Annotated in this window: 53 protein-coding genes and 1 tRNA gene (2 of these 54 running past the window's edge); 23 read left to right on the forward strand and 31 right to left on the reverse strand. The window is 74.6% G+C overall.

Annotated elements, in window-relative coordinates; all coding sequences use genetic code 11:
• From B9L22_RS15025 to B9L22_RS15040, 4 genes are all read left to right on the forward strand, one after another.
• On the forward strand, positions 1-457 hold the end of the coding sequence (locus B9L22_RS15025; protein WP_086150958.1) for a helicase-associated domain-containing protein. The gene continues 1,988 nt to the left of window position 1, outside the view; the window shows 457 of its 2,445 coding nt (coding positions 1,989-2,445); its start codon lies off the left edge, out of view; the stop codon is at positions 455-457.
• A 119-nt stretch (positions 458-576) separates the two neighbouring features.
• Positions 577-2,256, forward strand: a complete 1,680-nt coding sequence (locus tag B9L22_RS15030) for a DNA repair helicase XPB (protein WP_076406186.1) — start codon at positions 577-579, stop codon at positions 2,254-2,256.
• A 345-nt stretch (positions 2,257-2,601) separates the two neighbouring features.
• Positions 2,602-4,647 carry a TPM domain-containing protein gene (locus B9L22_RS20710; RefSeq protein ID WP_086150959.1) on the forward strand — a complete coding sequence of 682 codons (2,046 nt, stop codon included), beginning with the start codon at positions 2,602-2,604 and terminating at the stop codon, positions 4,645-4,647.
• A 104-nt stretch (positions 4,648-4,751) separates the two neighbouring features.
• Positions 4,752-5,555, forward strand: coding sequence for a PspA/IM30 family protein (locus B9L22_RS15040; protein WP_086150960.1), 804 nt, complete (start codon positions 4,752-4,754; stop codon positions 5,553-5,555).
• Between the two features lie 12 nt (positions 5,556-5,567).
• Here B9L22_RS15040 and B9L22_RS15045 read toward each other — a convergent pair whose 3' ends face one another.
• Entirely contained in the window at positions 5,568-6,332 is a 765-nt protein-coding gene (locus tag B9L22_RS15045) for a type 1 glutamine amidotransferase (protein ID WP_233140169.1), read from the reverse strand.
• A 115-nt stretch (positions 6,333-6,447) separates the two neighbouring features.
• Here B9L22_RS15045 and B9L22_RS15050 point away from each other — a divergent pair, with 115 nt between their 5' ends.
• Positions 6,448-7,047: an NYN domain-containing protein gene (locus tag B9L22_RS15050; RefSeq protein ID WP_051028098.1), complete on the forward strand. Its 600-nt coding sequence runs from the start codon at positions 6,448-6,450 to the stop codon at positions 7,045-7,047.
• Positions 7,048-7,072: 25 nt separating this feature from the next.
• Here the strand turns inward: B9L22_RS15050 and B9L22_RS15055 are convergent, their stop codons facing one another.
• A complete protein-coding gene (locus B9L22_RS15055) occupies positions 7,073-8,302 on the reverse strand; it encodes a winged helix DNA-binding domain-containing protein (RefSeq protein ID WP_086151042.1) in 1,230 nt (409 codons plus the stop codon).
• Positions 8,303-8,429: 127 nt separating this feature from the next.
• Between B9L22_RS15055 and B9L22_RS15060 the strand changes: the two genes are divergently transcribed.
• The 4 genes from B9L22_RS15060 to B9L22_RS15075 all read left to right on the forward strand — a co-directional run bounded on the left by B9L22_RS15060 (position 8,430) and on the right by B9L22_RS15075 (position 12,237).
• Complete coding sequence (locus B9L22_RS15060; protein ID WP_085387381.1) at positions 8,430-9,167, forward strand: response regulator transcription factor; 738 nt, start codon at positions 8,430-8,432, stop codon at positions 9,165-9,167.
• On the forward strand, positions 9,164-10,852 hold the full coding sequence (locus B9L22_RS15065) for a cell wall metabolism sensor histidine kinase WalK (protein WP_233140170.1): 1,689 nt from the start codon (positions 9,164-9,166) through the stop codon (positions 10,850-10,852). Before B9L22_RS15060 ends, B9L22_RS15065 begins: the two co-directional genes overlap by 4 nt.
• A gap of 233 nt (positions 10,853-11,085) precedes the next feature.
• Positions 11,086-11,817, forward strand: coding sequence for a hypothetical protein (locus B9L22_RS15070; RefSeq protein ID WP_061268038.1), 732 nt, complete (start codon positions 11,086-11,088; stop codon positions 11,815-11,817).
• Between the two features lie 126 nt (positions 11,818-11,943).
• Positions 11,944-12,237, forward strand: coding sequence for a WXG100 family type VII secretion target (locus B9L22_RS15075; protein ID WP_076406180.1), 294 nt, complete (start codon positions 11,944-11,946; stop codon positions 12,235-12,237).
• Positions 12,238-12,357: 120 nt separating this feature from the next.
• On the opposite strand, the gene groL is transcribed toward B9L22_RS15075, so the two are convergent.
• A complete protein-coding gene (groL, locus tag B9L22_RS15080) occupies positions 12,358-13,983 on the reverse strand; it encodes a chaperonin GroEL (protein WP_086150961.1) in 1,626 nt (541 codons plus the stop codon).
• A 289-nt stretch (positions 13,984-14,272) separates the two neighbouring features.
• Here groL and B9L22_RS15085 point away from each other — a divergent pair, with 289 nt between their 5' ends.
• Positions 14,273-15,742: a glycoside hydrolase family 15 gene (locus B9L22_RS15085; protein WP_369824846.1), complete on the forward strand. Its 1,470-nt coding sequence runs from the start codon at positions 14,273-14,275 to the stop codon at positions 15,740-15,742.
• Between the two features lie 45 nt (positions 15,743-15,787).
• On the opposite strand, the gene B9L22_RS15090 is transcribed toward B9L22_RS15085, so the two are convergent.
• The 4 genes from B9L22_RS15090 to B9L22_RS15110 form a co-directional block, all read right to left on the reverse strand.
• Complete coding sequence (locus tag B9L22_RS15090) at positions 15,788-17,293, reverse strand: NAD(P)/FAD-dependent oxidoreductase (protein ID WP_086150963.1); 1,506 nt, start codon at positions 17,291-17,293, stop codon at positions 15,788-15,790.
• A gap of 19 nt (positions 17,294-17,312) precedes the next feature.
• Positions 17,313-17,516, reverse strand: a complete 204-nt coding sequence (locus B9L22_RS15095) for a cold-shock protein (protein WP_021482750.1) — start codon at positions 17,514-17,516, stop codon at positions 17,313-17,315.
• A gap of 189 nt (positions 17,517-17,705) precedes the next feature.
• Positions 17,706-18,353, reverse strand: a complete 648-nt coding sequence (locus B9L22_RS19785; protein ID WP_143317335.1) for a LytR C-terminal domain-containing protein — start codon at positions 18,351-18,353, stop codon at positions 17,706-17,708.
• A 79-nt stretch (positions 18,354-18,432) separates the two neighbouring features.
• On the reverse strand, positions 18,433-18,753 hold the full coding sequence (locus tag B9L22_RS15110) for a DUF3263 domain-containing protein (RefSeq protein ID WP_021482752.1): 321 nt from the start codon (positions 18,751-18,753) through the stop codon (positions 18,433-18,435).
• Between the two features lie 228 nt (positions 18,754-18,981).
• Here B9L22_RS15110 and B9L22_RS15115 point away from each other — a divergent pair, with 228 nt between their 5' ends.
• Entirely contained in the window at positions 18,982-19,641 is a 660-nt protein-coding gene (locus tag B9L22_RS15115) for a uracil-DNA glycosylase (RefSeq protein ID WP_255376919.1), read from the forward strand.
• 142 nt (positions 19,642-19,783) lie between these two features.
• Positions 19,784-20,662, forward strand: a complete 879-nt coding sequence (locus tag B9L22_RS15120) for an SGNH/GDSL hydrolase family protein (protein ID WP_086150966.1) — start codon at positions 19,784-19,786, stop codon at positions 20,660-20,662.
• 130 nt (positions 20,663-20,792) lie between these two features.
• Here the strand turns inward: B9L22_RS15120 and B9L22_RS15125 are convergent.
• The 4 genes from B9L22_RS15125 to B9L22_RS15140 all read right to left on the reverse strand — a co-directional run bounded on the left by B9L22_RS15125 (position 20,793) and on the right by B9L22_RS15140 (position 24,297).
• Positions 20,793-20,868 (reverse strand) — tRNA-Thr (locus B9L22_RS15125).
• A gap of 117 nt (positions 20,869-20,985) precedes the next feature.
• Entirely contained in the window at positions 20,986-21,837 is an 852-nt protein-coding gene (locus B9L22_RS15130) for a thioredoxin domain-containing protein (RefSeq protein ID WP_086150967.1), read from the reverse strand.
• A gap of 89 nt (positions 21,838-21,926) precedes the next feature.
• Positions 21,927-22,502 carry a hypothetical protein gene (locus B9L22_RS15135; RefSeq protein WP_143317337.1) on the reverse strand — a complete coding sequence of 192 codons (576 nt, stop codon included), beginning with the start codon at positions 22,500-22,502 and terminating at the stop codon, positions 21,927-21,929.
• Between the two features lie 55 nt (positions 22,503-22,557).
• Positions 22,558-24,297 carry a serine/threonine-protein kinase gene (locus tag B9L22_RS15140; RefSeq protein ID WP_086151046.1) on the reverse strand — a complete coding sequence of 580 codons (1,740 nt, stop codon included), beginning with the start codon at positions 24,295-24,297 and terminating at the stop codon, positions 22,558-22,560.
• 216 nt (positions 24,298-24,513) lie between these two features.
• On the opposite strand from B9L22_RS15140, the gene B9L22_RS15145 reads away from it, so the two are divergent.
• The 5 genes from B9L22_RS15145 (at position 24,514) to B9L22_RS15165 (ending at position 31,475) form a co-directional block, all read left to right on the forward strand.
• Positions 24,514-25,992 carry a trehalose-6-phosphate synthase gene (locus B9L22_RS15145; protein ID WP_319946782.1) on the forward strand — a complete coding sequence of 493 codons (1,479 nt, stop codon included), beginning with the start codon at positions 24,514-24,516 and terminating at the stop codon, positions 25,990-25,992.
• Positions 25,989-26,843 carry a trehalose-phosphatase gene (otsB, locus tag B9L22_RS15150; protein ID WP_086150969.1) on the forward strand — a complete coding sequence of 285 codons (855 nt, stop codon included), beginning with the start codon at positions 25,989-25,991 and terminating at the stop codon, positions 26,841-26,843. Before B9L22_RS15145 ends, otsB begins: the two co-directional genes overlap by 4 nt.
• A 277-nt stretch (positions 26,844-27,120) precedes the next feature.
• Positions 27,121-28,245 (forward strand): ABC transporter ATP-binding protein, encoded by a 1,125-nt coding sequence (locus B9L22_RS15155; protein WP_086150970.1) that lies wholly within the window; start codon positions 27,121-27,123, stop codon positions 28,243-28,245.
• A 216-nt stretch (positions 28,246-28,461) separates the two neighbouring features.
• Entirely contained in the window at positions 28,462-30,138 is a 1,677-nt protein-coding gene (locus B9L22_RS15160) for a discoidin domain-containing protein (protein ID WP_086150971.1), read from the forward strand.
• 71 nt (positions 30,139-30,209) lie between these two features.
• Complete coding sequence (locus B9L22_RS15165) at positions 30,210-31,475, forward strand: DUF4032 domain-containing protein (protein ID WP_044144390.1); 1,266 nt, start codon at positions 30,210-30,212, stop codon at positions 31,473-31,475.
• Between the two features lie 84 nt (positions 31,476-31,559).
• On the opposite strand, the gene rlmB is transcribed toward B9L22_RS15165, so the two are convergent.
• The 3 genes from rlmB to B9L22_RS15180 form a co-directional block, all read right to left on the reverse strand.
• Positions 31,560-32,579: a 23S rRNA (guanosine(2251)-2'-O)-methyltransferase RlmB gene (gene rlmB, locus B9L22_RS15170; RefSeq protein ID WP_086150972.1), complete on the reverse strand. Its 1,020-nt coding sequence runs from the start codon at positions 32,577-32,579 to the stop codon at positions 31,560-31,562.
• Between the two features lie 270 nt (positions 32,580-32,849).
• Entirely contained in the window at positions 32,850-34,280 is a 1,431-nt protein-coding gene (cysS, locus tag B9L22_RS15175; protein ID WP_061269066.1) for a cysteine--tRNA ligase, read from the reverse strand.
• A 74-nt stretch (positions 34,281-34,354) separates the two neighbouring features.
• Positions 34,355-35,623, reverse strand: coding sequence for an alanine racemase (locus B9L22_RS15180; protein ID WP_086150973.1), 1,269 nt, complete (start codon positions 35,621-35,623; stop codon positions 34,355-34,357).
• Positions 35,624-35,667: 44 nt separating this feature from the next.
• Here B9L22_RS15180 and B9L22_RS15185 point away from each other — a divergent pair, with 44 nt between their 5' ends.
• A complete protein-coding gene (locus tag B9L22_RS15185) occupies positions 35,668-37,077 on the forward strand; it encodes a D-arabinono-1,4-lactone oxidase (RefSeq protein ID WP_086150974.1) in 1,410 nt (469 codons plus the stop codon).
• Between the two features lie 46 nt (positions 37,078-37,123).
• On the opposite strand, the gene B9L22_RS20260 is transcribed toward B9L22_RS15185, so the two are convergent.
• On the reverse strand, positions 37,124-37,762 hold the full coding sequence (locus tag B9L22_RS20260) for a TetR/AcrR family transcriptional regulator (RefSeq protein ID WP_081599891.1): 639 nt from the start codon (positions 37,760-37,762) through the stop codon (positions 37,124-37,126).
• A 156-nt stretch (positions 37,763-37,918) separates the two neighbouring features.
• On the opposite strand from B9L22_RS20260, the gene B9L22_RS15195 reads away from it, so the two are divergent.
• Positions 37,919-38,488, forward strand: a complete 570-nt coding sequence (locus tag B9L22_RS15195; RefSeq protein ID WP_086150975.1) for an LpqN/LpqT family lipoprotein — start codon at positions 37,919-37,921, stop codon at positions 38,486-38,488.
• 2 nt (positions 38,489-38,490) lie between these two features.
• On the opposite strand, the gene ispF is transcribed toward B9L22_RS15195, so the two are convergent.
• The 3 genes from ispF to B9L22_RS15210 all read right to left on the reverse strand — a co-directional run bounded on the left by ispF (position 38,491) and on the right by B9L22_RS15210 (position 40,390).
• Complete coding sequence (gene ispF / locus B9L22_RS15200) at positions 38,491-39,060, reverse strand: 2-C-methyl-D-erythritol 2,4-cyclodiphosphate synthase (RefSeq protein WP_086150976.1); 570 nt, start codon at positions 39,058-39,060, stop codon at positions 38,491-38,493.
• Positions 39,057-39,803 (reverse strand): 2-C-methyl-D-erythritol 4-phosphate cytidylyltransferase, encoded by a 747-nt coding sequence (ispD, locus tag B9L22_RS15205; protein ID WP_086151047.1) that lies wholly within the window; start codon positions 39,801-39,803, stop codon positions 39,057-39,059. Before ispD ends, ispF begins: the two co-directional genes overlap by 4 nt.
• 104 nt (positions 39,804-39,907) lie before the next feature.
• Positions 39,908-40,390: a CarD family transcriptional regulator gene (locus tag B9L22_RS15210; protein WP_031315710.1), complete on the reverse strand. Its 483-nt coding sequence runs from the start codon at positions 40,388-40,390 to the stop codon at positions 39,908-39,910.
• A 421-nt stretch (positions 40,391-40,811) separates the two neighbouring features.
• Here B9L22_RS15210 and B9L22_RS20080 point away from each other — a divergent pair, with 421 nt between their 5' ends.
• Together B9L22_RS20080 and B9L22_RS15220 are read left to right on the forward strand one after the other, a co-directional pair.
• Positions 40,812-41,243, forward strand: a complete 432-nt coding sequence (locus tag B9L22_RS20080) for a hypothetical protein (protein WP_044144199.1) — start codon at positions 40,812-40,814, stop codon at positions 41,241-41,243.
• Positions 41,244-41,350: 107 nt separating this feature from the next.
• On the forward strand, positions 41,351-41,878 hold the full coding sequence (locus tag B9L22_RS15220; RefSeq protein WP_158097217.1) for a septum formation family protein: 528 nt from the start codon (positions 41,351-41,353) through the stop codon (positions 41,876-41,878).
• Positions 41,879-41,974: 96 nt separating this feature from the next.
• On the opposite strand, the gene pstB is transcribed toward B9L22_RS15220, so the two are convergent.
• From pstB to B9L22_RS15250, 6 genes are all read right to left on the reverse strand, one after another.
• On the reverse strand, positions 41,975-42,754 hold the full coding sequence (gene pstB, locus B9L22_RS15225) for a phosphate ABC transporter ATP-binding protein PstB (protein ID WP_021481981.1): 780 nt from the start codon (positions 42,752-42,754) through the stop codon (positions 41,975-41,977).
• 15 nt (positions 42,755-42,769) lie between these two features.
• On the reverse strand, positions 42,770-43,753 hold the full coding sequence (gene pstA, locus B9L22_RS15230; RefSeq protein ID WP_021481980.1) for a phosphate ABC transporter permease PstA: 984 nt from the start codon (positions 43,751-43,753) through the stop codon (positions 42,770-42,772).
• Positions 43,753-44,778, reverse strand: a complete 1,026-nt coding sequence (gene pstC, locus B9L22_RS15235; protein WP_034654023.1) for a phosphate ABC transporter permease subunit PstC — start codon at positions 44,776-44,778, stop codon at positions 43,753-43,755. The genes pstA and pstC overlap by 1 nt, the downstream gene beginning before the upstream one ends.
• Before the next feature lie 100 nt (positions 44,779-44,878).
• Complete coding sequence (gene pstS, locus B9L22_RS15240; protein WP_021483683.1) at positions 44,879-46,018, reverse strand: phosphate ABC transporter substrate-binding protein PstS; 1,140 nt, start codon at positions 46,016-46,018, stop codon at positions 44,879-44,881.
• A 291-nt stretch (positions 46,019-46,309) separates the two neighbouring features.
• Positions 46,310-47,014: a response regulator transcription factor gene (locus B9L22_RS15245; RefSeq protein ID WP_086150978.1), complete on the reverse strand. Its 705-nt coding sequence runs from the start codon at positions 47,012-47,014 to the stop codon at positions 46,310-46,312.
• Entirely contained in the window at positions 47,011-48,318 is a 1,308-nt protein-coding gene (locus B9L22_RS15250) for a cell wall metabolism sensor histidine kinase WalK (protein ID WP_228485070.1), read from the reverse strand. Before B9L22_RS15250 ends, B9L22_RS15245 begins: the two co-directional genes overlap by 4 nt.
• Before the next feature lie 219 nt (positions 48,319-48,537).
• Here B9L22_RS15250 and phoU point away from each other — a divergent pair, with 219 nt between their 5' ends.
• Positions 48,538-49,221 (forward strand): phosphate signaling complex protein PhoU, encoded by a 684-nt coding sequence (gene phoU / locus B9L22_RS15255; RefSeq protein WP_021482507.1) that lies wholly within the window; start codon positions 48,538-48,540, stop codon positions 49,219-49,221.
• Between the two features lie 93 nt (positions 49,222-49,314).
• Here phoU and B9L22_RS15260 read toward each other — a convergent pair whose 3' ends face one another.
• Entirely contained in the window at positions 49,315-50,052 is a 738-nt protein-coding gene (locus tag B9L22_RS15260; protein WP_021482508.1) for a phosphoglyceromutase, read from the reverse strand.
• 174 nt (positions 50,053-50,226) lie between these two features.
• Between B9L22_RS15260 and B9L22_RS15265 the strand changes: the two genes are divergently transcribed.
• Positions 50,227-50,667: a nitroreductase family deazaflavin-dependent oxidoreductase gene (locus B9L22_RS15265; protein WP_034650431.1), complete on the forward strand. Its 441-nt coding sequence runs from the start codon at positions 50,227-50,229 to the stop codon at positions 50,665-50,667.
• Between the two features lie 33 nt (positions 50,668-50,700).
• Here the strand turns inward: B9L22_RS15265 and mshA are convergent, their stop codons facing one another.
• The 6 genes from mshA to nadC all read right to left on the reverse strand — a co-directional run.
• Positions 50,701-51,957 (reverse strand): D-inositol-3-phosphate glycosyltransferase, encoded by a 1,257-nt coding sequence (gene mshA, locus B9L22_RS15270; protein ID WP_086151049.1) that lies wholly within the window; start codon positions 51,955-51,957, stop codon positions 50,701-50,703.
• Between the two features lie 69 nt (positions 51,958-52,026).
• Positions 52,027-53,238, reverse strand: a complete 1,212-nt coding sequence (locus B9L22_RS15275) for a beta-propeller fold lactonase family protein (RefSeq protein ID WP_086150979.1) — start codon at positions 53,236-53,238, stop codon at positions 52,027-52,029.
• 115 nt (positions 53,239-53,353) lie between these two features.
• Positions 53,354-53,695, reverse strand: coding sequence for an Lsr2 family protein (locus tag B9L22_RS15280; protein WP_021483784.1), 342 nt, complete (start codon positions 53,693-53,695; stop codon positions 53,354-53,356).
• 172 nt (positions 53,696-53,867) lie between these two features.
• Positions 53,868-54,047, reverse strand: coding sequence for a hypothetical protein (locus B9L22_RS15285; RefSeq protein WP_021483783.1), 180 nt, complete (start codon positions 54,045-54,047; stop codon positions 53,868-53,870).
• A gap of 27 nt (positions 54,048-54,074) precedes the next feature.
• Complete coding sequence (lysS, locus tag B9L22_RS15290; protein ID WP_061269256.1) at positions 54,075-55,610, reverse strand: lysine--tRNA ligase; 1,536 nt, start codon at positions 55,608-55,610, stop codon at positions 54,075-54,077.
• Between the two features lie 81 nt (positions 55,611-55,691).
• Positions 55,692-56,262, reverse strand: partial view of a carboxylating nicotinate-nucleotide diphosphorylase gene (nadC, locus tag B9L22_RS15295; RefSeq protein WP_363471053.1) — the 3' portion only. 410 nt of this gene lie beyond the right edge of the window; the window shows 571 of its 981 coding nt (coding positions 411-981); its start codon lies off the right edge, out of view; its stop codon occupies positions 55,692-55,694.

Consider the following 56,262-nt stretch of genomic DNA (forward strand, 5'->3'; position numbering starts at 1 on the left):
CGCCCGGACCGGCGTCGTCCCGGGCTCCGGGGCGCGGGTCGACGAGGCGCGGGACGGGGCCGGGCGTGGCGAGCAGCGGTTCGCCGACCTCGTCGCCCGGCTGCGCGCCGCGGACGCGCGCTCGGCGGAGCAGGCCGGGTCCCGCGCGGCCGGCGGGGCACGCGCCGACGGCGACGGGTCGCGCCGGGGCGGGGGGACGCCGTCGGGCAGGGCGGGACGCGGGGACGACGGCCCCGAGGGAACAAGCGACCCGGTGGCGGCGTTGGGGCTGCTGCGCGAGGCGATCGCGGACGGCGCCATGGTGTGGCTCGAGGTCGTCGGGTCGACGGGCGCGCCGGACCGCCGCCGCGTGCGGCCCCTCACGCTCGACGCCGGACGGCTGCGCGCGCAGGACCCGGCACGCGACGCCGAGCTCACGGTCGCGGTCCACCGCATCGCGTCCGTGACCCCGGACTGACCCCGCCCCGCCCCGGCACCACCCCCGGACCGCCACCCGACCGACCCCGGACGACCACCGGCCCGCCCGGCGACCGCCCGGACCGCACGACCCTCGGCCACCCACGGCAAGGAGAACGCATGACCGACGGACCTCTCATCGTCCAGAGCGACAAGTCGCTCCTGCTCGAGGTCGACCACCCCCGTGCCGACGACGCGCGGCGGGCCATCGCGCCGTTCGCCGAGCTCGAGCGTGCCCCCGAGCACGTCCACACGTACCGGCTCACGCCGCTCGGCCTGTGGAACGCGCGCGCGGCCGGGCACGACGCCGAGCAGGTCGTCAACACGCTCATCGAGTACTCGCGCTACCCGGTGCCGCACGCGCTGCTCATCGACGTCGCGGAGACCATGTCGCGGTACGGGCGGCTCACGCTCGCGCAGCACCCGACGCACGGGCTCGTGCTCGAGGCGACGGACCGCGCCGTCCTCGCCGAGGTGCTCAAGTCCAAGCGCACCGCGGGGCTGGTGGGCGACCGGATCGACGACACGACCGTCGTCGTGCACCCGTCCGAGCGCGGCCACCTGAAGCAGGTCCTCGTGAAGCTCGGCTGGCCCGCCGAGGACCTCGCGGGGTACGTCGACGGCGAGAAGCACGCCATCGCGCTCAGCCCGACGACGCCGCCGCGCGCCGAGGGCGAGGAGCCGAAGCCGTGGGAGATGCGCCCGTACCAGGCGCAGGCGGTGGACGGGTTCTGGCACGGCGGGAGCGGCGTGGTCGTGCTGCCGTGCGGCGCGGGCAAGACGATCGTGGGCGCGGGCGCGATGGCGAAGTCCGGGACGACGACGCTCATCCTCGTGACGAACACGGTGAGCGCGCGCCAGTGGCGCGACGAGCTCGTGCGGCGCACGACGCTCACCGAGGACGAGATCGGCGAGTACTCCGGCGCGCGCAAGGAGATCAAGCCCGTCACGATCGCGACCTACCAGGTGCTGACGACCAAGCGGAAGGGCGTGTACACGCACCTCGAGCTGCTCGACGCCCGCGACTGGGGCCTCGTCGTGTACGACGAGGTGCACCTGCTGCCTGCGCCGATCTTCCGCATGACGGCGGACCTGCAGGCGCGCCGCCGCCTCGGGCTCACCGCGACGCTCGTGCGCGAGGACGGCCGGGAGGACGAGGTGTTCTCGCTCATCGGGCCCAAGCGGTACGACGCCCCGTGGAAGGACATCGAGGCGCAGGGCTACATCGCGCCCGCGGACTGCGTCGAGGTACGCCTCACGCTGCCGGAGTCCGACCGCATGACGTACGCCGTCGCCGAGCCCGAGGACAAGTACCGGCTCGCCGCGACCGCCACCGGCAAGAACCGGGTCGTGGAGCAGATCGTCGCGCAGCACCCGGACGACCAGGTGCTCGTGATCGGCCAGTACCTCGACCAGCTCGAGGAGCTGTCGCAGCACCTCGACGCGCCGCTCATCACGGGCGCGACGACGGTCCGCGAGCGCCAGCGCCTGTTCGACGCGTTCCGCACGGGCGAGATCTCGCGGCTCGTCGTGTCGAAGGTCGCGAACTTCTCCATCGACCTGCCCGAGGCGTCCGTCGCGATCCAGGTCTCCGGGTCGTTCGGGTCGCGCCAGGAGGAGGCCCAGCGCCTCGGTCGCGTCATGCGCCCCAAGGCCGACGGCCGCACCGCCCACTTCTACGCCGTCGTCGCGCGCGACACGGTGGACCAGGACTTCGCGGCGCACCGCCAGCGGTTCCTGGCGGAGCAGGGGTACGCCTATCGCATCGTCGACGCGGAGGACCTGGGCGTCGTGCAGTGACGGGTGGGGGTCCCGCGACGCAGGAGCGCGGCACCCGCCCGACACGGAACGACGCCCAGGGCCGACCAAGAGCACCGGGACCTGGGCGTCGTGCAGTGACGGGTGGGGACCGCAGCGAAGCAAGGTACCCGCCTGGCACGGAACGACGCCCGGGTCCGACCAGGAACGCGGAAGACCTGGGCGTCGTGCAGTGACGGGTGCGGACCGCAGCGCAGCAAGGTACCCGCCCGGCACGGAACGACGCCCAGGGCCGACCAAGAACACGAAGGACCTGGGCGTCGTGCAGTGACCGAGGGCCCCGCGGCACCGATTGCGGGTCCTGGGCGGCTGGGAAAGGATCGGGCCGTGAGCACGGCCGATCGTCCCTGGCACCCCCGCGCGGCCGGGGGCCGCGGCGCCCGCGCGTTCCTCGCCCTCGTCGTCTCGACGCTCGTCGGGCTGCTGACGTGCGTCGCCCTCGTCGCCCCGGCGGGCCTCGCGCACGCCGTCCCGCCGATGGACGTGACGGACGAGATCACCGACCCGTCCGGCGTCCTCGGGGACCGCACGGACGACGTGCGCGCGGCGCTCGACCGCCTCGCCCAGGACACGGACCTGCAGCTCTTCGTCGTGTACGTGGACGACCTCGACGGCATGGACGGCGTCGACTGGGCGAACGCGACGGCGAACCAGTCGGGGCTGGGGGTCGACGACCTGCTGCTGGCCGTCGGGACGCAGGACCGGCGGTACGGGCTGTCGTACGACAACAACGTCCCGCTGTCGGACGCCGAGCTGGACCGGATCACCTCGGCCGTGGAGGACGAGCTGCGTGCCGACGACTGGGCGGGTGCGGCCATCGCGGCGGCGGAGGTGGCGCGGGGTGCGAGCCAGGGTTCGGGCGGCGTGTCGTGGTTCTGGGTCCTGCTCGTCGGCGGCGTGCTCGTGGTCGTGGTCGTGGTGGTCGCCCGCGCGGCGGGACGACGACGCCGGGCCGCGACCGCCGTCGGGCCGGCGGGCGACCCGCTCGCGGCGCTGCCCACGGCCGAGCTGGACCGCCGCGCGAGCGCGGCCCTCGTGGCGATCGACGACGCCGTGAAGACGTCCGAGCAGGAGCTCGGCTTCGCGCAGGCGCAGTTCGGGATCGAGGCGACGCAGCAGTTCTCCGCCGCTCTCGCCGAGGGCAAGCAGCGGGTCGCGGAGGCGTTCGCGCTGCGCCAGCAGCTCGACGACGACCAGCCCGAGGCGGAGCCCCAGGCGCGGCAGATGATGGCGCGCATCGTCGCCCTGTGCGACGAGGTCGCGGACTCGCTCGACGCCCAGTCCCGCACGTTCGACGAGCTGCGCGACCTGCAGGCGCGCGCGCCGCAGGTGCTGGACGAGACCGACCAGCGCGCGACCGAGGTGCTCGCCCGCGTCGAGCCCGCGCGCGCGACGCTCGAGGCGCTCGGGCGCACGTACCCGTCGACGGCGCTGGCGTCCGTCGCGCAGAACCCCGAGCAGGCGCAGGCGCTCCTCGCGGGCGCGCGCGAGTCGGTGGCGCGCGGCCGGGAGGCGCTCGCCTCGAAGGACCGGGCGACGGCGGTCGCGCTCGCCCGGGCGGCGCAGAACGCCGTCGGGCAGGCGGTGACGCTGCTCGACGCCGTCGACCGCGCGGGCACCGACCTCGCCGAGTCCGGTCCGCGCCTCGACCGGGGCGTCGCCTCGATCACGTCCGACATCGCGGACGCCGGGCGGCTCGCCCCCGGGGATCCCACGGTCGCGCCCGCGCTCGCGGAGGCGCAGGCCGCCGTGGCGGTCGCCGGGGCCGCGCGCGACGGCGGCGACCCGCTCGCCGCGCTCCGTCGCCTCACGGACGCGGAGGCTGCGCTCGACGCCGTCCTCGCCCCGTTCCGCGAGCGTGCCGAGCAGGCGGCGCGCGCGAACGCGCTGCTGCGCGAGACCCTCGCGCGCGTCGACTCGCAGGTCCGCGCGACGAACGACTTCATCGAGACCCGGCGCGGCGCCGTCGGCCCGGAGGCGCGGACCCGGCTCGCGGAGGCGATCCGGCTGCTCGGCGAGGCGCGCGCGCTCCAGCCGACCGACCCGGTCGCCGCGCTCCAGCGCGCGCAGCAGGCCGACGCGCAGGCGCAGTCCGCGGCCCAGCGCGCGCAGCAGGACGCGTCGAGCTGGCAGTCGTCGCAGGGTGGCGGGTTCGGCGGGGGTGGCGGCAGCAACGTCGGGGGCATGGTCCTCGGCGGGATCCTCCTCGACTCCATCCTCCGGGGCGGGGGCGGCGGCGGACGCTCGGGCGGGTTCGGCGGCGGCAGCTTCGGTGGCGGCTACGGGGGTGGCGGGTTCGGCGGCGGACGCTCCGGCGGACGGTCGGGCGGACGGTCGTCGGGCGGACGCTCCGGCCGCGGCGGACGCTTCTGAGCACGGGCGGCACCTGACGCCCCGCACCACGGGACGACGGCACGACGGCACGACGGCACGACGGACACGACCAGCACCAGACGGCTCACCAGAGAGGGACGACCATGGCGGAGAAGCAGAGCATCTTCGGACGGATCGCGCAGCTCGCCCGCGCGAACATCAACGCGCTCCTGGACAGCGCCGAGGACCCGCAGAAGATGCTGGACCAGCTCGTGCGCGACTACACGAACAACATCGCCGAGGCGGAGCAGGCCGTCGCGCAGACCATCGGCAACCTGCGCCTCGCCGAGCAGGACTACAACGAGGACGTCGCCACCGTCCAGGAGTGGGGCCAGAAGGCCGCGGCCGCGTCGGCGCAGGCCGACCGGTACCGCCAGCAGGGCGACGCCGCGAACGCCGACAAGTTCGACAACCTCGCGAAGATCGCCCTCGGCAAGCAGATCGCCGCCGAGAGCGAGGTCCGCCAGGCCGAGCCGCTCATCGCGTCGCAGCGCGAGTCGGTCGAGAAGCTCAAGTCCGGCCTCGCGATGATGAAGGACAAGCTCGGTCAGCTGAAGTCGAAGCGCGACTCGCTCGTGGCGCGGCAGAAGAGCGCGCAGGCGCAGCAGACCGTGCAGGGCGCGCTCAGCTCGATCAACGTGCTCGACCCGACGAGCGAGCTCTCCCGCTACGAGGAGATCGTCCGCCGCGAGGAGGCGCAGGCGCTCGGCCAGGCGGAGGTCGCCGCGTCGAGCATCGACGCCCAGTTCGCCGAGCTCGAGACGTCGGGCGAGGCCGTCGAGATCGAGGCCCGCCTCGCCGCGCTCAAGCAGGGCTCCGCGCCCGCCGCGCAGGTGTCGCCCACCCAGGTCACGCCCGCGATCGGTTCCGGGACGACCACCCAGGACGCCCCCTCGACCGACTGGTGACCTCGGTCCGGGTCAGGCGGGGACGCGTCGTCGGCTGACCCGGACCGCGGTGACGAACGACTCCGCGAGCCAGCGCCCGCCGTCGAGCAGCGCGGAGGCGTGCTCGTCGAACCCGGCAAGGGCCTCCGCGGTGTCGACGTCGTCGTAGCGGTCGCACCAGGCAGCGAAGCCGGCGCGCGACGCCTCGGGGTGGAACTGGACGCCGAGCGCGGACCCGAGGCGGAACGCCTGGTAGGGGTACATGTTCGACGACGCGAGCCAGACGGCGCCGTCCGGGAGCTCGACGATCGCGTCGCCGTGCATGCTCGTCACGCAGCGCACCGGGTCGTCGCCGGTCGCGAGCGGAGCCAGCACCGGGTCGGTGTCCGCCTCGGCACGCCAGAAGACGCGGGTCGCGCCGACCTCGCGCCCGGGCGGGGCGGCGACCGCCACCTGTCCCCCGCCCGCGACGGCGAGGAGCTGTGCGCCGAGGCAGATCCCGAGCGTCGGCACGCCCTGCGTCGCGGCGGCGACGAGGGTCTCGCGCAGGGCGGGCAGCCAGGGGGCGCGCGCGTCGTCGTACGCGGACACGTGGCCCCCGAGGACGACGAGGCCGTCGCCGAGCTCGTCGAGCCGGTCCGCGGCGGGGACGGGCTCGCCGTCGTGCGCGCGGACGACGCGGAGCTCCGCGTCGAGGAGGTCGGCGTAGGCGTCGAGCGTGACGTCCGGGGAGTTCTCGACGACCGTGAGCCGGACGGTCCCGGTCGCGGTCGTGGCGTCGGTGTCGTGCGTGGTCACGAACCCTGACGGTACCCACTCGGGGGTGGGACGACGCAAACACCCACGTCGTGGACAGTGCGGCGGGCGCACCGGGACGGAGCGCGGCGGGTCGCGCGCGGATAGGCTGACCGGCATGTCCGACCTCCAGACCTCCGACGGCCGAGCGCTGACGACGCCGCGCCGCACCTACCTCGTCGTCGACGGCGAGAACATCGACGCGACGCTCGGCATGAACGTCCTCGGCCACCGGCCCGCCCCGGAGGAGCGGCCACGCTGGGACCGCATCGTCGACTTCGCGCGCCAGGCCTGGGGCCAGGACGTCACGCCCCTGTTCTTCCTCAACGCGTCGTCGGGCCAGATGCCGATGTCGTTCGTGCAGGCCCTGCTCGCGATGGGCTACCGCCCGATCCCGCTGTCGGGGTCGAGCAACGAGAAGGTCGTCGACATCGGTATCCAGCGCATGCTGGACGCGATCGCCGGCCAGCCGGGCGACGTGCTCCTCGCGAGCCACGACGGCGACTTCCTGCCCCAGGTCGAGACGCTGCTCGACGACGAGGACCGGCGCGTGGGCGTCCTCGCGTTCCGCGAGTTCGTCAACGTGCGCCTCACCGAGCTCACGGGCCGCGGTCTCGAGATCTTCGACCTCGAGGACCACGCGGGCGCGTTCACGGCCGTGCTGCCGCGCGTGCGGATCATCCCGCTCGACGAGTTCGACCCGATGCGCTACCTCTGACCGCCCGTACCGCGGGCTCCGTCGCTCACGCGTGGAGCTCGCGGTACAGCGGCGTCGGGAACGACGCCGTCACGCCGTCGCCGCCGAGGAGCCCGGCGATCCGCTCGGCCTCGGCCGCGACGGCCCGCTCGCCGTCGGCGCCGACGTCGTCGAGGAGCCGCCACGCGGGCTCGCCGCCCGGCCGCACGACCCAGGCCCCGACGATCCGCCCTTCCCACCAGACGGTCGCGCCCGCGTTGCCGATCGTGTCGAAGACGGCGGCCTTGTGCGCACCGAGGTACCAGTCGCGCGCGGTCCAGCCCATCGTCGTCGGGTCGAGCGACGGCAGGAGCGCGACGTGGCCCTCGATCGGCACCTCGTCCGGGCCGGGCAGGTCCGTGCCCCGCAGCATGACGCCGGGGCGGGCGTCCTCGCCGCCTTGTGCACCGACCTCGACCTCCACGTCGACGACGTCGAGGCCCGCGAGCGCCGCGAGCGTGTCGCGGCGGTTCCAGCCGGTCCACCACACGAGGTCCTCGACCGTCGCGGGCCCGAACACGTCGAGCCAGGCCCGCGCCAGCGCGGTGCGCGCCGCGGCCTCGTCGAGCACGGGGATGCCGCCGGGGAACCAGTCGTCGACGGGCGACCAGACGTGCCGGTTGGAGGACCACGTGCCCCGCGGCTCGCCCCGCACGACCGCGCCCTCGGCCGACAGCAGGGCGAGGAGCTGGGAGGTCATCGTGCGGCGCACGTCCCACGTCTTGGTGGTCGTGGGCAGGAACGCCGTCCGCAGCAGCGGCGCGACCCGCGACAGGCTCGCGCCGTCGAGCGGGCCGTGCTCGGCGAGCGCCGCGTGCACCTGGGCCTCGACCGCGGCGAGGAAGGTCGCGGCGTCGTCGACGGGCGGGTCCGTGGGCAGGGTCGCGAGCTCCTTGAGCAGGCGGGTGCGCAGCCGCCGCGCGACGGCGAGGGCCGCCGCCGCGTGCACGACGGGCACCGTCTCGCGGCGCACGACGAACATCGTGCGCCGCATGGCGAGCACCTTGACGAGCGAGCGCCGCCGGAAGACGGCGTCCCGGACGTCGTCGAGCACGAGACCGGGGACCCGCGCGAGCACCGACAGGTAGACGCTCGGGGCGTCGGTCGCGTGCAGCGCGAGCAGCCGGTCGACGACGTCCTCCGGGCTCCGGGCCGCCGGCCTGCCGGGCAGGTCCGCGGCGAGCTCGAGCTGCTGCGCGACGAGCCGACGCCGCCTCTGGTCCACCGTGATCCGCACGGCGGCCATCCTGCCCCGGGCCACCCACGGGCGCCCGCCCGGGCGTCGCGCCCGGCGTCGCAGCCGGTGCCGCCGGGGTCGAGCACGTTCCCAGGCGCCTCCCAGACCGCGGGAGCACACTGGACGCATGAGCACCACCCCCGAGGCACGCCTCGTCGTCGTCGACGACGAGCCGAACATCCGCGAGCTGCTGGCCACGTCCCTGCGCTTCGCCGGGTTCGAGGTGCACGCCGCCGCGGACGGGCAGAGCGCCCTGCGGCTCGTGCGCGACGTCGAGCCCGACCTCGTCGTGCTCGACGTGATGCTCCCCGACATGGACGGGTTCACCGTGACCCGCCGCCTGCGCGAGAAGGGCCAGCACACGCCCGTCGTCTTCCTCACCGCGAAGGACGACACGCGCGACAAGGTCACGGGGCTCACCGTGGGCGGCGACGACTACGTGACGAAGCCCTTCAGCCTGGAGGAGGTCGTGGCGCGCATCCGGGCCGTGCTGCGCCGCACGCACGCCGAGCCGGTCGACGACGCGGTCCTGCGCTTCGCCGACCTCGAGATGGACGAGGACTCGCACGAGGTCCGCCGCGCCGGCGTCGACATCGACCTGTCCCCCACCGAGTTCAAGCTGCTGCGCTACCTCATGCTCAACGCGGGCCGCGTGCTGTCCAAGGCGCAGATCCTCGACCACGTGTGGCAGTACGACTGGGGCGGCGACGCGAACATCGTCGAGTCGTACATCTCCTACCTGCGCCGCAAGATCGACAACCTCACCGTGCCCGGCCCGGACGGCGAGCCCGTGACCCTCCCGCCGCTCATCCACACCAAGCGCGGCGTCGGCTACCTGCTGCGCCAGCCGCCCGCGGCGTCATGACGGCCGGCCCCGACCGCACGGCGGCCGGGTCCCCGCCGGTCCCGCCCCCTCCCCCGCCCCCCGGGGCGGTCTCGCAGCCCGGCCCCGCTCCGTCGGGCGAGCCCGCGGCGTCCGCACCCGTCCCCGACGGCCCGACGGCGGAGCGCCCTTTCGGCCGACCCGTCCCCACCGAGGGGTGGGGCTGGTTCGCGCGCGTGCCGCTGCGGGCGCGCCTCGTCGCGATCACCGTGCTCCTGCTCGCTGCCGGGCTCGGGCTGGCCTCGGTCGTGACGACGACCGTCGTGTCGAGCTACCTCGTCGAGCAGGTCGACCAGGACCTCCAGGGGTCGGCGACGACCGTCGCCCGCTCCTCGCTGCTCAGCAACCCCGAGACCGCGAGCCAGATCCCCAGCGAGTACTTCGTGCTGCTGCGGGAGTCGTCGGGTGCCGAGAGAGGCATCGGCTGGGGCGAGACCGTGTCGCGGTACGGGAAGCCGGACATCCCCGCGCTGTCCGACCAGGAGATCGAGCGCCTCGCGGGCGAGCCCTTCACGGTGCGGTCCGTGGGAGGGTCCGACCCGGCGCAGTGGCGCGTGGTCGGGAGGTTCCTCTTCGTGGACGGCCAGCAGGCCGGGACCGTCTTCGTCGCCCTGCCGCTCACGGGCATCCACGAGACGGTCGAGGTGCTCGGCCGGGCGCTCGCGCTGTCGGCGCTCGGCATCGCGCTCGTCGGGGGCGCGGTCGCCTACCTCGCGGTCCACCGCGCGCTGCGCCCGCTGCGCGAGATCGAGGAGACCGCCGCCGACATCGCCGCGGGCGACCTGTCGCGTCGCGTGCGCCCCGCGCCGCCGACGACGGAGGTCGGCTCGCTCGCGGCGTCGCTCAACGCGATGCTCACCCAGATCGAGGAGGCGTTCGCCGTCCAGGAGGCGTCCGAGGAACGGATGCGACGCTTCGTCTCGGACGCGAGCCACGAGCTGCGCACGCCGCTCGCGACGATCCGCGGCTACGGCGAGCTGTACCGCATGGGCGCGCTCGACACCCCGGACAAGGTCGACGACACGATGGGCCGCATCGAGGACTCGGCGACCCGCATGGGCACGCTCGTCAACGACCTGCTCGCCCTCGCGCGGCTCGACGAGGGCCGGCCGCTGCGTCACGAGCCGGTCGATCTTGTCTCCCTCGCGCGGGACTCCGCGCAGGATTTGCACGCGCTCGACCCCGCGCGCGACGTGCGGGTCGTCGGGCTCGCGCCGGGCGCGGACGCTCCTGCGACGCTGCGCGTCGTGGGCGACGAGGACCGGCTGCGGCAGGTGCTCGCCAACCTCGTCGGGAACGTCGCGCGCCACACGCCGTCGGGCACGCCGGTGGAGATCGCGCTCGGCGCGGCGCCCGCCCCCCGGCCCGACGACGCGCCGTCGGGCGACGGCGCGGGCGGGAGCGGCGCCCCGGCCGGCGACGCCGCGCGCGACGTCGCGGTGCTCGAGGTCCGCGACCACGGCCCGGGCGTCCCGACGACCCAACGAGGCCGCCTGTTCGAGCGGTTCTACCGGGCGGACACGTCGCGCAACCGCTCGTCCGGCGGGTCCGGGCTCGGTCTGGCGATCGTCGCCGCGATCGTCGGGGCGCACCGCGGCCGCGTGTCGGTCCGTGAGACGCCAGGCGGCGGGCTCACCGTCCGCGTGGACCTCCCGCTCGGCTCCTGACGGCCTGCACCCCACCCGACCTGCGGGTTCGCGGGCGACCGTCCGCGACGTCGCGCGGGAGCCCGCCGGGGCGTCCCGACGCGCCGCCGACGGGGGCTACGATGGCGGGTCGTCCCGCGAGACCTAGGCTGAAGACGAGGCCGCGCGGCGACGCGGGGGCCTCCGCGCCGGGCAGCACGCCCGGCGACGACGACCTCCGTCCTGCTCGTCTCCGTCGAAGAAGGCTGAAGTTCATGGGCGTCAACAGCGCCGACGCACCGCAGTGGTTCCTCTCCTCGTTCGTCCGCAGCGCCCGGGGCGCCGGGGCGACCGCCCCGGACGACGAGATCCGCGCCGTCGGGCAGGGGCTGCTCGACCGCTGGGACCAGCCGGGACGCCACTTCCACAACCTGCGCCACCTGGCCGACGTCCTGGGCCGGGTCGACGAGCTCTCGCAGGAGACGCACGACCCCGACCTCGTACGGCTCGCGGCCTGGTACCACGGCGCGATCTTCGACGCGAAGGGCGGCGCGACCTACGCCAACAAGGGCGGCGAGGACGAGACCGCGAGCGCCGCGCTCGCCGTCGCCGAGCTCACGCGGCTCGGCGTCCCCGAGCCCGCGGTGCGGCGCGTCGCGCATCTCGTCAACGCGCTCGTCCGCCACGCCCCGGACGCCTCCGACTTCGACTGCGCGGTCCTCTGCGACGCGGACCTCGCGATGCTCGCGGCCGAGCCGCAGCGCTACAAGGAGTACCTCAAGGACGTGCGCGACGAGTACGCGCACATCCCCAAGCCCGACTACGTGCGCGCGCGCATCGCGATCCTCACGAAGCTGCTCGACCGGCGCACGCTCTTCTCGAGCCCGCTCGGCGCGGCCTGGGAGGAGGCCGCGCGGCAGAACCTCGACGCGGAGCTCCAGCGCCTGCGCAAGGAGCAGGCCAAGCTCGCGGAGGCGTCGACGGCGTCCCCAGCCTCCGGCGCCTGAGCCGCCGTCCACAGGCCTGACCTCCGCCCCTCCGGACCCGGGGAGGTCCGCCTACCGTCGTCGCCACGCCCCGGTGCTCACCGGGGCGAGGGACGGCCCCCGGGCCGAGGGACGACGGAGGTTCGGATGAGCCGGTACGAGGTGGACAGCGCGCGCGTCGCGCAGGCGAGCGCCGCGGTGCACGGGTCGGTCACGGCGATCCGTGCGGAGGTCGGCGCCATGATGCGGCACCTCACGGACCTGCAGGCGTCGTGGCGCGGTGGGGCGGCGACGTCGTTCACGGGCGTCATGGCGCAGTGGCAGACGACGCAGACCCAGGTCGAGGTCGCGCTCGACGACATTACGGCCGCGCTCGGCGCCGCCGCGCAGACCTACGCCGACGCCGAGTCGCAGGCCGCGCGCCTGTTCACGGCGCGGTAGACCCCGCCCGGCCGAGACCTCGCAGCGGGCACGGCGGGCACGACGAAGGCCGCCGGCCGGGCGAACCCGGCCGACGGCCTTCGGTGTCCTACGACTCCCCGTGACGGGAGGCGGGTCGGCTCAGAAGTCCATGCCGCCCATGCCACCGGTCGGGTCGCCCGCGGGGGCGGCCTTCTCCGGCTTGTCGGCCACGACGGCCTCGGTCGTGAGGAACAGCGCCGCGATGGAGGCGGCGTTCTGCAGCGCGGAGCGCGTGACCTTGACCGGGTCGTTCACGCCGGCGGCGAGGAGGTCCTCGTACTCACCGGTCGCGGCGTTGAGGCCCTGGCCCGACGGGAGGTTGCGCACCTTCTCCGCCACGACGCCACCCTCGAGGCCCGCGTTGACCGCGATCTGCTTGAGCGGGGCGTCGATCGCGGCGCGCACGATCTGCGCACCGGTCGCCTCGTCGCCCTCGAGCTCGAGCTTCTCGAACGCCACGGCACCGGCCTGGATGAGCGCGACGCCACCACCGGCGACGATGCCCTCCTCGACGGCAGCCTTCGCGTTGCGGACGGCGTCCTCGATGCGGTGCTTGCGCTCCTTGAGCTCGACCTCCGTCGCGGCACCCGCCTTGATGACGGCCACGCCGCCGGCGAGCTTCGCGAGGCGCTCCTGGAGCTTCTCGCGGTCGTAGTCGGAGTCCGACTTCTCGATCTCGCCACGGATCTGGTTGACGCGACCCTGGATCAGGTCGGCGTCGCCCGCGCCCTCGACGATCGTGGTCTCGTCCTTCGTGACGACGACCTTGCGTGCCTGGCCGAGCAGGTCCAGCGTCGCGTTCTCGAGCTTGAGGCCCACCGTCTCGGTGATGACCTGGCCGCCGGTGAGGATCGCGATGTCCTGGAGCATGGCCTTGCGGCGGTCGCCGAAGCCCGGGGCCTTGACGGCGACGGACTTGAACGTGCCACGGATCTTGTTGAGCACCAGGGTCGCGAGCGCCTCGCCCTCGACGTCCTCGGCGATGATGAGGAGCGAGCGGCCGGCCTTCATGACCTGGTCGAGGACCGGGAGCAGGTCCTTCACGTTCGAGATCTTGGACTCGACGATGAGGACGTACGGGTCCTCGAGCACGGCCTCCTGGCGCTCGGGGTCCGTCTCGAAGTAGCGCGCGAGGAAGCCCTTGTCGAAGCGCATGCCCTCGGTGAGCTCGAGCTCGAGGCCGAACGTGTTCGACTCCTCGACCGTGATGACGCCCTCCTTGCCCACCTTGTCGAGGGCCTCGGCGATGAGCTCGCCGATCGCGGGGTCGCCGGCGGAGATGGCGGCCGTGGCGGCGATCTCCTCCTTGGTCTCGATGTCCTTCGCGGCGTTGAGCAGCTGCTCCGTCACCGCGTCGACGGCCTTCTCGATGCCGCGCTTGACGGCGATCGGGTTGGCGCCGGCCGCGACGACGCGCAGGCCCTCGCGCACGAGCGCCTGCGCGAGCACGGTCGCGGTGGTCGTGCCGTCACCCGCGACGTCGTCGGTCTTCTTGGCGACCTCCTTGACGAGCTCCGCACCGATCTTCTCGTACGGGTCCTCGAGCTCGATCTCCTTGGCGATGGAGACGCCGTCGTTCGTGATGGTCGGCGCGCCCCACTTCTTGTCGAGCACGACGTTGCGGCCCTTGGGGCCGAGGGTGACCTTGACGGTGTCGGCGAGGGCGTTGAGCCCGCGCTCCATGCTCCGACGAGCCTCCTCGTCGAAGGCGATGATCTTGGCCATGGGGAATGATCCTCCGCTGGTGGCGTATGGCGGTCGGCCGGCGCCCGCGACGGACGACCCACGACGGCGGCGTTCATGTCACGCCGCCAGGGCGGGCCTCACCTGTCGACCTGGTGGGTTGCGCCGCAGCCGCGTGAGCGGCTGCCTGCGCTGGTCACTTCTGTCACTCTCGTGACGAGAGTGCTAACGCCATTATTGGCACTCGCACGGTGCGAGTGCAAGACAGCGGTGCGCCACGCCGCCGTGTATCGCGAGGGGCGAAACCGCGCACCGCGCGGCTCGCTCTAGGATGCGCGGTGTGATCCGCGCAACACCGTCGTGGCGCCCCCTCGCAGCCCTGGCCGGCTTCGTGCTGGTCCCTGCCCTCGGCCTGACCGCCGCGACCGCGGTCGCGGCGCCCTCGGGCGAGCACATCGACCTCTACCAGGACGGCGTCGCGGTGACGACCGGGCCCGACGGCGGCCCCGCGGTGCTGCGCCTCGCGCCCGGCGTCGGCGCGACGTACCTCGAGGGCAGCCGCGTGCTCGACCCGGCGGCGCTCGACCCCGGCGCGCTCGCCGCGGGCGTCGACCCCGCGGACGGCGAGGCGGACCGGCTCGCGCAGGTCGCCGGAGCGCGCCTCGACGCGACGGCCCTCCTCGACCCCGGTCTCGCCCACCAGACCGCCACCGCGTCGCGGGCCTGGCTCGCGTCCGGCGTCGTACCGGGTGCGGGCGGGCCGTTCGCCGCGCTCGGCGAGGCAGCCCTGCTCGACCTGCGCGCCCTCACGCTCGACGACGGCGCCGCCCTCGCCGCGCCGTCGCCCAAGTGGCGCTACGTGTGGCCACGCGACGCGTCGTTCACCGCGGCGGCGTTCGCACGCACCGGCCACGTCGACGACGCGCGCGCCGTCCTCGGCTTCCTCGCCCGGGTCCAGGAGGACGACGGCTCGTTCCACGCGCGCTACCTCCCCGACGGGTCGGGGGTCCCGGACGACCGGGGCATCCAGTCCGACGGCGTCGGCTGGGTCCTGTGGGCCGCGGATGTCGTGCTGGAGGAGACGCCCGCCGCGGACCGCCCCGAGGTGGCCGCCGAGCTGCGCCCGCTGGTCGACGCCGCGACGGACCACGCGCTCGAGCTCGTCGACGGCGAGGACCCGCTGCCGCCGCCGTCGAGCGACTACTGGGAGGTCGAGCCCACGTCCCTCACGCTCGGGACCGCCGGTCCCCTGCTCGCCGGCCTGGAGGCCGCGGCGGACGTGTACGCGGCCGCAGGCGAGACGGGGCGCGCGCACGAGGCGACCCTCGCCGCCGCCCGACTGCGCATGGCGGTCGAGCGCTCGTTCGGGTCCCAGGGCTACCCGCGCCACGTCACGGGCGGCGGGCGCGACGCCTCGACCGCGTTCGTGCTGCCGCCGTTCCAGCCCGAGCCGCTCGCCGGGGCGGACGAGGCCTGGCGCGCGTCCGTGCGGGAGATGCTGCGCCCGGCGGGCGGGCTCGCGCCGGGCGCGGGCTGGCGGGCCGACGGCATCTCGTGGACCCCCCAGACCACGCTGTACGCGCTGGCGGCGGCGTCGTCGTCCGACCCCGAGGACCGCGCCGACGCCGTGGAGTGGCTCCGCTGGGTCGACGACCACCGCACCGCGTCCGGGGCCATCCCCGAGAAGGTCCTCGCCGACGGCTCGCCCGCCGCCGTCGCGCCGCTGTCGTGGAGCTCCGCGCTCGTCGTGCTCGCGCTCGTGGAGCTCGGCACCCAGGGCACGCCGGGCGGCGCGGGCTGACGGTCTTCCTGGGCCCTCCCGGTCCGCCGCGGCCGAGACGCCGGGCTACCGGGTGGTCGCGCCGCTCGTCGCATCGGGCGCCAGGTCGGGCGCGTCGCGCACGTCGAACTCGCGTCGCAGCACCCGTTGCGCGGCGTACCAGCCCCCGAGGCCGTGCACGCCCGGCCCGGGCGGCGTGGACGCCGAGCACAGGTAGACGCCCTCCAGCCCGACGGCGTAGGGGTCGAACCGGGGCGTGGGCCGCGCGACCATCTGCCACATGCTCACGGCACCGCCCGCGATGTCGCCGCCCACGTAGCTCTCGTCGTGCGCCGCCATCTCCGCCGCGGGCACGCAGAGCGACGCCACGACGACGTCCCGGAAGCCCGGCGCGAACCGCTCGACCTGCGCGACGACGTCCTCCGTCACGTCGCGCGTCGACCCGGCGGGCACGTGCGCGTAGGTCCAGAGCGGGCGCAGCCCGCCCGCCCCGCGCCCGGGGTCGACGACGGTCGGGTCGCTCACGAGCACCACGGGCCGGGCGGCGTGGCGACCGGCCGCGACGTCGGCCTCGCTGCGCGCCATCTCGGCGCGCGTCCCGCCGAGGTGCACGGTCCCCGCGCGCCCCACCTCCGGGTCGGCCCAGGGCACGGGCCCGGAGAGCACGAGGTCGACCTTCGCGGCGGCGTCGCCGTGCCGGAACCGGCGCAGCGCGTCCTCCGCGCGCGGCGGGAGCCGGTCCGCGAACACGTCGGCGACGACGCGCGGCGTCGTGTCGAACACGTAGGCGCGGGCCCGCGGCAGGTCGGCGAGCGAGCCGACCCGGTGGCCCGTGACGATGTCGCCCCCGTGGGCGCGCAGGTCGTCCTCGAGCGCGGCGACGATCGCGCCGGAACCGCCGCGGGGCAGCGGCCAGCCGCCCGGCGCGTGCCCGAGCGAGGCCAGCAGCACCGCCGTCCCGGCCGCGGCAAGCGACGGGAGGCGGGAGATCGCGTGCGCCGCGACGCCCGTGAGGAGCGCGCCCGCCTCGTCGGTGCGGAAGCGCCGCGTCCACGCGGGGCTCCCCTGCTCGAGCACCGCCGCGCCGAACCGGGCCGTCACGCCGGCACCGCTCGGCGTGAGCACACGCCCCGGCACCGAGCGCTTGTCCCCGAGGGCGACCGCGACGACGTCGCGCCACCCCTCGGCGAGCGGGCCGAGGAGGGCGCGCCAGGCGGCGCCGTCGACCCCGAGCCGCTCGACCGTGCGCTCGAGGTCGTGATAGGCCACGCCCGCGCGACCCCCGTCGAGGGGGTGGGCGTACGAGACCTCCGGCGCGAGCAGCTCCACGCCGCGCGCGCCGAGGTCGAACGCCTCGAAGAACGGCGACGCCCACGCCATCGGGTGCACCGCCGAGCACACGTCGTGCACGACGCCGTCGGCCAGGCCGAGGTCGAGCGTGCGGGCCCCGCCGCCCGACGTCGGCTGCGCCTCCAGCACGCGCACGGAGAGACCGGCGCGTGCGAGGGTCACGGCGGCGGCCAGGCCGTTGGGGCCCGAACCGACGACGACGGCGTCGAGATCCTCCGTCACGCGACCCTCGGAGCCGGGCTCAGAGCGGCCGCACCTGCTCGGCCTGCGGGCCCTTGCTGCCCTGGCCGAGCTCGAACTCGACCTCCTGGCCCTCGTCGAGCGTGCGGTAGCCGTCCGTCTGGATCGCGCTGAAGTGCACGAAGAGGTCCTGCCCACCCGCTGCGGGCGTGATGAACCCGTAGCCCTTCTCGGCGTTGAACCACTTCACGGTCCCCTGAGCCATGTACGTCTCCTCGTGCATCGTCGCCCGCGAGGCGACCGCCGCCCCGTGGTAGCCCGAGCCTAGCCCGCAGGCGGCGTGCACGGAAGGTCGAACGGCAGGTCGCGGTTCTCGGGCTCCGGGCCGAACGAGCAGGTCACGCGGGTGCTGCCTTCGGGTCGAGGAGGCTCCGCCGGGCGGGCAGACGAACCGTCAGCCGACCGGGGCGAGCTCCGACTTGACGATGACGACGACGTCACCGGAGCGGAGCGTCTGCTGGCTCACCTGCTCCGCGGGGATGCCGAGGATCGCGGCGACCGCGGCTGCGCTGTCAGCGCGGTCGCCCGCGTACCAGACGGAGGTCACCGAGACGGCGTCGGGATCGCCCTCGTAGTCGGCCGCCTCCACGTTCGTGAAGCCCTGGTCCGCCAGCGCGTCGCGACCCTTGCCCGCCTCACCGCCGATGCCGCTGGCGTTCAGGACACGCACGCTCGCCGACGGGTCGGCCGCCGCCATGAGCGTCGCGAGGTCCGGGGTCTCGGGCGTCTCCTCGGTCGCGGGCGGCTCCTCCGTGGCCGGGGGCTCCTCGGTCGCGGGCGGCTCCTCCGCCGCGGGCGGCTCCTCGGCCTCCGCGGGCGGCGGCTCCGTGGACTGCGCCTGCGGCGGGTCGTCCGTGGCACCGTTGTCGGACAGCAGCGCGACGCCCCCGTACGCGAGGCCGGCGAAGACGACGGCGACCAGCAGGAACGGCCACGTCTTGCTCCACCCGCTGCGCGGCGTGCGGTGCACCCCCACGGGCGCACCCTGCGGCGCGGGCGCGTCGAACTCGTCGGGCGCGTAGGGGTAGCGGCTCTTCGTCACGGCGACAGGGTAGCCCGGTCGGGGCTGTCGGCTAAACGCCCTGTTCGCCCGGACTTCACGCGCGGCCCGTCGTCCCGGGTCAGAGACCCTCGAGCCGGCGCGCCGTGCGCGCCCGCTGCCGGGTGGACCGCATCCGCCGCAGGCGCTTGACGAGCATGGGGTCGTGCGCGAGCGCGGCCGGGGAGTCGATGAGCGCGTTGAGCACCTGGTAGTAGCGCGTCGCGGACATGTCGAACAGCTCGCGCACCGCCTGCTCCTTGGCGCCCGAGTACTTCCACCACTGCCGCTCGAACGCCAGGATCTCCTGGTCCCGCTCGCTCAGGCCCGACGCCGGCGCCTCCGAGGTGGTCGGGTCGCCGACCGCGTCGGGTCCGTCGAGCACGTACGCCGCCTCGCTCATCGTTCCCTCCCTGCACTCTCTCGTCACCGGACCTGCGCACTCCCGCGCGCGGCCGCCTCTCAGCCTACGCACGAACCACAACCGTGTCATTCGTCCTCGCCGCACGCTGCGGACGCGCCGAGGACGCCGGTTAGGCTCGGGGCCGTGGAGAGCGCACCCGCCCAGCCCGTCGCCGTCGACCCGGTCGCGACCGCCTCGACGGCCGACCCCCGCCCGGCCCTCGCGAGCATCATGGCGCCCGACTGGGCCGAGGCCCTCGCGCCCGTCGAGCCGCAGCTGCACGCGCTCGGCGACTTCCTGCGCGCCGAGGTGGCGGCCGGACGGGAGTACCTCCCCGCGCCGTCGGCCATCCTCAACGCGTTCTCGCGCCCCCTGGGCGAGGTGCGGGTGCTCGTCGTCGGGCAGGACCCGTACCCCACGCCCGGGCACCCGATGGGGCTGTCGTTCTCCGTGCAGCCGCACGTGCGCCCCGTGCCCCGCTCGCTCCAGAACATCTTCGCCGAGCTCGCGGACGACGTCGGCGCCCCGACGCCCGCGAACGGCGACCTGTCCGCGTGGAGCGACCAGGGCGTCATGCTCCTCAACCGGGTGCTCACGGTCCGGCCGGGCGAGCCCGGGTCGCACCGTGGCCAGGGCTGGGAGGCCGTCACCGAGGCGGCGATCCGGGCGCTCGTCGCGCGCGACGCCCCGCTCGTCGCGATCCTCTGGGGTCGCGACGCCGCGACCCTGCGCCCGATGCTCGGTGACACCCCCGTCGTCGCGAGCGCCCACCCGAGCCCGCTCTCCGCGCGCCGCGGGTTCTTCGGGTCGCGCCCGTTCTCGCGCGTCAACGAGCTCCTCGTCGCCCAGGGCGCCGCCCCCGTCGACTGGACCCTCCCCACCACCTGATCTCCGCCCACCCCGCCCCCCGCCCCCCGGCCCGCGGCCGAGCAGGTGGTCCTGGCTCGTCCCCGCGGCGTGACGCGCCAGGACCGCCTGCTCGACCCGCCAGGATCGCCGGGTCGACGGCGCACCGCCCCGCAGGAGCACAATGGGGCGGGTGACGACGCAGAACCCGACGACCACTCCCCTGGCCGGTGACACCGCCGACGCACGCCGAGCCGACGACCCCGCTCCCCGCTGGACGAGCTACGTCGCGATCGGCGACTCGTTCACCGAGGGGCTGTGGGACCCGTACCCCGGCGAGGAGGACCACCAGCGAGGGTGGGCCGACCTCCTCGCCCAGCACCTCGCGACCCGGCGCGTCGCCGCCGGCGAGGACCCGCTGCGGTACGCGAACCTCGCCATCCGCGGGCGCAAGCTGCGCTCGATCCTCACGGAGCAGGTGCCGGCGGCGCTCGAGCTCCGGCCGGACCTCGTGAGCGTCATCGGCGGCGGCAACGACATCCTGCGGCCGAACGCCGACGTCGACCGCCTCGCGCGCAACCTCGAGCACGCGGTCTCGCGCCTGCGCGGCGCGGGGATCGACGTGCTCATGGCGACGGGCTTCGACGCCTCGCAGTCGCCGCTCGTCGGCCTGACGCGCCCGCGCGTCGGCGTGTACAACGCCCACATCTGGTCGATCGCGCGCCGGCAGGGCGCGTACGTCCTGGACCTGTGGGGCATGCGCGCGCTCCAGGATTGGCGCGTGTGGTCGGAGGACCGCATCCACCTGACACCCGCGGGGCACGCCCGGGTCGCCCAGGCGGCGCTCGTCGCGCTCGGCCAGGCGCCCGACGACGCCGCGTGGGACGACCCGCTGACTCCCCTCCCGCCCGCACCGGCCCTGGACCGCGCGCGGCAGAACGCGCAGTGGGTGCGCACGCACGTCGTGCCGTGGGCGCAGCGGCGGCTGCGCGGGACGTCGTCGGGCGACGGGCGGCTCCCCAAGGCGCCCGAGCTCCTGCCCGTCCCGCTCGCCGACCGCTGAGCGCGGCCGACCTCGGCAGCACCTGCCGAGATCGGCGCGTGCGAGCACCGATCCGGGCAGCGACCGCCGACCACGCGGTGCGCGCCGGCACGACGACGCCCCCGGCTCCGTGGAGCCGGGGGCGTCGTGGTGGAGCCGCCTGTCGGATTCGAACCGACGACCGTTCGCTTACAAGGCGAGTGCTCTACCGGCTGAGCTAAGGCGGCGTTCCCGGGGCTGCCGGGCGAGCGAACAGACTACCTGCTCGCCCGGCGCGCCCCGGCCGGCGGCCCGTGCCGGTCGGGGGCGCGGGCCTGGCCGGTCGGGTACCGGTGCGGTGCCGGTCAGCCCTGGGCGGCGGTGACGGCCTGCGGGAGCGCGTTCGGGTCGCTCCAGTTGCCGTCCCACCGCTCGCCGTTGATCGTGATCGTCGGCGTGCCGAACCCGCGCTCGCCGTGCAGCGACGTGTCTTGGTTCACCAGGCTCGACGCCGTCGCGACCCAGTCGCCGAACGTCTCGACGGCCGTCCCGTCCTCGATGCCGGCGGCGACGTCGGCGGGCACGCCCGCCTGCTCGGCGATGTCGGCGATCTGGGCGTCGGTGAGGGTCTCGCTGCCCTCCTGGGGCTGGTTCTGGAACATCGCGGTGTTGAAGTCGTTCATCGACTCGGGCGCGCGGTCGGCGACCCAGGCCGCCGCGGCGGCGGAACGCGTCGAGAACTGCTGCGACTGCGCGACGCGGTCGAGGATCGAGATCGGGTGCAGCACGACGGTCACGTCACCGGACTCGCGGAGCTGGTCGAGCGTCGCGCCGTTCGTCTCCTCGAACTGGCCGCAGATGGGGCACATGTAGTCGAGGTAGACCCCGACCTCGACGGCGCCCTCGTTCTCGGTCCCGGCCGCGCCGTCCGCGCCGATCGGGATGCCGCCGTCCTCGGCGTCGCTCGTGGAGGGGCTCGTGACGTCGGCGAGGTTGCCCGCCGCGACGGCGTCGATCGTCTTGTTGCGGTCGTTCATGGCCGGGATCCACACGGCGAGGAACACGCCGACGAGGACGAGGACGCCCGCGACGAGCGCTCCGATCGTGATGAGGCGGTTGCGCTTGTCGCGCTTGGCCTGCGCCTCGCGCAGCGCGAGCGCCTCCGCGCGCGCGGCCTCGCGGCGCTGGGCCTTGGTCTGGGTTTCGTTGCTGGGCATGGTCGTCCTCCGAGGGAGTGGCCGAGAGCTGGGGATGTGTCAGGGTGCGCGCCGACGGGGTCGCGCGGGCGGTGCGTCCGACGGCGTCGTCAGACGAGCGCGACCTGCGGCGGCCCGCGCCGGGTGCGCACCACCGCGTCGGCGAGGTGGTGCAGCGCGGTGGGGACGGCGTCGGGCACCGGGCGCACGACGCGGCGCGCGGCCCCGGCGAGCGACCCCGCGGGGCGCAGCGCCCCCCGGAGCACGGCGCGCAGCGCACGCCCGGCCCCGGTCACGACGGCGCGGGAGCGCTCGTGCGCGCGCCGCGCCCACGCCGAGAGCCCCCACGCGACGGCGGCGGCCGCCGCGTGGGCCACGACCACGGGCAGCGCGAGCGCCCCCACGACGGTGACCATGGCGGCCGGGTCGCCCCCGAGCGCGGTGCCCGACGGGCAGTCCGGCACCTCGTGGACGAGCGCGAGGTGCATCCCGGCGGCTCCCCACACCCCCGGCACCGTCACGCACTGGTGCACGACGGCGTACCCGCGGTCGGCGAGGTGCGTCACCACGGCGGCGAGGAGGGTGAGCAGCAGGAGCGCGGGGCCGAGCAGACGGCCGGCTGCGGGCACGACGGACGTGCGCGTCACGCCGCGCGACAGGGCGCGCGGCACCGTCGTCCGGAGCACGGCGCCCATCCTACGCGCGCGGCCTGGCAGCGGGCTGGGAAGGGCCGGTGCCGGCTCAGCGCAGCGACGGCGGGCCGGGGAACGGCCACCACGTGACGCCCGGGTCGCCCGCGAGGAGCACGAGGGTCACGACGGTGAGCACGAGTCCCAGGCCGGCGAGGACGAGCGTCCCCGTGCGGCCGGGGGCGAGCCGCGCCAGCGCGGTCCGCGTCCCGTACCGCGTGAGGTGCGTCAGGGGCCCGACCCAGGCCAGGGTCACCGCCGCGACCGCCGCGAGGCACAGCAGCACGGTCGTGACGACGGGCGCGTTGCCGCCGTCGGGCCCCTCGACGACGACCCAGCGGTCGGACTCGAGGAGCCACCACCCGGCCACGACCACGAGCACCGCGGCGCACGCCGCGACCAGGAGGGACGGGAGCGCGCCGACGAGCGCGCGCACGACGTACCAGGGCGACGCCGCGACCGCGCGCACCGTGTCCCGGGACGAGACGCCGCGCCGCTCGCGCCGCGTGTGCAGCGACTCGGTCGTCACGCCGACGACGCGCGCGAGCACGACCAGCACGGACAGCACGACGAACGCCACGCCGGGGTACGTCGCACCGAGCAGCACGAGCGGCACGGCGAGCAGGAGCAGCGCGGTGCGCCGCGCGGCGGGCACGGGGCGCACGTAGAGCGGTTCGCCGTCCTCACCGAGGGGCGGGGCGCCGAGATCGTCCATGAGGTCGTGCCCGACGGGGACGGCCATCGTGCGGCCGTCGTTGACCTGCGCCTGCGACGTGGGCAGGGGCGGAGGCACGACCTGGGCCTGGCCGGTCCACGCGGACGCGCCGGTCCACGCCTGGGCCCCCGTGCCGCCGGGCACGACGGCGACGGGCGGCACCACCTGCGTCGGTCCGGTGGGCGGCGCGACCACCTGGGTCGCGGGCGCGGCGTCGCCGGTGTCGGCCGCGTGCCGCAGGGCGGCCACGACCTCGGTCGGCCCGAGGCGCTGCGCCGGGTCGGCGTGCAGCGCACGACCGATCGCGTGGGCCGTGACGGGCCCCAGGCCCGCGAGGTCGGGGCGTCCGCTGCGCGCGCGGGCGAGCACGACGTCCGTCGGGCGCACGCCGAACGGCGCCCGACCGGTCGCCGCGTAGGCGAGCAGGGCCGCCCACCCCCACCAGTCGGTGTCCACGCTGGGGGCCGCGCCCTCGAGCAGCTCGGGCGCCAGGTACCCCGGGGTGCCCATGACGAGGCCCGTGGACGTGACGCGCGCGTCCTCGAGCCCCTGGGCGATGCCGAAGTCGATGAGCACGGGTCCCCGGGAGGACACCATGACGTTACTCGGCTTGAGGTCGCGGTGCACGACGCCGGCCGCGTGCACGGCCTCGAGCGCGGCGGCGAGCTGGTCGGCGAGCTCGTAGAGGTCCCAGGCGTCGAGCGGCCCGCCCTCGGCGATCTCGTCCTCGAGCGTGGGCCCGTCGACGAGCTCGGTGACGATGAACGCGTCCGGGCCGTCGAGCTCGACGTCGAGGATCTGCGCGACGGCGGGGTGCCGCAGGCGCTGGAGGGCGCGGGCCTCGCGACGCAGCCGTTCGCGGCCCTGCGCGGCGGCGTCGAGGTCGACGTGCGCGTGCAGGAGCTTGATCGCGACGAGGTTGCCGCCGCCGTCGTGCGCGCTGTGGACGGTGCCCATGGCACCGGACCCGAGCCGCGCACCGATGTGGTAGCCCCCGACCTCGCTGCCGGGGGCGGGTCCGCGCGACGGCCCCCCGGCGACGTTCCGCGCCTCGACGCGCTGCGTGGGCTCCTCCATGGTGACAAGGTAGCGGCAGTGGACGGGCCGGCGCTGGAGGGTGCGGCCCCGACGGGCCCGGTGGGCGACCCGGCCCGGGGCGGCGTCCGGCACGCGACCGGCACCGGACGACCCGTCCATGCGCCCGACGAGCGGACTACCCTGGGCCGCCCAGGCGCGATTCATCGAAGCTCAAGGAGAGGTCCATTGACAGGCAAAGAGGGATTCGATCTCGTCGTGGTGGCCAACCGGCTGCCCGTGGACTTCACGGTCGGCCCCGGCGGTGAGATCGAGTGGAAGCGGTCGCCCGGAGGCCTGGTCACGGCGCTCGAGCCCGTCATGCAGGCGTCCGACGGCGCCTGGGTCGGCTGGTCCGGCGCGCCCGACCTGGCGAGCGAGCCGTTCGACGCCGACGAGATGCGCCTCGTGCCCGTGACGCTCTCGGCCGACGAGATCGAGCGGTACTACGAGGGCTTCTCGAACGACACGCTCTGGCCGCTCTACCACGACGTCATCTCGCCGCCCACGTACCACCGCACGTGGTGGGACGCGTACCGCCGCGTCAACCAGCGCTTCGCCGACGCCGCCGTCGCGCAGGCGGCACCGGGCGCCGTCGTCTGGGTGCACGACTACCAGCTCCAGCTCGTGCCGCAGATGATCCGCGCCCAGCGCCCGGACGTGCGGATCGGGTTCTTCAACCACATCCCGTTCCCCCCGCTCGAGCTGTTCCAGCAGCTGCCGTGGCGCCGCCAGGTGATCGACGGCCTGCTGGGCGCGGACCTCGTGGGCTTCCAGCGCGCGGGCGACGCCGCGAACTTCATCCGTGCGGTGCGACGGCTGCGCGCCCACACGACGCGCGGGCCGATCATCACGGTCCCGGGCGAGGACGGGCGCGACCGCCACGTGCGCGCCGCCGCGTTCCCCATCTCGATCGACTCGCGCCGGTTCGACGAGCTCGCCCGCACGCCCGAGGTCCAGCAGCGCTCGCGCGAGATCCGCGCGGACCTCGGCGACCCGGACATCATGATGCTCGGCGTCGACCGCCTCGACTACACCAAGGGCATCCGGCACCGCATCAAGGCGTACGGCGAGCTGCTGCAGGACGGCCGCCTCGACGTCGAGCACGCCACGCTCGTCCAGGTCGCGAGCCCGAGCCGCGAGAACGTCGACGCCTACCAGGAGCTGCGCGAGCACGTCGAGGGCGCGGTCGGGCGGATCAACGGCGAGTACGCGGAGATCGGGCACGCCGCGATCCACTACCTGCACCACTCCTACCCGCCCGAGGAGATGGCCGCGCTGTACCTCGCGGCCGACGTCATGCTCGTCACGGCGCTGCGCGACGGCATGAACCTCGTCGCGAAGGAGTACGTCGCGGCTCGCTCGGACGACCGCGGGGTGCTCGTGCTCTCCGAGTTCACGGGCGCCGCCGACGAGCTTTCGTCCGGCGCGCTCCTCGTCAACCCGCACGACATCGACGGGATGAAGGACATCATCGTCGCGGCCGCGCACATGGACCACCGCGAGCAGCGCAAGCGCATGCGCCGCCTGCGTCGCAAGGTCCTCACCGACGACGTCGCACGGTGGTCGGAGTCGTTCCTCGGCGTCCTCACCGCGATGCCGTCCCGCGTGCCGCGCCGCCGCCCGGAGGACGACGAGCCGGGTGCGCCGCAGGACGCCCGCCAGGCCGCCGACGAGCCCGCGGAGCAGGGCGCGTGACCGCGACGCACCACCCCGCGCCCGTGCCCGGGCCGGTCGCCGACGCCGTGCACGCCTTCGCGGCGGACGCGGACGGCGCACCCGCCGCGCGGCTCGTCGCGCTCGACTTCGACGGCACGCTCTCGCCGCTCGTCGACGACCCGCTCGCCGCGCGCATGGCGCCGTCCGCACGGGCCGCCGTCGACCGGCTGGCCGCGGCGCTCGTCGGCACGACGACGCGCCTCGCCCTCGTCTCGGGCCGCAACCTCGCGGACCTCGCCGAACGCAGCGAGCCGCCCGTCGGCACGTACCTCGTGGGCAGCCACGGCGCCGAGACCGGGCACGTGACCGAGGACGGGCTCGACGCCGTCCCGCTCGACCTCACGCCGGAGCAGGCCGACCACCTCGCCGCCCTGCGCGCGGGCATGGCCGAGGCCGTCGCGGGGCGGGAGGGCGCGTGGGTGCAGGAGAAGCCGAGCGCCGCCGTCCTGCACACGCGGCTCGCCTCGGCGGCGGACACGCAGGCCGCCGAGGACCTGGCCGACGCGGTGGCCGAGCGGCTCGGGCTGCACGCGATGCACGGGAAGGACGTCGTCGAGGTCGCGGTCGTCGAGACGTCCAAGGGCGAGGCGGTGGACCGGCTGCGGGACGTCGTCGGGCAGGACGCCGGGTGCCCCGACGCGCGCACGCGCGTGCTCTACGCGGGCGACGACACGACCGACGAGACGGCGTTCGCCGTGCTCGGCCCGGGCGACCTGGGCGTCAAGGTGGGCGACGGCGACACGCTCGCCGCGCAGCGCGTGCCCGACGCCGACGGGCTCGCCGCGGTGCTCGACCTCCTCGCCGACCTCCTGGAGCGCCGGGAGGCCTGACCCCGGGCGGGTCCGCCGGGCGCTCGCCCGGCGGGCCCTGCCGCCCGCACCGAACCGCTACCGGATCGTGACCGACGCTGTGACGAAGCACTCAGGACCGGGAGTAGGATCGGGTCACGATGACGTCGGGTCCCCTGCCCGTTCCGGAGGGGGTCCGACTTCTTCTGTGTCGTCGAAGACACGCTCGTCCGCCATCGCGAACAGCTACGTCGACGTGGCACGTCACTGCACAACGGATCGTCCGGCACGTACCTGCCGGTGGAGGGATGTACCAGTCATGGCTACGGTCACCTACGACCACGCAACCCGCGTCTACCCCGGGACCGAGCGTCCTGCCGTGGACCAGCTCAACCTGCACATCGAGGACGGCGAGTTCCTCGTCCTCGTCGGCCCCTCGGGCTGCGGCAAGTCGACCTCGCTCCGCATGCTCGCGGGCCTCGAGGACGTCAACGGCGGACACATCTACATCGGCGACCGCGACGTCACGGACGTCCAGCCGAAGGACCGCGACATCGCGATGGTGTTCCAGAACTACGCGCTGTACCCGCACATGTCCGTCGCGGACAACATGGGCTTCGCGCTGAAGATCGCCGGCACGCCGAAGGCGGAGATCCGCCAGCGCGTCGAGGAGGCCGCGAAGATCCTCGACCTCACCGAGTACCTCGACCGCAAGCCGAAGGCGCTCTCCGGTGGTCAGCGCCAGCGCGTCGCGATGGGCCGTGCGATCGTCCGCCAGCCGCAGGTGTTCCTCATGGACGAGCCGCTGTCGAACCTCGACGCCAAGCTCCGCGTCCAGACGCGCACCCAGATCGCGTCGCTCCAGCGCCGCCTCGGCGTCACGACGGTCTACGTCACGCACGACCAGACCGAGGCCCTCACCATGGGCGACCGCATCGCGGTCCTCAAGGACGGTCTGCTCCAGCAGGTCGGCACGCCGCGCGAGATGTACGACACGCCGGCCAACGTCTTCGTCGCGGGCTTCATCGGCTCGCCGGCGATGAACATCGGCACGTTCGCGGTCAACAACGGCGTCGCCGAGGTCGGCCCCGCGCGCATCGCGCTCGAGCGCGAGACGGCCGCGAAGATCACCGAGGCCGACAACGGCAAGGTGACGATCGGCTTCCGTCCCGAGGCCCTCGACGTCGTGTCGCAGGCCAACGAGGCCGCGTTCCCGGTCGAGGTCAACATCGTCGAGGAGCTCGGCTCCGACGCGTTCGTCTACGGCACGCTCAAGGGCGACCTGGCCTCGCAGGCCGACGTCCACTCGGGCGCCGGCGACAACCAGGTCATCGTCCGCGTCGACCCGCGCAACGTCCCGGCCAAGGGCGAGCGCATCTACGTGACGATCCGCCCGGGTCAGTCGCACGTCTTCGGTGCGAACTCGGGCCAGCGCATCAGCTGACACCCCGCACCACCGCCGCAGGGCGGGTCCTCCCGGTCGGGAGGGCCCGCCCTGCGGCGTTCCCGGGCTCGCGACGGCGTGGAACGCCCTCCCGCCGACCCGCCGGGTCCGTGCCCTTGACAGGGTCATGGGGGACCTCAAGACTGCTTTTGCACACACGACGCCAAAAGTCGTCTGTTCGTCACCCAAATCGACAACGCTGTCAATTGGAGCCTCATGCAGATCCCGTCCCTCTCCCCGCGCGCCCGGCGCGTCGGCGCGGCGCTGGCCACCGGCGCGCTCGTCGCGACCGCGCTCGCCGCCGCGCCGGCCGTCGCCGCCCCTGTCGTGACCACACCGCCCGCCGACCCGTCCACCGGCGCCGCCGCCGTCACGTGCGACGCGGACGACGGCCTCCCCGACGCCAAGATCTCGATCCAGCTCTACACGCACGTGGGCGAGCTCGGCGGCTCGGGGACGCCGTCACCGGAGACCCTCGACCGCGTGCTCGGCGAGGTGGCCGCAGCCGGGTTCACGAACGTCGAGCCGTACAACCAGCCCTACGCGATGCCCGTCGACGACTACCGGGCGATCCTCGACCGGCACGGCCTCCAGGTGTCGTCGAGCCACGGCAGCACGGACCGGGCCACGTGGCCCGAGACGGTCGCGTACGCCGTCGCGCTGGGCCAGGACTACATCGGGACCGGCGGCATGGCGGGCGGCTACGGCACCTACGACGAGGCGGTCGCCACCGCGGCGTACGTGAACGAGCTCGGGAAGTACGCGCACGAGAACGGCGCGAACAAGATCGTGCTGCACAACCACCAGAGCGAGTTCACCACGCGGTACACCCACCCGGAGACGGGCGAGACGGTCAGCGCGTGGGAGGTCATCGAGGAGAACACCGACCCGCGCTACGTCACGTTCGAGCTCGACGTCGGCTGGGCCGCCGACGCGGGCCTCGACGTCCCGGCGTGGATCGAGGAGCACGGGGACCGCATCGAGCTGCTCCACATCAAGGACGCCGTGAACGTCGACGCGCCGGGCGACATGCGGCAGGTCGCGCTCGGCCGCGGCGAGCTCGACCTCCCGGCGATCATCGCCGCGGCCGAGCCCTACGTCGAGTACTTCACCTACGAGTGGGACTGGGCGCCGTCGTTCGAGACCTCCGCGGAGTCCTACCGGTACCTGCGCTGCTTCCGGTCCGACGACGGGGGTGGCGAGGAGGACGAGGATTCGCTCGCCCTGGGCCGGCCCGTGACGGCCTCCAGCGTCGACGAGGCCGGCCACGAGCCCGAGAAGGCGGTCGACGGCAACGCCGGGACCCGCTGGAGCAGCGCGTGGAGCGAGCCCGAGTGGATCGCGGTCGACCTCGGCGCGAGCTACGACCTGAGCCGCGTCGTCGTCGACTGGGAGACGGCGTACGGGTCGGGCTACGAGGTCCAGACGTCGCCCGACGGCGAGACCTGGACCACCGTCCGCACCGTCACGGACGGTGACGGCGGGTTCGACGACCTGGACATCACCGGGACGGGCCGGCACGTGCGGCTCTACCTCACCGAGCGCGCGACGCAGTGGGGCTTCTCCCTCTACGAGCTCGAGGTCTACGGCGCACCGGCCGGGCAGCTCGACCTCGACGTCGAGGTGCAGGCGCGGTGCCTCGCCGGCCAGGCGTACGTCGCCGTGCGCGCCGCGAACGGCGAGGACCAGCCCGTCGACGTGACGCTCGCGACGTCGTACGGCACCCGCGAGGTGGCCGACGTCGCCCCGGGCGCGAACGCGTACCAGTCGTTCGCGGTGCGCTCCGCCTCCGTCGGGAGCGGGACGGTGACCGTCACCGGCACCGCGACGATCGACGGCGAGGACGTCACGTCGACGGTCGAGGTCGACCACGACGCGGTCGCCTGCGCCTGACCCCTCCCCCGCCTCCTCGCGGGCGGGTCCGACCTCAGGGGTCGGGCCCGCCCCGCCCGGGCCCCCCGACCATGGACAATGGACCCGTGACGGTGCACAACCTGCAGATCACCGCGTCGGCCCCCGACCCGGCGCTCCTCGACCTGCCCTGGGACGTCCCGCTCGAGGAGTGGCCGGCAGAGACGCTCGCCGCCCTCCCCCGCGGCATCTCGCGGCACATCGTGCGGTTCGTCCGCCTCTCCGGGCGGGTGATCGCGATCAAGGAGATCGGCGAGACGGTCGCGTACCGCGAGTACGAGCTGCTGCGGCAGCTCCGCCGGCTCGAGGTGCCGAGCGTCGTCCCGGTGGGCGTCATCACCGGGCGCCAGGACGCGCACGGCGAGCGGCTCGAGGCCGTGCTCATCACCGAGCACCTGCAGTTCTCGCTCCCCTACCGCGCGCTGTTCAGCCAGTCGCTGCGCCCCGACACGGCCACGCGCCTCATCGACGCGCTCGCCGTCCTGCTCGTGCGCCTGCACCTCGTGGGCTTCTACTGGGGCGACGTGTCGCTGTCGAACACGCTGTTCCGGCGCGACGCGGAGACGTTCGCCGCCTTCCTCGTGGACGCCGAGACGGGCGACCTGCACCGCGAGCTCTCCCCCGGCCAGCGCTCGTACGACGTCGACCTCGCGCGCACGAACATCATCGGCGAGCTCATGGACCTCGCCGCCGGCGAGCTGCTCGACGAGGACGTGGACGAGGTCGCGATCGGCGACGCGCTCGTCGCGCGCTACGAGGAGCTGTGGGAGGCGCTGACGACGTCCGAGTCGTTCGACGCGAACGAGCGGTGGCGCGTCGCGGCCCGCATCGAGCACCTCAACAACCTCGGCTTCGACGTCGACGAGCTCGCGATCACGACCGACATCGACGGCACGACCGTGCAGATCCAGCCGAAGGTCGTGGACGCGGGGCACCACTCGCGACGCCTGCTGCGCCTCACCGGCCTCGACGTGCAGGAGAACCAGGCCCGCCGTCTGCTCAACGACCTGGACTCGTTCCGCGCGGCGGCCGAGCGGCAGAACGACGACGAGGAGTTCGTCGCGCACGACTGGCTGAGCGGCGTGTTCGAGCCCACGATCCAGGCCGTGCCGCGGAACCTGCGCCGCAAGCTCGAGCCGGCGCAGCTCTTCCACGAGATCCTCGACCACCGCTGGTTCATCTCGGAGCGCGCCGGTCGCGACGTGCCGATGGCGGAGGCGACGCAGTCGTACGTGGAGAACGTCCTGCGCCACCGCCCGGACGAGAAGGCGATCCTCGGCCTCGCGCCCGGCGAGAAGGACCCCGAGTACTACGGCTGACGGACGCGCGTCGCCCCGCCGTCCGAGGACCGGCGGGGCGACGCGGGCACCGCGTGGCGGTGTGTGCTGCCGGGCGTGCCGGCGTCAGGCCTCGCGCCGCAGGCGCGCGACCTCGTAGAGCGAGATGCCCGTCGCGACGGCGGCGTTGAGCGACTCCGTGTCCGACCCGATCGGGATGGACGCGACGACGTCGCACGCCTCGCGCACGAGGCGGGACAGGCCCTTGCCCTCCGACCCCGCGACGACGACGAGCGGCTCGGTCGCGAGCTCGAGGTCGCCGATCGCCGTGGTGCCGCCGGCGTCGAGCCCGACGACGAAGCACCCCGCCTTCTTCAGCTCACCGAGCGCGCGCACGAGGTTGGTCGCCCGCGCGACCGGGACGCGCGCGGCGGCGCCGGCCGAGACCTTCCACGCGGACGCGGTGACGCCCGCGGCGCGGCGCTCGGGCACGAGGACGCCGTGCGCGCCGAACGCGCCCGCGGAGCGGAGCACCGCGCCGAGGTTGCGCGGGTCCGTGACTCCGTCGAGCGCGACGACGAGCGGCGGCCGCCCCGACTCCTCGGCGGCGTCGAGCAGGTCGTCGACGTCCGCGTACTCGTACGGCGGCACCTTGATCGCGACGCCCTGGTGCACGGCCCCGTCGGTGAGACGGTCGAGCTCGGGCTTGCCCACCTCGAGGAGGTCGTAGCCGCGGCCCGCGACGATGTCGACGATCTCGCGCGTGCGGTCGTCGGCGTCGAGGCGCGACGCGAGGTAGACCACCTCGACGGGGATGCGCGCGCGCAGCGCCTCCAGGACGGAGTTGCGACCCGCGACGACCTCCTGGACCGACCCGCGACCCTTGGGGCCACCGCCGCGCGAGGCCCCGCCGCGCGACGTGCCGGCACGCTCGGTGCCGCGCGCCGGGCCGCCGCGTCCGGTCGGCACGCGCTTCTCGTCGGCCACCTTGCGCTTGTGCGCCGCGTGGTAGACGCGGTCCTCGGCCTTCGGGGTCGGCCCGCGGCCCTCGAGGCCCTTGCGCCGCTGCCCGCCGGAGCCGACCGTCGCGCCCTTCTTGCTTCCGGGCTTGCGGGTCGCGCCGCGTCGTTGTGAGTTGCCAGCCATGGTGTACCGATCGTGTCGTCGTTCAGGTCAGTTCAGGTCAGTCCACGTCGGGTTCGGCGCCCGGCGTGCGTGTCTCGCTCCTGGGTCCAGTGTCCCCCAGACACCCCGCCGAGGGGGAACCGTGGTCGTCACCAGGGTTCTCCCGCGCGCTACCAGAGCTCTACCTCGCGTTACCGGAGCTCTGTCTCGTGCTACCGGAGCTCTGTCTCGTGCTACCGGAGCTCTGTCTCGTGCGCCGGCGGGTGGCTCCCGGCCGTCGTCCGGTGGGCGTCAGGCGAGGGTCCAGCGCGCGCCGTCGGCCGAGTCCTCGACCGCGACGCCTGCCGCGGCGAGCCGGTCGCGGATCGCGTCGGCCGTCGCGAAGTCCCGCGACGCGCGCGCCTCGGCCCGCGCCGCGAGCTCCGCGCCCACGACGGCGTCGAGCACCGCCGCGTAGCGCGAGTCGCCGCGGTCGGCCCACTGCGCGTCTCCCGGGTCGAGCCCGAGCACGTCGAGCATCGCGCGCACCGCCACGAGGTGGTGGCGCGCGACGGCGTCCGCGGCCGTCGTCCGGTCCGCGAGCGCCGCGTTGCCCGCGCGCAGGTGCTCGTGCACGACGGCCAGCGCCGCCGGCACGTTGAGGTCGTCGTCCATCGCCGCGGTGAAGGCGGTCGGGAGCTCGGCGTCGCGCACGTCGTCGACCTCGCCGACCCGCTCGGTCGCCCGCTCGACGAAGCCCGCCAGCCGCTCCCACGTCGCCTCGGCCTCGACGACCGTGGCGGGGGTCCACTCGAGCATCGAGCGGTACTGCACGGACGCGAGCGCGTAGCGCAGCACGGCGGGGCTCGTGGTCGCCAGGACCTCGCGCACGAGCAGCCCGTTGCCGAGCGACTTGCTCATCTTGGCGCCGCCCTGCGTGACCCACGCGCTGTGCAGCCAGTGCTGCGCGAACCCGTAGCCCGCGGCGCGCGACTGGGCCTGCTCGTTCTCGTGGTGGGGGAAGCGCAGGTCGAGGCCGCCCCCGTGGAGGTCGAACGTGTCGCCGAGGTAGCGGCGCGCCATGGCGGAGCACTCGAGGTGCCAGCCCGGACGGCCACGCCCGAACGGCGTGTCCCACGACGCGGTCTCCGGCTCGCCCGGCTTGGGGGCCTTCCACAGCGCGAAGTCGCGCGGGTCGCGCTTGGCGGCGGCCTCCTCGGCGTCGGCGGGGACGTCGTCGGGCACGGGGTTGAGGTCCTCGAGGCGCTGGTTGGTGAGCGCGCCGTACTCGGGCCAGGACCGCACGTCGAACCACACGTCGCCGGGGCCCGTGGTGTAGGCGTGGCCGCGCTCGACGAGGCGCTGCATGAGCTCGACCATGTCCGGGACGTGGCCCGTCGCGCGCGGCTCGTACGTGGGGGGCAGCACGCCCAGGGCGTCGTACGCGGCGGTGAACGCGCGCTCGTACGTCGCGGCCCAGGCCCACCAGGGCTCACCCGCGTCGGCGGACTTCGCGAGGATCTTGTCGTCGATGTCGGTGACGTTGCGGATGAGCGTCACCCGCGCGCCGCCGCGCCGGAGCCAGCGCACGAGCACGTCGAACGCGACGGCCGAGCGCATGTGCCCGATGTGGGGGGCGGCCTGGACGGTGGCGCCGCACAGGTAGATGCCGACCTCGCCCGGGGTCAGGGGGACGAAGTCGCGCACGTCCCGCGTGGCGGTGTCGAACAGGCGAAGGGTCACGCCGCAAGGGTACCGGGGACGCACCGTCGCGGCCGAAGCGACGCCGGGGCGACGGCCGGCCCGTCCCCGCCGCGTCAGCCGAAGGTCCTGCCCTCGCCGCGGTACGTCGGGACGACGTCGACCACCTCGTCGCCGCGCACGAGGTGCACGCGGTCGAACCGCTCCATGGCCTCGCCGGCCTTGCCGTGGCGGAACCAGACGCGGTCTCCCACGCCCAGGTCGGGCGCCCCGGCGGCGCCGCGCGACCGGTGCAGCGGCGTCTGCACCTCGCCCGCGCCCTCGCGGCCCGTGAGCGACCAGCCCGGCGTCACGACGCGCGGCAGACGGCTGCGGGTCGCCGGACCGGACGCGACGTACCCGCCGCCGAACGCCGTCGCCCAGCCCGGGCCCGGGACGCGTACGACGTCGAGGCCGAAGAACGCCGACGGCCGGGGCCGGAACGCGCGGTACTCGTCGAACAGGCCCGGGACGTACAGGCCCGACCCGGCCGTCACCTCGGTCACGACCGCGTCGGCGGACGACGTCTCGAGCGACCCCGTGCCGCCCGAGTTCACGAGCTCGAGGTCGTGCCCGACGACGTCCCGCACCGCCGCGACGACCTCGCCGCGCCGCTCGCCGAGCTCGAGCACCGAGAGCCGCTTGACCGCGCGGACGGCGAGGCTGGAGTCCGGCATCCCGGCGACCTGCGCCTCGTAGAACATGAGGCCCCGCAGCGCGAGACCGGGCGTCGAGACGACCCGGGCGGCGAGCGACGCGACGTCGCGCGCACCGTGCAGGGGCGAGCGGCGCGTGCCCAGGTGGACCGTCACGAGACCGAGGCCCACGCGCAGCGACGCGTCCACGTCGAGGCACACCCGCACGGGCGGCTCGTCCCCGGTGCCGGTCTCGGCGAGCGCGTGGCGCACGAGCTCCAGTTGCGCGGCGTCGTCGACCATGAGCGTGACCTCGCGCCGGCCCGCCTCGTGGCGGGCGAGCGCCGCGAGCGCCCCGCGGTCGACCGACGGGTAGCCCACGAGGACGTCGCGGACGCCCGAGTCGACGAGCCACAGCGCCTCGCGCACCGAGTACGCCATGACGCCCTGGAAGCCGCGCTCGCCCGCGCGCGCGACGAGCGAGCGCACCCGCACGGACTTCGACGCGACCCGCACGGGGACCCCGCCCGCGCGCGCGAGCAGCTCGTCGGCGTTGGCGTCGAACCGGTCGAGGTCGACGACGGCGAGCGGGCCGTCGAGCGTCGCGGTCGCGCGGGTCAGGCGGGCCAGGAGCGACGGCGTCGCGCCCCGCTCGTCACCGTCCAGCGGGCCCGCGCCCTGGTCCGCCCCCGGTGCCGTGTGGGTCGTCATGGGGAGAACGTACGCCACCCGCCGGGCGTGAGACAGTACGACCTGTGAGCAGCGACGACGCCCTCTCCTGGACCAACTGGGCCCGCACGGCCTCCGCGACGCCGCGCCGTCGGGCCTCGCCGCGCGACGAGGCGGAGCTGGGCGGCCTCGTCGCCCGCGCCGCGGCGGAGGGCATGCCCGTCCGCGCGGTGGGTGCCGGGCACTCGTTCACCCCGGCCGCGGTCACGGACGGCCTCCTGCTCGACCTCGACCGGCTCAGCCTCGTCGAGCGCATCGCGCGCGGCGGGGCGGACGGCACCGACGGCGACGCGATCCTCGTGACCGTCGGGGCGGGCATCCGCCTGCACCGGCTCAACGAGGCCCTCGCCGCCGCGGGGCTCGCGATGCGCAACCTCGGGGACATCGACCGGCAGTCGGTCGCGGGCGCGATCTCGACGGGCACCCACGGCACCGGGGCACGCCTCGGCGGCCTCGCGACGCAGGTGCGCGGCGTCCGCGTCGTGGGGGCCGACGGCGACGTGCGCGAGGCGTCGCCCGCGCACGAGCCGGGCCTGTTCGAGGTCAGCCGGCTCGGGCTGGGGGTCACGGGCATCCTGTCCGCGGTGACGCTCGAGGTGGTCCCGGCGTTCCTCCTGCGCGCGCAGGAGGAGCCGTGGCCGCTCGACCGCGTGCTCGAGCGGCTCGGCACGCCCGACGACCCCGACGGGCTCGTCGGCGGCAACGACCACTTCGAGTTCTACTGGTTCCCCCACACCCGCCGGGCGCTGACCAAGCGCAACAACCGCCTCGCGCCCGACGAGGAGGCCGTCGAGCTCGAGCGGCTGCGCACCACGGGCCCCGGGCCGGTCTCGCGGGCGCGCACGTGGGTCGACGAGGAGCTTTTGTCGAACGGCGCGTTCGAGCTCGTGAACCGGCTCGCGACCGCGGTCCCGCGCGTCACGCCACGCCTCAACGCGGTCTCCGCGCGAGCGCTCGCGCCGCGCACGTACGTCGCGGCGTCGCACCACGTGTTCGTCACGTCGCGCCGCGTCCGGTTCCGCGAGATGGAGTACGCCGTGCCGCGCGAGCACCTCGTCGACGTGCTGTCGAGCATCGACGCGTGGCTGGACCGGTCCGGCGAGCACGTGCCGTTCCCCGTCGAGGTCCGGTTCGCGGCGCCCGACGACGTGTGGCTCTCCACCGCCCACGGGCGCGAGACCGCCTACGTCGCCGTGCACCAGTACGCGCGCCTGCCGCACGAGCGGTACTTCGACGCCGTCGAGCGCATCGTCGCCGAGGTCGGGGGCCGCCCGCACTGGGGCAAGATGCACGGCCTGGCGGCGGACCGGCTCCGGGAGCTCTACCCGCGGTTCGACGACGCCGTCGCCGTCCGCGACGCGACGGACCCCGAGGGCGTGTTCGCGAACGGCTACACCGACCGCGTGCTCGGCCCGGCCCCGGCCGCGCGGCGCTGACCGGCGACGTCCCGGACCCGCCAGGGGACGGGACGTCGTCCGTCCGTCAGGGGACGGGCTCGGGACCGTGCTCCCGCACCGGGGAGCCGTCGGGACGCACCATCATCGACAGCACGTACTCGGCGAGCGCGTGGAAGCTGCGGACCGCCGTCTCGTCGTCCTGCTCGACGAGCCACGCGATCTCGATCCCGTCGATGTACCCCGCGACGACCCGGGACAGGAACCCCATGTCCATCGTGTAGCTGACGTTCCCCCGCTCGGCCACGTTCTCGAGGAACCCGCGCGTCATCGCCCAGGTCTGCTCGAGGTGCGTGTGCGCGACGGAGCGCAGCGCGCGGCTGCGCACGCCCGCCGTCGCGAACTCGAACGTGAGGAGCCGCATGTGACGACGCGGCGTCAGCCCGCTCCACAGGCCGTCGGCAGCGGCGTGGGCGAGCGCCACGACGTCGCCCTCGACGTCGAGCGCGGACCGGACGGGCTCGGAGGCCACGAGCGCGAGGCTGTTGCCCATGGCCTGGAGGAGCTCGTCCTTGTCCTCGAAGCAGTAGTGCACGACGCCGAGCGAGACCCCGGCCTCGGCCGCGACGCCGCGGATGGTCACGGCCTCGACGCCCTCGCGGACGGCGATGGTCATCGCGGCGTCGACGAGCTGGGCTCGGCGTTCCTCGACGGACATTCGGTTCATGTGCGATTCATCCCATGTGTCGTTCTTGGGAAAGTCAAACACATCGATGCGCTTCCAGCGATCGTAGAGGCAGGTGGCGGGCCTGGCACGCCGGACGGGAGCGGGCGAGAATGACGAGCCGGACCAGCCCCGGCCCCACCCCGACGAAGGACTCCCGTGCCCCGACCGCGCCTGCCCCGCTCCCCCTGGACGCTCGCCCTCACGGCGACCGTCGCGCTCGCCCTCGCGGGCTGCGGCGGGCCCGAGGACACCGCCGGCGGCACGGAGCCGGTCGTGCACGACGTCCCCGAGATCCCGGTCCAGGTGACCGCGCCCCCGGGCTGGGAGCGCGGCACGCGCGACGGCGCGTTCCTGCTGCGCGCGCCGAGCGGCACGGGTTCCGAGGACTTCCGGGCGAACGTCGTCGTCACGGGCGAGCAGTCGACGCACACCGTCGACGAGGCGGGCGCCGCGACGACGGCGGCGGTCGCCTCGATCCCCGGCTGGGTGCCCGACCCCGACGGGCAGGGCCCCACGACCCTCGCCGGGCTGCCCGCCTACCGCGTGGCCGGGACGTACGACGCCGCGGGCACCGCCGTCGCGCAGGAGATCGTGGCCGTGCGGACGGGCGACGGGCCGGGCGCGTGGGTCGTCGACCTCACGGCGTCGTACGCCGTCGACGACGCCGACGGCGCCGCACAGGCGCGCGCGATCCTCGAGAGCGTCCAGGTCGCGCCCGCGGGCTGACGTCAGGCGGGCGGCGCGACCCGGACCACGAGGGCCGTGGCGACCGCCGCGACGCCCTCGCCGCGCCCGGTGAGGCCCAGCCCGTCGGTCGTGGTCGCCGTGAGCGTCACCGGGGCGCCCGCGGCCGCCCCGAGCGCCGCCTCCGCCTCGGCGCGGCGCGGCCCGAGGCGCGGCCGGTTGCCGATCACCTGGACGGCCACGTTCCCGATCTCGAACCCGGCGGCCCGCACCCGGCGCGCGGCCTCCGCGAGCAGGCTCGCACCGCTCGCGCCCGCCCACTCGGGCGCGCTCGTGCCGAAGTTCGAGCCGAGGTCGCCCAGGCCGGTGGCCGAGAACAGCGCGTCCGCGGCGGCGTGCGCCGCGACGTCGGCGTCGGAGTGCCCGGCGAGCCCGCGCTCGCCCGGCCAGTGCAGACCGCCCAGCCACAGCGGTCGATCCTCGCCCTCGGACGCGAACGCGTGGACGTCCACCCCGACGCCCGTGCGCGGGAGCGCCGGGACGGGGCCCGCCGCGGCCGGTGCGGTGGTGGGCGTCTCGGCCGGCGTCCCGGTGGAGCCTGCAGGGGCGGTCATCGGTCCTCCCGGAGCGTGAGCGCCGCGACCCGCAGGTCGTGCGCGGTGGTGATCTTGGCCGCCGCGGCGTCGCCGGGCACCACGTGGACCGGGACGCCGAGCGCCTCGACCAGCCCGGCGTCGTCGGTCGCGGCGACGGACTCGTCGTCCGCGCGGTGCGCCGCTGCCGCGTGCGCGCGGGCCAGGAGCTCGCCGTCGAACCCCTGCGGGGTCTGGACGGCGCGCAGCGCGCTCCGGTCGACCGTCTCGACGACGGGCTCCGCACCGGACGCGTCTCCCGCGCCCGCGGGCGCCACGCGCTTGATCGTGTCCGTGACGGGGAGCCCCGGCACGACGGCCCCGTGGCCCGCGCGCACGGCCTCGACGACGCGGCGGACCAGCGACGGCGGCGCGAGCGGCCGTGCGGCGTCGTGGACGAGCACGACGTCGGCGGGCACGTCGCCCTCCCCGAGGTCGCGACCGGCCCGGAGACCGGCCGCCACGGAGGCCTGGCGGGTCCCCGCGCCCTCGACCACCCGGACCGGCCGGTCGACCGCGGGGTCGTCGGCCAGGACCGTCGCGACGTGGTCGCGCAGCCCGGGCGGCGCGGTCACGACGAGCGCGTCCACGACCCCGGACGCGCACAGCCGTCGGGCGGCGTGCGCCACGAGCGGGAGGCCGTCGAGCTCGACGAGGGCCTTGGGTAGGTCCAGCCCGAGGCGGGTCCCGGAGCCCGCGGCGGTGAGGACGGCGAGAGTCGGCACGCGCACACGCTACCGGGCACGACGACGGGGAGGGCGCCGTCCGTACGGACGACGCCCTCCCCGGTGGTCTGTGGCGCTGACTGCGCGGGCCGCGGCCCGGGACGTCAGGAGGCGAGCACCTCGTCGAGGATCGCCTCGGCCTTGTCCTCCTCGGTGTGCTCGGCCAGCGCGAGCTCCGAGACGAGGATCTGCCGTGCCTTCGAGAGCATGCGCTTCTCGCCGGCGGACAGACCGCGGTCGGCGTCGCGGCGGGAGAGGTCGCGCACGACCTCGGCGACCTTGATCACGTCGCCCGACGCGAGCTTCTCGAGGTTCGCCTTGTACCGGCGCGACCAGTTGGTCGGCTCCTCGGTGTAGGGTGCACGAAGCACCTCGAACACGCGGTCGAGACCCTCCTGGCCGACGACGTCACGCACGCCGACGAGGTCGACGTTCTCGGCTGGGACTTCGATGGTCAGGTCGCCCTGCGCGACCTTGAGCTTGAGGTAGATCTTGTCCTCTCCGCGGATGGTGCGCGTCTTGATCTCCTCGATCAGTGCGGCTCCGTGGTGCGGGTAGACAACGGTCTCGCCTACTGTGAACGTCATCTGCAGATGTCCCCTTTCGCGGTGGTCCACCTTACCACGCGGAAGGGCGGAAATCCGAGCCCCTCGGCCCCTTGACAAGCCCGTCACCAGCACGTTCGCCCAGGTCAGAGCCGTGTCAGCGCGCCTGACGAATCTCGGGGAGGGGCCCCTTCGGCCCCTCGGGAGCGCCCCGCGGGCCCTTTCAGGACCTTCACCTCGCACGACGACCACCGTCCCGGCGCACCCGGAGCCACGTGACGCCGCTCACGCCACGGTCGCGAGCCGGCCGTTCCGGCCGCCCCCGCCCTCCCGACGCACTAGGCTGGGCGCGGAATCCCGTCCCCCTTCTTGCAGCCCTGGAGTGCACGTGACCCGCATCCCGACCCCCCGAGCCTCGACCCGTGCGGAGTCCCGAGCGACCGGCCGTGCGCGCGCCTGGGCCGTGCCCCTCCTGGTCGCCGGTGTGGCCCTCGCGTCCGCCTGCTCCCCCATCGAGACGAACCGCCCGTACTCCCCCTCCGACGGCCTGCGGGTCGACCTCACCAGCGAGCTGCGCGGGCTCAACCTGCTCGTCGTGAGCGCGGAGGACGGCGAGCCGGGCGCCCTCGTCGGGGCCTTCGCCAACGACTCGACGGAGGACGTGGAGTTCGACGTGACGCCCGAGGGCGGCGCGCCGGTGACGATCCCCGTCGCGGCGGGCGAGACGGTCTACCTCGGCGCCGAGGACGGCTTCGACGCGCAGATCGGCCGCGTCGACGCGGAGCCGGGTGCGATGCTGCCCGTCACCGTCAGCGCGACGACGGGCGAGGAGCAGACCCTCTCCCTCCCCGTCCTCGACGGCACCCTCGAGGAGTACGCGCACCTCCTGCCGTGACCGCGCAGGTCGCGCCGGAGACCGGCTCGGCTCGTGTCACCGCCCGGCGCTAGCCTTCGCGTGCCGCCCCACCACCCTGGTCGGGGCCTCGTACCGAAGGAACCCTGGTGACCCTCCCCCGCTCCACCCGCCGGCCGCTCGTCCTCGTCGTGAGCGCCGTCGCCCTCGCCCTGACCACGTCGGGCTGCGGCGCGATCCTCGACGAGATCTCCGGACCCGCCGACGCCCAGCGCGACGAGCCCGGCGGCGAGGTGACCGAGGCGTCGGACGCCGACGTCTTCTCGGTCCAGGTCGGCGACTGCATCGTCTCCTCGAAGCTGGACGACGCGGACCTGGTCGAGTCCGTGCCCGTCGTGCCGTGCTCGGAGCCGCACGACGCCGAGGTCTACGCCGAGACCGAGCTCCCCGCGGGCGACTACCCCGGTGACGAGGCCGTGACCACGAGCGCCGAGGAGTTCTGCTACGGCGCGTTCGAGCCGTTCGTCGGGCTCCCCTACGAGGAGTCGGCGCACGAGTACTGGTACTTCACGCCGCGCGCGGACGGCTGGACCCGGCAGGGCGACCGCGTGGTCCAGTGCGTCCTCGACACGAACGGCACCGACGTCACGGGCTCGCTCCAGGGCAGCGCGACCTGATCTCCTGATCCGTCCCGCACGCGCGACGGCGCCCCTCCCCGCGTGGGGAGGGGCGCCGTCGTGCGTCGGGCCGAGGCCGTGCCGGACGGGCTCAGGTCACCCGAAGCGGCCGGAGATGTAGTCCTCGGTGGCCTGCTGCGTGGGCGAGGAGAACATCGTCGCGGTGTCGTCCATCTCGATGAGGCGCCCGGGCTTGCCGGTGCCCGCGATGTTGAAGAACGCGGTGCGGTCGCTCACGCGCGCCGCCTGCTGCATGTTGTGCGTGACGATGACGATCGTGTATTCGTCCTTGAGCTCGGCGATGAGGTCCTCGATCGCGAGCGTGGAGATCGGGTCGAGCGCCGAGCACGGCTCGTCCATGAGGAGCACCTGGGGCTTGACGGCGATCGCGCGCGCGATGCACAGGCGCTGCTGCTGGCCGCCGGAGAGGCCCGAGCCCGGGCGGTCGAGGCGGTCCTTCACCTCGTTCCACAGGTTCGCGCCGCGCAGCGACGACTCGACGAGGTCCTCGGCGTCGGACTTCGAGATGCGCTTGTTGTTGAGCTTCACCCCCGCGAGCACGTTCTCCTTGATGGACATCGTGGGGAACGGGTTCGGCCGCTGGAAGACCATGCCGACCTGGCGGCGGACGGCGACCGGGTCGACGTCGTCGCCGTAGAGGTCGACGCCCTCCATCGCGACGGTCCCCTCGACGCGTGCGCCGGGGATCACCTCGTGCATGCGGTTGAGCGTCCGCAGGAACGTCGACTTGCCGCAGCCGGACGGGCCGATGAAGGCCGTCACGGACTGGGGTTCGATCGTCATGCCGACGTCCTGCACCGCGAGGAAGTCGCCGTAGTAGATGTTGAGGTCCTTGACGTCGATGCGCTGTGCCATCGGGGCTGTCCTGTTCTAGCGGAGGGTCTTGGGCGCGAACCAGCGGGTGACGAGTCGCCCGACGAGGTTGAGCAGCATGACGATGAGGATCAGCGTCAGGGCGGCCGCCCAGGCCCGGTCGTAGTTGATGTCGGGGAGGCACACGGCGTCGGTGACGTTGCTGCAGGGCACCAGGCCCTGGCTGTACTGCCGGTAGACGTACACCGGGAGCGTCATCATGCGGCCCTCGAAGAGGTTGCCGTTGATCGAGTCGACGACGCCGACCGTGATGAGGAGCGGCGCCGTCTCGCCGATGACGCGCGCGACGGCGAGCATGACGCCCGTCGTGATGCCGGCGATCGACGTGCGGAGCACGACCCGCACGACGGTGAGCCACTTGGGCACGCCGAGCGCGTAAGCGGCCTCGCGCAGCTCGTTCGGGACGAGCCGGAGCATCTCCTCGCACGAGCGCACGACGACCGGGATCATGAGGACGGACAGCGCGACCGAGCCGACGATGCCCATGCGCACCCCCGGCCCGAACAGCACCGCGAAGAGCGCGTACGCGAAGAGGCCCGCGACGATCGACGGGATGCCGGTCATGACGTCGACGAAGAACGTCACGGCGCGCGCGAGCGGCCCGCGCCCGTACTCGACGAGGTAGATCGCGGCGAGCAGGCCGATCGGCACCGAGATCACCGCGGCGCCGAGGGTGATGAGGAGCGTGCCGAGGATCGCGTGGTAGATGCCGCCCGCGTCCATGCCGCCGAAGACGCCGCGCATGGAGTGCGTGAGGAAGTAGACGTCGAACCGCTCCATGCCGTGCACGACGACGGTCCACGCGACGGACACGAGGGGCACCATCGCGAGCGCGAACGCGCCCCACATGAGGACCGTCATGGTGCGGTCCTTGCGGCGACGTCCGGCGTCCGCGCCGCGCAGGAGCGCGCGCACGGACGCGGTGCGCTCCGGGTCCGGTGCGGAGGCCCCGCGCGCGGGGCTGGTGCTGAGGGCGCTCATCAGTTGGCTCCCGAGAAGTCCTTGCGCCGCGCGACGATCGCGCGGGCGCCCATGTTGACGAGCAGGGTGATGACGAACAGCGCGAGGCCCGTCGCGATGAGGGCGCTCACCCCGAGCGGGTTCGCCTCGGGGAAGTCCGCCGCGATGTTCGCGGCGATCGTCTGCTGCTGCCCCGCCTGCAGGATCTTGAACGAGTAGAGGAGTCCGGGCGAGAGGATCATGAGCACGGCCATCGTCTCGCCGAGCGCGCGCCCGAGGCCGAGCATCGCGGCCGAGATGACGCCCGACCGCCCGAACGGGATGACCGCGGTGCGGATCATCTCCCAGCGCGTCGCGCCGAGGGCGAGCGCGGCCTCCTCGTGGAGCTTCGGCGTCTGGAGGAACACCTCGCGGCTCACGGCCGTGATGATCGGCAGGATCATCACGGCGAGCACGAGCGCGACGGTGAGCAGGACGCGACCGGTCGGCGACGCCGGGCCGGCGAAGAGCGGGAACCACCCGAGGGTGTCGGCGAGCCAGGACCACACCGGCACGACGACCGGCGGGAGGACGAGCGAGCCCCACAGGCCGTAGACGACGCTGGGGATCGCCGCGAGCAGGTCGACGACGTAGCCCAGGGTCGAGGCGAGCCGGCGGGGCGCGTAGTGGGAGATGAACAGCGCGATGCCCATCGCGACGGGCGTCGCGAGCACGAGCGAGAGCGCCGCCGCGAGCAGCGTGCCGAAGATCAGCGGCCCCACGAACGACAGCAGCGACGCGCCCTCGGGGAACCACGCCACCTGCTCGCTCAGCTCGGCCCCGCCCGCGCTGAGTGCGGGCCACGCCCGCAGCAGCAGGAAGATCGCGACCGCGGCCAGCACGGCGAGGATGAGCGCGCCGGCACCCGTCGCGGTCCAGCGGAACGCGCGGTTCACGCCGCGGTCGCTGTTGCGGGCGCGGCGGCGCGAGGTGCCCGCGCGACGCGCGGGCTCGGACGAGCCGCCCGGCGCGGGGCCCGGCGTCGTGGGTGGGGCTGTGGTGGTCACTCTCGTGCTCCCGGTGTGCTGTCCTGCGGCGTACGGTCTGGTCGCGGGTCGGGGGCGACGGGGCCCGTAGGCCCCGCCGCCCCCCGGCGCCCGGCGGTCGTCAGCCGGCGGCGCCGACCGTGATGGCCTCGACGGCCGCGTGGACGTCCGTGCGCAGGTCCTCCGAGATCGGCGCGCTGCCCGCAGCCGACGCGGAGGCCGACTGGCCCTCCTCGCTCGAGACGTAGGTGAGGAACGCCTTGACGAGGTCGCCCGTCGCCTCGTCCTCGTAGTTGAGGCACGCCACCGCGTACGAGACGAGCACCAGCGGGTAGGCGCCGGCCTCGGTCGTGGTGCGGTCCAGCTCGACCGCGATGTCGTGCTCGTGCCGGCCCTCGACGCGCGGCGACGCGTCGACGACCTTGGCCGCGGCCTCCGGGGAGTAGGCGACCCACTCCTCGCCGACCTTGATCTTCGCGGTGCCGAGGTCGCCGGCCTTCGAGGCGTCGGCGTAGCCGATGGTGCCCTCGCCGCCCTGGACGGTCTGCACGACGCCGGACGTGCCCTGCGCGGACTCGCCGCCCTGCGTCGGCCAGTCGCCGCTCGGCTCGTGGCCCCACGCGTCGCCCGCGGTCGCGGCGAGGTACTCGGTGAAGTTCTCGGTGGTGCCCGACTCGTCGGAGCGGTGGACGGGCGTGATCGCCACGTCGGGGAGCGTCGCGTCGGGGTTGTCGGCGGCGATCTCCGGCGCGTTCCACTGCGTGATGGTGCCGTTGAAGATGCCCGCGATCGTGGCCGGGGCGAGGTTCAGCTCGGCGACCTCCGGCAGGTTGTAGATGATCGCGATCGGGCTGACGTAGACGGGGAGGTCGATCGCGCCGTCGGGGCCGCACACGGCCTGCGACTGGGTGATCTCCTCCTCCTTGAGCACCGCGTCGGAGCCGGCGAACGCGACGCCGCCCTCGAGGAACTGGGTGCGGCCGCCGCCGGAGCCGACCGGGTCGTAGTTGACCGTGACGTCGGGGTTCGCGCTCTGGAACCCGGCGCGCCACGCCTCCATGGCGGACTCCTGCGAGCTCGCGCCCGCACCGTTGAGCTCACCGCTGAGGTCGCTCGCGGTCTCGGACGAGCCCTCGGAGGAACCACCGGTGGAGCCGTCGGCGCCGCCGACGGGGTCGTCCGACCCGCACGCGGCGAGGGTCAGGGCGAGCGCGCCGACCGCGACGGCGGATCCTGCACGGGAGAATCGGCTGAGCTTCACTCTTCGTTCCATCCTGTTCACGCGTCTCGTGCCACCAGCGAGCGCCGGTGACGATCCCGACGCTAGGAGCGCCGGGTGACGCGTTCCCCGAGAGCGGGTGAACGACGGATGAACAGTGCACAGACCTTCCGTGCCGGGCTGTCGGCTCGCACGGCGGGCCCCGCGGCGTCGGACGACGACGGCCCCGGCGCGTCCGCGAGGGACGCACCGGGGCCGTCGTCGTGCCGGTCGTTCGTACTGGTCCGCGCCGGACGTCCGCGCCGGACGTCCGCGCCGGACGGGACCGCCGGGTCAGGCCTGCCCGACGCCGTCGGCGATCTTGTAGCCGAGGCCCCGCACCGTGAGGAGGTAGCGCGGGCTCGCGGGCTCGGGCTCGATCTTCGAGCGGATGCGCTTGACGTGGACGTCGAGGGTCTTGGTGTCCCCCACGTAGTCCGTGCCCCACACCCGGTCGATGAGCTGCCCGCGCGTGAGCACGCGGCCGGCGTTGCGCAGGAGCAGCTCGAGGAGCTCGAACTCCTTGAGCGGGAACGGCACGACCTCGCCGTCCACGCTCACGGTGTGCCGCTCGACGTCCATCCGGACGGGGCCGACCTCGAGCGCGCTCTCCGCGACCGGTTCGACGCCGGCCTCCCCGCCCTTGCGCCGCAGCACGGCGCGCACGCGCGCGAGCAGCTCGCGGAACGAGTACGGCTTGGTCACGTAGTCGTCCGCGCCCAGCTCCAGGCCGACGACCTTGTCGATCTCCGAGTCCTTCGCCGTGAGCATGATGACGGGGACGTCGCCGCGCTGGCGCAGCTCCCGGCACACCTCCGTGCCGCTCAGGCCGGGGAGCATGAGGTCGAGCAGGACGAGGTCCGCGCCGTCGGCCTCGTACCGCTCCAGGGCCTCCGTACCGGTCGCCGCCTCGACGACGTCGAAGCCCTCGCGCCGCAGCTGGTACGTCAGCGGGTCGCGGTACGACTCCTCGTCCTCCACCACCAGGATGCGCGTCACGCGCCTACCTCCTTGTTCCGTGCGCCCGCGTCCGGGGCGCCGTCGTCCGACGCGTGCTCGTGCGGCACGCGCTCGTGCTCGTCCGGTGCGCGACCCTCCGTCGCGTGCCCGTCGGGTGCCTGCTCGGCCACCCGGTCGGTCACCGTGCCGCGCGTCCGCGCGGCCGGGACGTTCGCCGCCGGGATGCGGAGCGTGAAGGTCGACCCGCGGCCCGGCTCGGACCACATCGTCACCTCGCCGCCGTGGTCGGCGGCGACGTGCTTGACGATGCTCAGCCCGAGGCCGGTGCCCCCCGTGTCGCGCGAGCGCGCCGGGTCGACGCGGTAGAACCGCTCGAAGACCCGCGCCTGCTCGTCGGCCGCGATCCCGATGCCCTGGTCCACGACGGCGATCTCGACGAGGTCGCCCGACCGCGTCACGCCGACGCCGACGCGCGTGTTCTCGCCCGAGTAGGCGACCGCGTTGTCGAGGAGGTTGCGCACCGCGGTGACGAGCAGGTTGTGGTCGCCGTAGACCGCGGCGTCCAGCTCGCCGCCCGTCGTGAGCACGATGCCCTTGCCCTGCGCGGTCGTGCGGGCGCGGTCGACGGCCTCCTCGACCACGCCGCGCACCGGCACGACCGTCACCTCCTGCAGGGCTCCCGCGACCTGGAGCCGCGACAGCTCGATGATCTCCTGCACGAGCGCGGACAGGCGCGTCGCCTCGGACTGCATGCGCGCGGCGAACCGGCGCACCGCCACCGGGTCGTCCGCGGCGTCCTGGACGGTCTCCGCGAGCAGCGCGAGCGCGCCCACCGGCGTCTTCAGCTCGTGGGACACGTTGACGACGAAGTCGCGGCGGATCGCCTCGACGCGCCGCGCCTCCGTCCGGTCCTCCGCGAGCACGAGCACGTGGTGCGGGCCCACCTGGGCCACGCGCACCTGGAGCATCACCGTGCCCCGGCCGACGGGACCGCGCGGGAGCTCGAGCTCCTCGTCGCGGATCACGCCGTCCCGGCGCACGTCGTCGATCATGTCGCGGATCGCGGCGTGCGCGATCGCGTCGCCGCGCACGACCCCCAGCGCGTACGCGGGCGGGCTTGCCCGCACGACCTCCCCCTCGCCGTCGAGCACGACGGCGGCGGACCGCAGCACGGCCAGCACCCGGACGAGGCCCTCGTCGAGCTCCGGCGCGGTCTCCTCGCGCACGGCGCGCTGCTGCCGCTCGCTCACGCGGAAGGCGATCGCGGCGATCACGCCGACGACGATGCCCACGACACCGGCGAGCAGCACGGTCACGCCCTCGATCAGACTCTCGGCTTGCACCCGTCCAGCGTACGGTCGCGCGCGCTCCCTCCCGGCCCTGCCGGCCCCTGGGCGGGCCCGAGCCGCCAAGAGTTCACCTGACGGCGCACTGGTGTTCACCGGCCGGTCGACCACGCCTGGGAGCGTGTCAGGAGCCGACGGCGTGCCCGGGCGCCTCCCGGCGCGTCGGGGCGCACGCCGTCACGGACCGGACCGACCGGTCACGACGAGAGGGAAGCGATGCGGGAGATCTTCGAGGCCGAGCTGAAGCAGGTCGGCGACGACCTGGCCGAGATGAGCCGGCTGGTGGAGTCGGCCGTGAACCGCGCCGGGCAGGCGCTCCTCACGGCGGACCTGCAGCTCGCGCAGTCGGTGATCGGCGACGACCACACGATCGACGCCCTCGAGCGCGAGCTCGACGAGCGCTGCGTGCTGCTGCTCGCGCAGCAGCAGCCCGTCGCGACCGACCTGCGGGTCGTCGTCAGCGCGCTGCGCATGAGCGCCACCCTGGAGCGCATGGGCGACCTCGCGCGCCACATCGCGCAGGTCGCGCGCGGCCGCTACCCGGGCCGCGCGATCGAGCCGTCGCTGCACCGCACGTTCGAGCAGATGCACGACGCCGCCGTCCGCGTCGCGCGGCGCACGACCACGCTCCTCACGACGCGCGACCTCACCGTCGCCGCGAACATCGAGCGCGACGACGACCTGCTCGACAAGCTGCACCAGGACACGTTCAGCGCGCTGCTCGACGGCACGTGGACGGGCACGCCGCAGGAGACGGTCGACGTCACGCTCGTGGGCCGCTACTACGAGCGCTTCGGCGACCACGGGGTGTCGATCGCCAAGCGCGTGACGTACCTCGTGACCGGCGAGTTCGCCGACGACCGCGGCGCCCCCGCGGGCACCACGCGCGCGACCGCCTGACCCGCCGCCGGGAGCGCCCGCTCGACCGACGCAGAGGACCGTGGCCCGTCCGGATCTCCGGACGGGCCACGGTCGTGCGGGGGGGTGGGCCGGTCAGCGGCCCTGGTTCGCGACCGCCGCGGCGGCCTCGGCGGCGGCCTCGGGGTCGAGGTAGCGGCCGCCCTTCGTGACGGGCTTGAGGTCCTCGTCGAGCTCGTAGAGCAGCGGGATGCCGGTCGGGATGTTGAGCGCGGCGATGTCCTCGTCGGAGATGCCGTCGAGGTGCTTGACGATCGCGCGCAGCGAGTTGCCGTGCGCGGCGACCAGGACGGTCTTGCCCGCCTTGAGGTCGGGGACGACCTCGCCGTCCCAGTACGGCAGGGCGCGCTCGAGCACGTCCTTGAGGCACTCGGTGCGCACGACGGGGGCGTCCGCGTAGCGCGGGTCCGTGTCCTGCGAGAACTCGGAGCCGAGCTCGATCTCAGGCGGCGGGACGTCGTAGGAGCGGCGCCAGAGCATGAACTGCTCCTCGCCGAACTCCTCGAGCGTCTGCTTCTTGTTCTTGCCCTGGAGCGCACCGTAGTGCCGCTCGTTGAGGCGCCACGACCGCTTCACGGGGATCCAGTGGCGGTCGGCCGCGTCGAGCGCGAGGTTCGCCGTCGTGATGGCGCGGCGCAGGAGCGAGGTGTGCACCACGTCGGGCAGGACGCCGGCCTCCGTGAGGAGCTGACCGCCGCGCTTCGCCTCCTCGGTGCCCTTCTCCGACAGGGCGACGTCCACCCAGCCGGTGAACAGGTTCTTGGCGTTCCATTCGCTCTCGCCGTGGCGGAGCAGCACGAGGGTGTAGGTCATGCCTCCATCCTGCCGCACGGCCCGGCGCCGCGGCACGCGCGTCCCACGTGGTGGTGACCGTCGCCGCGCGGCGTGGGACGAAGGTCCGGCCGTCCCGGGCCGCCCGAGCAGCGCCGCGCCACGGCCGGGGGCGGGGCCGGGAATCAGCGCGCCATCGCGCACGTTCTCTCCCGCATGCCGATCGACGGAGAGTACGCACCGAGCCCGAGCACCTGGTCCCGCGAGCAGGCGGAGGCCTACGAGTCGTCCGGCGGGACGCGCAGCACGACCCTGAACGGGATGCCCGTCGTCGTCCTCACGACGCTCGGGCGCCGCAGCGGCAAGGTCCGCAAGACCCCGCTCATGCGGGTCGAGCACGACGGCGCGTACGCGGTCGTCGCGTCGCTCGGCGGCGCGCCGAAGCACCCGGTCTGGTACCTCAACGTGCTCGCGCACCCGCGGGTCGAGCTGCAGGACGGCACCGAGCGGCACGACTACGTCGCGCGCGAGGTCCACGGCGAGGAGAAGGCGCTGTGGTGGGAGCGCGCGGTCGCGGCCTACCCGCCGTACGCCGACTACCAGGAGAAGACGTCGCGGGAGATCCCCGTCCTCGTGCTGGAGCGCGCGGACGACTGAGCCCGGCGTGACCTCGCGTACCGGTCCGCGCGGTCAGCGCGCCGCGCGGACCTTGCGCGCCTGCGCGTAGACGTCGAGCATCCGGACCGCCGCGACGTCCCACCCGAACCGCGCCCCCGCGCGCCGTGCGCCCTCGCCGAGGGTCGCGAGGCGGGCGTCGTCGACGAGCAGGTCCGCGAGGACGCGCGCCCAGGTCTCCGGGTCGTGGTCGGGCACGAGGACGCCGGAGACCTGGTCCTCCACCACGGTCCGCAGCCCGCCGACGGCGGCCGCGACCACGGGCGTGCCGCTCGCCTCCGCCTCGGCCGCGACGAGCCCGAACGTCTCGTTGTGCGAGGGGACGGCGACGACGTCGGCCGCCCGGTACCAGCGCACGAGCGCGTCGCGCGGGACGGGCGGGCGCACGACGAGCCGGTCGCTCACGCCCACCTGGTAGGCGAGGGCCTCGAGCTCGCGGACCGCCGTCGGGCGGCCGCTGGGGCCGCCGAGCACGACGAGCGTCGGCACGGGCTCCCCGCGCGCGGCGAGGACGCCGAGTGCCCGGACGAGCACGTCCGGGCCCTTGAGCGGCTGCACGCGCCCGGCGAAGAGGACGAGGCCGCCGTCCGCCGGCAGGCCGAGGCCGGCCCGCAGCGCGCGCCGCCGCTCGCGGCGCGCCCGGGCGTCGCCGGTCGTGGCGCCCGGCGCCGGGGAGAACAGCTCGAGGTCCACGCCCGGCGGCACGACGTGCACGCGCGCCGGGTCGGCCGCGTAGTCGCGCACGAGGTCCTGCGCCTCCGCGTCCGTGCTCGCGACGAGCGCGTCCGCCTCCGCGACGACCTGCTCCTCGCCGATGATGCGCCCGAGCGGCTCGGGCGCGTCACCCGGCGCGAGCGCCGCGTTCTTCACGCGCGCGAGCGTGTGCATGGTGTGGACGAGCGGGACGTCCCAGCGGTCGGCAGCGAGCCACCCGACCTGCCCCGAGAGCCAGTAGTGCGTGTGCACGACGTCGTACCAGCCCTCGCGGTGCCGCGCCTCGGCCCGGAGCACCCCGGCCGTGAACGCGCAGAGCTGGCCCGGGAGGTCGTTCTTGTCGAGCCCCTCGAAGGGCCCGGCGGCGACGTGGCGCACCGTCACGCCGTCGGACACCTCGACCACGGGCGGCTGGCTCGACGCCGTCGCACGCGTGAAGATCTCCACCTGCGTGCCGCGGCGCGCGAGCGCGTGCGCGAGCTCGGTCACGTACACGTTCATGCCGCCCGCGTCACCGGTGCCCGGCTGGTCGAGCGGCGACGTGTGCACCGAGAGCATCGCGACCCGCAGCGGGTCCGACGGGTCGGGGGCGGTTCCGCCCGGCAGGTCGAGCGTCGTCACGGCGGGTCAGGCCTCCACGACGCACGCCGGGGCCGGGAGCGCGAGCACGTCGAGCACCTGGGCGGCGCCGTCCGAGCGGCGCACGCGCAGGAGCGCGAGGTTCGACGTCGGGGCGTCCGGGCCCGCCGCGGCGGGCCGCTCGACGAGCGGGTCGTCGTTCTGGTTCGCCACGACGACGAGGTCGTGCAGGGGCGCGTCGGCGTCCCCCTGGCCGGCCTCGGCGCCCGACCCGGCGCCGGTCGCGGCCCCGAGGACCGCGAAGTGGCGCGGCCACGCGCCGCCCACGGGCGAGTCGGCGAGGTGGCGCAGCGTGGGCACGCCGCCGTCCGGCCCCGGCTCGACCGCGTGCACCGCGAGCACGTCGGCGCCGCGCACCGCGGCGAGGACGCGCGTGCCGTCCGCCGTGACCGCGACGTGCGAGGGGTAGTTCCCGCCGTCGGCCGGAGCGGCGGCGTGCGTGACGTCGTAGCGCGCGACGACGTCGTAGGTGCGCACGCCGTCCGGCCCGTCCACCGGGGAGAGCAGGAACAGCGCCGGGTCCAGCTCGCCGACGACGACGAGGTGCCCCGACGCCAGCGCCGCGAGGTGGCGCGGGCCCGTGCCCGGGGGGAACGTCGCGACGACGCGGGCCGTCGAGCCGTCGGGCGCGGCCGGGTCGTGCCGGCGCAGCTCGTCGGTGCCGAGGTCGACGACGAGCACCGCGCCGCTGCCGTCGTCCGCCGCGCCGAGGTGCGCGAGGGGCGCGACGAAGTGCGCGTGCGGCCCCTCCTGGCGGTCGGCGACCGGGCCGGTCCCCGCGTGCCGCTGTCGGCGCGGCCCGGCGTCGGGCGCGGTCGTCTCGAGCGCGCCGTCGTCCGTCGTCGGCACGACCGTGAGGACGCCGTCGCCGTAGTTCGCGACGAGCACGTCACCGCTCACGGCGACGTGGCACGGGTACGAGCCGCCCGTGGCGACCGGGCCGCCCCGGGGGGCGAGGGCGCCGTCGGGCCCGACGGCGAACGCCGAGACGGAGCCGGCCTCCGTCTCCCCCACCGCGTAGAGCGTGTCGCCGTCGAGCGCCAGGAACGACGGCGACCCCGACGCGGCGGCGAGCGCGCCGCCCCCGAAGGAGCCCGTCCCCGCGGCCGGGTCGACGTCGAGCTCGACGCGCCACACGCCCTCTGCGCCGCTCGGGTGCGGGTAGGTGCCGATCCAGAGGGCGCGGGTCGCGGAGGTCATGCCCCGAGCCTAGTTCTCCGCGCGGGCGGCTCGGCACGAGCGCCCCGGCGCACGAGAAGGGCGCCCGGCCGACGTGTCGTCGGCCGGGCGCCCCGGTGCTCGGTGAGACGACGCGTCAGTGCGCGGCGTCGTACGCGGTCTGGATCTCCTGGGAGATGCGCCCGCGGTCGTTGACCGTGTAGCCGTTGGCACGGGCCCACTCGCGGACCTCGGTCGCACGGGCCGAGCCGGACGAACGACCCCCGCCGCTGCGGCGGGCCGGCCGGGCCGAGCTCGTGCGGGACGAGACCTTGCGCGCGTTGCCGACCCACGAGGCAAAGGCGTCGCGCAGCTCTTGGGCATTCTTCGTGCTGAGGTCGATCTCGTAGGAGACGCCGTCGAGTGCGAACGTGACGGTCTCGTCGGCCGCGCCCCCGTCGAGATCGTCGACGAGAATTACCTGGACTTTCTGGGCCACTGTGGTTTCCTCACGCTTCACAGGAATTGCTGTCGTCGTCAGGATGCCACCGCGAATGGTGAGCGTCAATTGAACACGCCGCGCCGACGGAACGTGCGCACCGTACCTGACGGGCAATTCTTGGACGGCGGTCCATCATTTCGGGACGCCGCCCGACGGCCTTCCGCGGAGATCAGGAGTCGTGCGCGGGAGCAGCATTCCCGCGCGCGGCGGATTCCTGTTCCGCGTCGAGACGCGCCAGCGCGGCGCGCTCGTTGCGGTCCGCGCGCACGATCGCGCGCATCGCGACATAGAAGAGCACGCCGACGCCGATCGACGGGATCAGCGCCGCGAGGGTGGGCCAGATGTCCATGCTGTCGGTCCTAGGTTCTCGGCCGCGCTACTGCGCGGGCTTCACGAGCGGGAAGAGGATGGTCTCGCGGATGCCGAGACCGGTGAGCGCCATGAGCAGGCGGTCGATGCCCAGGCCCATCCCGCCGGACGGCGGCATCGCGTACTCCATCGCGGTGAGGAAGTCCTCGTCGATGCGCATGGCCTCCTCGTCGCCGGCCGCGGCGAGCAGGGCCTGCGCCTCGAACCGCTGCCGCTGGACCACCGGGTCCACGAGCTCGGAGTACGCCGTCGCGAGCTCGACGCCGCGCACGTAGAGGTCCCACTTCTCGACCTGCCCGCGCACCGTGCGGTGGTCGCGCGTCAGCGGCGAGGTCTCGACCGGGAAGTCCCGCACGAACGTCGGTGCGACCAGATGGTCTCCCACGAGGTGCTCCCACAGGCCTTCGACGAGCTTTCCGTGATTGACGTTCTTCGGGTCGAAGGAGAGCTCGTGCTTGTCCGCGAACGCTCGCAGCGTCTCGACCGACGTCTCGGGGGTGATGTGCTCGCCCAGCGCGTCCGAGAGCGAGTCGTACATCTTCAGCTGGGTCCATTCCCCGCCGAGGTCGTACTCCGTGCCGTCGGCGAGCGTCACGAGCGTCGTGCCGAGAGCGTCCTGCGCGGCGCGCTGGACGAGGTTCTGGGTGAGCACGGCCATCGTGTCGTAGTCGCCGTAGGCCTCGTACGCCTCGAGCATCGCGAATTCCGGCGAGTGCGTGGAGTCCACGCCCTCGTTGCGGAAGTTGCGGTTGATCTCGAACACCTTCTCGACGCCCCCGACGGCCGCGCGCTTGAGGAACAGCTCGGGCGCGATGCGCAGGAACAGGTCGATGTCGAACGCATTCATGTGCGTCTCGAACTGGCGCGCGGCGGCACCCTCCGGACGTGTCTGGAGCATCGGGGTCTCGACCTCGACGAAACCGCGCTCCCAGAAGTTCTCGCGGATCGAGCGCACGACGGCGGCGCGCAGGCGCACGGTGTCGCGTGCGGCCGGGCGGGCGATGAGGTCGACGTAGCGCTGGCGCACGCGCGCCTCCTCCGAGAGCTCCTTGTGGAGCACCGGGAGGGGACGCAGCGCCTTCGCGGCGATCTGCCACGCGTCCGCGAACACGCTCAGCTCGCCGCGGCGCGAGCTGATGACGCGGCCGTGCGCGAACAGGTGGTCGCCGAGGTCGACGTCGGACTTGAACGCCGCGAGCGACTCCTCCCCGACCACGGCCTGGCTGAGCATGACCTGCAGGCGGTTCCCCTCGCCGTCCTGCAGCGTGGCGAAGCAGAGCTTGCCGGTGTTGCGCAGGAACACCACGCGGCCGGCGACGCCGACCTCGTCCTGCGTCTCCTCGCCCGTCTCCAGGTGCGCGTACGCGGCACGGACCTCGGCGATCGTGGTCGTGCGCGGCACCGAGACGGGGTAGGGCTCGTCGCCGCGCGCGAGGATCCGCTCGCGCTTCTCGCGGCGGACCTGCATCTGCTCGGGCACGTCGTCGACGTGGTCCTCGGGCTCGGGCACGGCAGGAGAGGGGGTTCCGGCGGGGGAGGTCACCCCTGGATTCTACCGACGCTCCCGCGTCCCCGAGGTAGAGCCGTGGTCCGCCGAGGTAGAGCCGTGGTCGTGACCGGGGCTCTACCTCGCGGGACCGGGGCTCTCCCTCGGCGGGAGGGTGGGGAGGAGGTCGAGCGCGAGGTCGAGGATCGGGGCCGAGTGGGTGAGCGCGCCGACGGACAGGTAGTCGACGCCGGTGCCCGCGACCTCGCGCGCGCGGTCCAGGGTGAGGTTGCCCGTCGCCTCGAGCTCCACCTTCGCCGGGACGCCGTCCGTCCCCTCGCGCGCCCGCACGGCCGCGACCGTGTCGGCGAGCACCGGCGTCGGCATGTTGTCCAGGAGCAGGAAGTCGGCGCCCGCCGACAGCGCCTCGAGCGCCTGCGCCGTGGTGTCGGCCTCGACCTGCACCAGCACGTCGGGGAACGCCTGGCGGATCGCCTCGATCGCGGCGCTCACCGACCCCGCGGCCACGACGTGGTTGTCCTTGACCATCGCGACGTCGTACAGGCCCATGCGCTTGTTCGTGCCGCCGCCCGCGCGGACCGCGTACTTCTCGAGCGCGCGCAGCCCGGGGGTCGTCTTGCGCGTGTCGAGCACCTGGGCGCCGGTGCCGGCGAGCTCGCGCGCCCAGGCGCGCGTCGCCGTCGCGACG

Source organism: Cellulosimicrobium sp. KWT-B, assembly GCF_002127155.1.
Classification (GTDB): Bacteria; Actinomycetota; Actinomycetes; order Actinomycetales; family Cellulomonadaceae; genus Cellulosimicrobium; species Cellulosimicrobium funkei.

Coding starts and splice junctions, on each gene's coding strand:
- B9L22_RS15210 (WP_031315710.1), bottom strand. CDS start 40,390: ATGACGTTCACAGTAGGCGAGACCGTTGTCTACCCGCACCACGGAGCC.
- groL (WP_086150961.1), bottom strand. CDS start 13,983: ATGGCCAAGATCATCGCCTTCGACGAGGAGGCTCGTCGGAGCATGGAG.
- B9L22_RS15285 (WP_021483783.1), bottom strand. CDS start 54,047: ATGGACATCTGGCCCACCCTCGCGGCGCTGATCCCGTCGATCGGCGTC.
- rlmB (WP_086150972.1), bottom strand. CDS start 32,579: ATGGCTGGCAACTCACAACGACGCGGCGCGACCCGCAAGCCCGGAAGC.
- B9L22_RS15265 (WP_034650431.1), top strand. CDS start 50,227: ATGCCGATCGACGGAGAGTACGCACCGAGCCCGAGCACCTGGTCCCGC.
- B9L22_RS15275 (WP_086150979.1), bottom strand. CDS start 53,238: ATGACCTCCGCGACCCGCGCCCTCTGGATCGGCACCTACCCGCACCCG.
- B9L22_RS15155 (WP_086150970.1), top strand. CDS start 27,121: ATGGCTACGGTCACCTACGACCACGCAACCCGCGTCTACCCCGGGACC.
- ispF (WP_086150976.1), bottom strand. CDS start 39,060: ATGACCGCCCCTGCAGGCTCCACCGGGACGCCGGCCGAGACGCCCACC.
- B9L22_RS20260 (WP_081599891.1), bottom strand. CDS start 37,762: ATGAACCGAATGTCCGTCGAGGAACGCCGAGCCCAGCTCGTCGACGCC.
- B9L22_RS15095 (WP_021482750.1), bottom strand. CDS start 17,516: ATGGCTCAGGGGACCGTGAAGTGGTTCAACGCCGAGAAGGGCTACGGG.
- pstB (WP_021481981.1), bottom strand. CDS start 42,754: ATGGCACAGCGCATCGACGTCAAGGACCTCAACATCTACTACGGCGAC.
- mshA (WP_086151049.1), bottom strand. CDS start 51,957: ATGCTCTCGGTGCACACGTCGCCGCTCGACCAGCCGGGCACCGGTGAC.
- B9L22_RS15120 (WP_086150966.1), top strand. CDS start 19,784: ATGGGGCGGGTGACGACGCAGAACCCGACGACCACTCCCCTGGCCGGT.
- B9L22_RS15165 (WP_044144390.1), top strand. CDS start 30,210: ATGGACAATGGACCCGTGACGGTGCACAACCTGCAGATCACCGCGTCG.
- B9L22_RS15160 (WP_086150971.1), top strand. CDS start 28,462: ATGCAGATCCCGTCCCTCTCCCCGCGCGCCCGGCGCGTCGGCGCGGCG.
- B9L22_RS15040 (WP_086150960.1), top strand. CDS start 4,752: ATGGCGGAGAAGCAGAGCATCTTCGGACGGATCGCGCAGCTCGCCCGC.
- phoU (WP_021482507.1), top strand. CDS start 48,538: ATGCGGGAGATCTTCGAGGCCGAGCTGAAGCAGGTCGGCGACGACCTG.
- B9L22_RS15030 (WP_076406186.1), top strand. CDS start 577: ATGACCGACGGACCTCTCATCGTCCAGAGCGACAAGTCGCTCCTGCTC.
- B9L22_RS15110 (WP_021482752.1), bottom strand. CDS start 18,753: ATGAGCGAGGCGGCGTACGTGCTCGACGGACCCGACGCGGTCGGCGAC.
- B9L22_RS15060 (WP_085387381.1), top strand. CDS start 8,430: ATGAGCACCACCCCCGAGGCACGCCTCGTCGTCGTCGACGACGAGCCG.
- B9L22_RS15085 (WP_369824846.1), top strand. CDS start 14,273: ATGCGCGGTGTGATCCGCGCAACACCGTCGTGGCGCCCCCTCGCAGCC.
- B9L22_RS15130 (WP_086150967.1), bottom strand. CDS start 21,837: ATGCCCAGCAACGAAACCCAGACCAAGGCCCAGCGCCGCGAGGCCGCG.
- B9L22_RS15050 (WP_051028098.1), top strand. CDS start 6,448: ATGTCCGACCTCCAGACCTCCGACGGCCGAGCGCTGACGACGCCGCGC.
- pstA (WP_021481980.1), bottom strand. CDS start 43,753: ATGAGCGCCCTCAGCACCAGCCCCGCGCGCGGGGCCTCCGCACCGGAC.
- B9L22_RS15180 (WP_086150973.1), bottom strand. CDS start 35,623: ATGACGACCCACACGGCACCGGGGGCGGACCAGGGCGCGGGCCCGCTG.
- B9L22_RS15070 (WP_061268038.1), top strand. CDS start 11,086: ATGGGCGTCAACAGCGCCGACGCACCGCAGTGGTTCCTCTCCTCGTTC.
- B9L22_RS15140 (WP_086151046.1), bottom strand. CDS start 24,297: ATGGAGGAGCCCACGCAGCGCGTCGAGGCGCGGAACGTCGCCGGGGGG.
- B9L22_RS15065 (WP_233140170.1), top strand. CDS start 9,164: ATGACGGCCGGCCCCGACCGCACGGCGGCCGGGTCCCCGCCGGTCCCG.
- B9L22_RS15260 (WP_021482508.1), bottom strand. CDS start 50,052: ATGACCTACACCCTCGTGCTGCTCCGCCACGGCGAGAGCGAATGGAAC.
- B9L22_RS15075 (WP_076406180.1), top strand. CDS start 11,944: ATGAGCCGGTACGAGGTGGACAGCGCGCGCGTCGCGCAGGCGAGCGCC.